This window comes from Pseudoalteromonas sp. KG3, assembly GCF_030436385.1.
Lineage (GTDB): Bacteria > Pseudomonadota > Gammaproteobacteria > Enterobacterales > Alteromonadaceae > Pseudoalteromonas > Pseudoalteromonas prydzensis.
Genome location: NZ_CP098523.1, coordinates 599,790 through 657,460 on the forward strand (window position 1 = coordinate 599,790; position 57,671 = coordinate 657,460).

Sequence of the window (57,671 nt, forward strand, 5' to 3'; positions counted from 1 at the left end):
CAAAACACAACTGGCACGCGTAGTGCAATATACAAAGTGAAATGAACTAAACCAACGCTAAATTGCGTTATTTTTATTTTGTAAAGGAGCTATTAAATGATTAAAGCAATTTCACTTTCTGCAATTTCACTGGCATTACTTGGTTTTAATAATGCGGCACAAGCAGACACCACAAACATGGATTACCCGCGTGTTTACACAGGTATTGGTTATGGCCAATACTCATTCCAGTTTGAAGACTCTGAAGACGACATCGATTTCGATGATGACTCACAAATGCTCAAGGGTTATGTTGGTACACAGTTCAATAAGTACCTAAGTTTAGAGCTCGCCTATCAAAACTTTGATGAAGTGAGCGACATTGACAGCTACGCAGAAGTAGATGGCGTGTCATTAGCAGCACGTTTAGCTGCCCCTATCACTGAAAGTTTTTCGGTTTATGCTAAAGGGGGTTGGTTTGAATGGGATGCAGAAGTATCTAGCGATCTTCCAGCCATTGGCGAGATATCAGCGGACCAAAGTGGCGGTGATGTATTCTATGGTGCAGGTATCGAGTATGCATTTACCACTAACATGCAGGTGCGTTTAGAGTATGAGCGTTACGAGTTAGAAGATGACTTTGATCCTGAGATGGATGTCGCTTCAGTATCATTCCAATATATGTTCTAGGTATTTCTTATTGCTACGTTACAGGTTATTTAACAGTTAAAGGCAGCTTCAAGCTGCCTTTTTTGTTGTTAACGGTTAGAATATCGCATCTTTCACTGTATTTGAGTCCCATGAGCGATTATCAACTAACGGCCATCGGCCATATTCACTCTCCTTATAAACAAAAGTTTGCGATTCCCCGTCAACCTCGCTTAGTGCCGCAAGCCAAAGCAAAATTGGTATTCACTGCAGATTTTAATCGTGAAGAGTTTGTACGTGGCTTGGATGAATTCAGCCATATTTGGTTACTTTTTCGTTTTCATGAAACCGCAGATAAAGGCTACTCAGCAATGGTTAGGCCACCGCGTCTCGGGGGCAACGAACGAAAAGGGGTATTTGCTACACGTGCGACTTTTAGGCCAAATGCCATTGGCATGAGCGCAGTAAAACTTGAAGGCATTGAATATAAAAATGGCCAATTAAGTTTACTACTTGCGGGCATTGATTTACTCGACGGCACACCCATTTTAGATATTAAGCCTTATTTACCTTATTCGGATGCGATGCTCGATGCGAGTGCGGGCTTTGCCGATACTCGTCCAGAAACAGATATGAGCGTTGAATTTAGCCAAGCGAGCTTGGATTTTATTGCCAAACAACATAGCTATCCAGAGCTGCAAGACTTTATCAGTAATGTACTAAAACAAGATCCACGCCCTGCTTATAAAAAACAGCAACACGGTGAGCAAAGTTATGGTATGACATTATACGATTTTAATATTCGTTGGCAGGTAAATGACGACCATAACTACGTCAGCAGTATAGAAAAAAACTAGAAAAACACACTTAGCGCTTTAGTGTAAAAGCAACCGCTGCTAAACTTAGCGCCTATCGAAATAAAAACTTTATAACTATCGGAATTAACCATGCGTACCAGTCAATATATACTCGCAACACTGAAAGAAACACCGTCTGATGCTGAAATCGTTTCACATCAATTAATGCTACGAGCGGGTATGATCCGTCGTGTAGCGTCAGGTTTGTACACTTGGTTGCCCTCTGGTTTACGCGTGTTAAGAAAAGTAGAAAACATCGTTCGTGAAGAAATGGATAAAACAGGCGCAATTGAAATGCTGATGCCTGTTATTCAACCTGCTGACTTATGGCAAGAATCAGGTCGTTGGGAACAATTTGGTCCTGAGTTAATGCGCTTTACCGATCGTCACAATCGCGAGTTTGCACTAGGTCCAACCCATGAAGAAGTGATCACCGATTTTGTTCGTAAAGAAGTCAGCTCTTATAAACAGCTACCACTTACATTGTACCAAGTACAAACTAAAGTACGTGATGAACGCCGCCCTCGCTTTGGTGTGATGCGTGCACGCGAATTTACCATGAAAGATGCCTACTCATTCCACCTTACTGAAGAGTGTTTAGACGCAACCTATCAAGTTATGCACAAAGCTTACTGCAATATTTTTGAGCGTTTAAACTTGGATTACCGCCCAGTTATTGCTGATACAGGTTCAATTGGTGGTAGCGTATCGCATGAGTTCCACGTTTTAGCCGAATCTGGTGAAGATGCCATTGCCTTTAGTGATGGTAGCGATTACGCAGCAAATATTGAAAAAGCTGAAGCATTAGCGCCTAGCGAAGAGCGCCCTGCTGCTGCAAAAGAATTAAAAGCATTTCCAACGCCTGACGCTAAAACCATCGAAGAGCTTAAAAAGCATTATGGTGTTAAACCACATCGCGGCGTAAAAACCCTGATTGTATACGGTACGCCAGACGAAAATGGTAAACGAGGCCTAGTTGCGTTAATTGTTCGTGGCGATCACGAACTAAACGAATTAAAAGCTGAGAAACACCCATTAGTTGACTCACCACTTGAAATGGCCAGCGAAGCAGACATCGTTGCTGCTATTGGTGCAAAACCGGGTTCATTAGGTCCTGTTGGTTTAACTATGCCAATAATTGTTGATAGAACTGCTAACGTGATGGCTGACTTTGTAGCAGGTGCAAACAAAGACAACGAACATTACAGTGGTATTAACTGGGATCGCGACGTAACAGGCTATGAAGTTGCCGATTTACGTAACATTGTTGAAGGTGATCCTAGCCCATGTGGCCAAGGTAACTTACAAATTAAACGTGGTATTGAAGTAGGCCATATATTCCAACTCGGTACTAAATACTCAGAAGCGATGAAAGCCGGTGTACTGAGTGAGTCAGGCAAAAACCAAATTATGACCATGGGTTGCTATGGTATTGGTGTATCACGTATTGTAGCGGCTGCTATTGAGCAAAATAATGATCAATACGGCATTATTTGGCCACAACCAATTGCACCATTCGATATCGCTATTGTGCCAATGAATATGCATAAGTCACACCGTATCCCTGATATCGCAAATAACCTTTATGATGGTTTGAAAGCTGCTGGTTTAGACGTGTTATTTGACGATCGTAAAGAGCGTCCAGGTGTGATGTTTAACGACATGGAATTACTTGGTGTGCCATTTACCTTAGTGATTGGCGAGCGCAACCTTGACGAAAACAAAGTTGAGCTTAAAAACCGTCGTACTGGTGAAAAGCATATGCTTGATCTTGATAGCGCAATCACGACTATTAAGGCGTTGCTAAACGCTTAAAGACACGCATATTTAGTTACTCTAAAAAACCGCTTCGGCGGTTTTTTAGGTTCTGTCATAGATGTTTAGCGAAAACGTCTTGGTACTGTCATCTAAGCTACTTAGCATTTACCTTATTACACCGCGAGTAAATGCCATGAATAAAGCAACGAGTAGCGAAAAACAGCACTATCCCGCCGTTTGGATTTCAGATGTTCACTTAGGTTATAAAGATTGTAGAGCTGATTACCTGCTCGATTTTTTAAATAGTATTGACTGTGAAACCCTCTATTTAGTCGGCGATATTATTGATTTATGGTCGATGAAGCGAAACTTCTATTGGCACGCCAGTCACTATCAAGTATTAGCCTGTATTCAAGCTAAAGCCGAGCAAGGAACGCGCGTAATTTATATTCCAGGCAACCATGATGAAACATTTCGGCAATACGTCAATAACAGCTTATTTGGCATAGAAGTTCACCAGCAATTTATTCACACCACCAAAGCCAATAAACGATTTCTGCTCGTTCATGGGGATGATTTTGATTCCGCAACCCGATATAACAAGTTAATAAGTATTGCGGGTGATGCCGGTTATGACTTGTTGCTCTTTTTAAATCGCTGGACTAACCGCATACGGCGTTTATATGGCGGAAATTATTGGTCGCTAGCATCGTGGATCAAAGCGCGTGTTCACAAAGCCCGAGAAGCCATAGAAGCATTTGAGAATGCCGCAATTCATGAAGCAAAAAAGCAAGGCGTTGACGGCATAATCTGTGGACATATTCACCATCCGCAATTAAAAGTTGTTGATGGCATTGTTTATTGTAACGATGGTGATTGGATAGAAAATTGCACTGCGTTAGTTGAGCAAGAAAATGGCCGAATTGAGTTACTCCATTGGTCAGAAACTCAAAAAGTTATTAACTCTGCAGATATTGCCTCGCTTGATACACTAACAACATCAGGCAAAACAAAATCGGCAGCTTAAGTTGCCCCCCTAAAACAAAAAGCCCCAGACAATGCTGAGGCTTTTTTATAAAACTAGTGTAATAACGCTAATTACTTTTTACGCTGTGCGTCTTTTTGTGCTTTTTTGGCTTCTTTGCGTTTTTGTAAAACAGCTTGTGCTTCGTTACCAATATGGCCTTCACCGCGAGCTTGAGCTAATTCAATTTGCTTTTGGCGCTCAGCAAATCGTTCTCTTTGCTCGTCGGTCACATCATCAATACAGTGATGGCACGAAACGCCTTCCATGTACTCAGCTTTTAGTTTTTCGTCTTCAGTGATTGGCATACGACACGCATGACATTGATCGTATGAGCCTTTTTGTAAATCGTGATCTACCGCTACGCGGTTATCAAATACAAAGCACTCACCTTCCCACATGGTTTCTTCTTTTGGCACTTCTTCTAAGTATTTTAAAATGCCGCCTTCAAGATGGTACACATCTTCAAAACCTTGCTCTTTCATATAGGCCGTCGACTTTTCACAGCGAATACCACCGGTGCAAAACATAGCTACTTTTTTGTGTTTACTCGGATCAAGGTTCTCTTTCGCCCACTGCGGGAATTCACGAAAGGTTTTAGTATTTGGGTCTACCGCGTTTTGAAAAGTACCAATTTCGATTTCATAATCGTTACGGGTATCAACTAAAATAACCTCAGGATCTGAAATAAGCGCATTCCAATCTTTTGGTTTTACGTAGCTGCCAACCACTTTTAACGGGTCAACGCCTTCAACCCCCATAGTGACAATTTCTTTTTTTAGTTTTACTTTAGTACGGTAAAACGGGCACTCATCATCGTATGATTCTTTAGAAACGATATTGTCTAAGTTTGGTTGCTTATCAAGCCACGCTAATAAATTGTCAATGCCTTCACGTTTAGCGGCAACGGTGCCGTTAATGCCTTCTGCAGCGATCAGCAAAGTACCACGTACTTCATTGGCTTCCATTACATCAAGTAGTGGTTGGCGCAGTGCTTCAAACTCAGGTAAAGCGACAAATTTATATAAAGCACACACAACAAAGTGCGCACTGGTGACATTATCTTTATGAATGGCTGTCATGGGTATTCCTATTTTGCTTTTTCAAAACCGAATCGTAAATCCGGCGCATTGGGGCACGTATTTTACGCTTTTTCAAATTAAATGCAAAAAAAGCAGCTATTGATTGGTTTTTACTGTTAGCACAACACCCTACTACGCTATAATAGGTGCAATATTTTTGGCAAATTGCCAACGACTTGCTCAATTTGGAGAAACACACTTTGCACTTTACTGATCTTGGGATTGATACTCGCCTTGAAACACAGCTTGCGCATCAAGGCATCACTCAGCCCACTGATATTCAAGCTCATGCTGTGCCTACTGCCCTTGCAGGCCACGATATTTTCGCTCAGTCTAAAACCGGCTCAGGTAAAACGTTAGCGTTTTTATTACCCGCAGTTCAACGAGTAATGAAACAAAAGGCCCTCAGTAAACGTGATCCTCGTGTATTAATTGTTGCTCCAACGCGAGAGCTTGCTACCCAAGTTTTCACTCAACTTAGATTGCTTATTGCCGGTACCAATATCAAAGCCGTTAAAATCCTCGGTGGTGAAAACTTTAACGACCAAATTAAAGCGCTGCGTAATGATCCATATTTTGTTATTGCCACACCAGGGCGTTTAGCCGATCACTTAACCCAGCGCTCTTTACAGTTAAGTGGCTTAGAGCTATTAATTTTTGATGAAGCCGATCGTATTTTAGATTTAGGTTTTACCGAACAACTTAAAATGATTAATGAGTTGGCTGATCACCGCTTACGCCAGACTCTGTTATTTTCTGCCACCCTAGATCATGCTCAAGTTGATGCGCTATCTCGCAATTTATTAAAAAAACCTAAGCAGATTATGCTCAGCGCCGCGAACGAGCAGCATTCAGACATTAAGCAAAGTTTATATTTAGCAGATCACTTAGATCATAAAGAAGCCTTGCTCGAGCACTTTGTAAAACAACATGACGTAGGTCAATGCATTATCTTTACTGCCACTCGCTCTGATACCACGCGTTTAAGTGAACTGTTAATTAGTAAAGGCTTAAAAGCACAGGCGCTAGCGGGTGATTTAACGCAAAGTAAGCGTCTAGACATTATGGATGCCTTTAGCCGCGAAAACTTTAAAATTTTAATCACCACAGATGTTGCTTCCCGTGGCCTTGATTTATTAAGCGTAACTCATGTGATCAATTTTGATTTACCAAAACATGCTGAAGAATACGTGCACCGTATCGGTCGTACTGGTCGCGCGGGCTTTAAAGGGACTGCTATTTCTTTAGTAGGCCCTAAAGATTGGCCAAGCTATAAAGCGATTAAATCCTTTTTAAATGATGAACTTGAATTTCATACAGTAGCTGGCTTAACTGGCAAATTTAAAGGATTGCGAGAAGTAAAACCAGACGCAATAAAAGCAACTGCGCAGCATAAAGCCAAGCCTAAAGCTAAATCGCTCAGTAAACGTAAAGTGAAGCCAAAGCAACCTCAAGCACCGATAAAAGCGCCGTTAAACATTGATGGCGATGCGCCGATGCGCCGCCGTAAAAAGCCAGAACAGGAATAAAAATGAGTTACCTCGGAACTACCCAAACCTTATTTGTAAACGAAGTAAGTAACGAAGGCGCGTACCTCGACGGTCATGAGCTAGGCGAAGTTTTTCTACCAAGTCATGAAATTAAACATGAACTTGAGGCAGGTGATAGCGTTAGTGTGTTTATCTTTTTAGATAACGCTAATCTCGCCACTGCGACAACGAAAAAGCCGTTAGCTCAAGTGGGTGAATACGCCCTACTACGTGTTAAAGAAATCAATAGCATTGGTGCTTTCTTAGATTGGGGTCTTGAAAAAGACGTACTTGCCCCATTCAACGAACAAAAACCAAGAATGCAGGAAGGTTATTCTTACCTCGTGCGTTTGTATTTAGATAATGCCAGCGGCCGTATTTGTGCATCTAATAACTTTAATCGCTTTCTAAATAAGACAGAGCCTGCGTATGCACCACTACAAGAAGTGCAACTTATTGTGGCAGGAAAAACAGACATAGGTTACAAAGTTATTATTGAAGAAGCTCACTTTGGGGTGATCTTCTATAACATGGTATTTAAAAACATGTTTGTAGGCCAACGTTTAACAGGTTATGTTCAAAAAGTACGTGAAGACGGTAAGATTGACGTTATCCTAGAAAAACCAGGTATGGCTAAAGTAAGCGAGCTTGGCGAAAAGATCATGGATAAGTTAAAACAAGAAGGTGGCGTGCTCGCCATTGGCGATAAATCAGAGCCTGAACTTATCAAAAAAGTGTTCTCGACCAGCAAAGCAAACTACAAAAAAGCCATTGGCGGTTTGTTTAAGCAAGGGTTAATTGATATTGAAGCTAAGGCTATTAGGCTTAAGTAAGCGGTCAGCGGTCAGCGGTCAGCGGTCAGCGGTCAGCGGTCAGCGGTCAGCGGTCAGCGGTCAGCGGTCAGCGGTCAATTTAAAATGATATAGAAAAGAGTAAAGTGAAAGCTTTGCTCTTTTTTGTTTTTATACGCTCCAATGGCAACTATGAGCGTGAAGCGGACACAGAAAAAGTTAAATTTATTCCTACTTCTTTGAGTAGGAACCTAATTTTGCCCGATAACATTATTAAACGCCGTTTTGTTGTGTTATAAAACACCAAAATGATGTTCGATAAGATGTTATGTGCTTTTCTCAAACATCAAATTCAGGAGGGTGAAAAATGTTAGAAAATCAGCCAATTAGCGTGACTGAAGAATCTCCTTCAGTTCAAGCTCATTTAGCAATGTTGCAAAATGTTATACTTAGAATGGCATCAAATAGCTCTTCATGTAAATCATGGTGTATTACCTTGGTTTCCGCAGTGCTTGTAATAGTTGCGGATAAAGGAAAACCAGATTATGCATGGATTGCATTATTACCTACGGTAATATTTGCCTGTTTAGATGCATATTACTTGGCGTTAGAAAAGGATTTTATAAAAACTTACAATAAATTCGTAGAAAAACTACATAGTAAGTCATTAATTAGTTCTGATTTATATGCAATCAAGCCACAGGAGAATATGTCAAAACATCAGATTGATGCAATGAAGTCAATTTCAGTTTGGGGCTTTTATATTCCATTAGTGTTTATGATTTATATAACTAAAACAATAGCAATTGGTTGATTATGGCGGGTATTGTAAAACGAAAGTACGAATCAGAGACGAGGAAAGTACAAAATTCATTTACACGACCTCTGAATTTAATCTCTGAAGCATTACCTGCTGAATATAATAAGTATTTATTGTTAAAGTTATTTAAAGAATTATTCCCACTAATGTGGGATAGCTTAAACAAAAGGTATGAAAAATATGAAAGTCAGGACAAGTTTCTAACTAAAGTTGGTAAGAAAAAAAGATACTATCATGATAAGCCTGATGTTTTTTTCTTCAAGTTACTTAAAGTTAAGCATATGGTTTCACCTGATCAACGTGCAAAACATAAGAAAACATTCAACGAGAAAAATGCTCAATTGGCATATCAATCACTGCTAAATAAAGCAAATAATAAAGTAAAGGCGCATGAGGATAAAATGTTATCTATAAATAAGGATCTACAGACAGTAGAACCGCTATATATTGACGCATTTTTATCTGCTTACCATAAAAAAGGAATAACAATTCAAGGAAAAGTAGAAATATTTAATGAGTTGAAAAAATATCACACTTCTAAAGTCATAGAATTTTTTCAGAAACTAAACGATAGTGAAAGAAACAACCAGGTTAGGAGGATGGCATTTGAGCATCTTTTAAAACTTGGGGCTTCAGTTAGGCTTAGAAAAAACTTTAAGGGTAAAGTAAAATCATATAATTCAGAGACAGATCAATTTATTGTTTCTCCAGAAGATTTGTACCAAAGATTAGAGTCAAATACTATACAAAGTAAAAAGAAGTTCCATGTCTTCATCTCGCATAGTTATAAAGACTCTGACTTAGTAAGACAGCTGAAGTCGTGCCTTAATAATCATGGTTTAAGTGTATACTGCGACTGGACGAGCGATAATGATTTTTTGAAGCGAAATCTAGTAAGTGATTACACCAAAATAGTTTTAAAAAAACGAATTGCACAATCAAGGTGTATTGTTTTTCTGCAAACAAAAAATTCCGTGAATGCTGACAGTTCATTTTCATCACCTTGGATATCATTGGAAATTGATCATGCATCATCAATCGGAAAGCCAATATATAGTTTAAACTTCACCAACGATAGCGATATTTTTAAACAGGTGAAATATTATATTAATAACGGTATTGTAATTGATGATACCGAAGTCAATAAAATACGCACATAATCAGAGGTCTCCACCAGCCACCCATCATGCACTTTTTATCAATAGTAAGTGCAGTGGGCGGTTCATCTCCCGTAGTGAATATTGATCCAAATATCTTTCAATGACGCTAAACCTTGTGACGCTAAATAGTCATTGCCTAGCGCAATGTTAACTCCTTTTGTTTTTGAGCTTCTACAAGGGCCTTCGCTTCCAAGCGCCTACTTTTGGTACTGGTGATACCACATACTATGGCCAGTCGTTCACTTACACACTGTTTCATTAAACTGCGTACTTTAGTGCTTGCTGTACCTTATAAATAGCGCCATTGTCACCAGTAGCACATTCTTATCCTATGGCGGATCCGATGATCTAAATCCACCGTTAGCTGATAGGCGTTGGCTATTAGGTAATAGTGTCCTTAGGCGCGCAAATACTTTGGGTCTGGAATCTGTATTACTCTTAAGCGCAGCGCCTCTTAACCTCTTTGTGAATAATTTACTAAGTTTTTTTGCACAAAGAGAAGGGAATGAGAAGTAAATGAGGGGAAACTTAGCGCTTAGTATTGGCATGGTTAAACCACCAATAAAAATAAATTAAAATCAAGTTGTTCTACAGGCTCTTGCCGACCATCTGCAACTGCCAAATTCCAAATTCTAGCCTATTCATCGCCAACTTATTAAGTTTGTATACCCAGAAACAAAAAGAGCAAAGTAAATACTTTGCTCTTTGTATTAGTAATAGTTAAAAATAACGCTTGTTTATTTTATCGAGTCATTAATTTCTTTAAGAACCGCAACTGGGTCTGCTGATTGGGTAATTGGGCGGCCAATAACTAAATAGTCACTGCCATCATCAATCGCTTGCTTTGGTGTCATAATACGTTTTTGATCGCCTGCATCACTTCCCGCAGGGCGAATACCTGGCGTCACTAGTTTAAAGCCTGCGCCAAGTTCCGCTTTTAATTTTTTCGCTTCTTGCGCTGAGCACACTACCCCGTCAAGGCCTGACTCTTTGGCAAGTTTTGCTAAATAAATAACCTGCTGCTCTGGGGTTTTATCAACCCCTAAACGAGTTAGCTCTGCGGCATCCATACTCGTAAGTACAGTGACTGCAATTAGTAATGGCGCTTTATCACCAAATTGCTCAAGTGCCTGTTTGGCTTTGGTCATCATTTCAACACCGCCACTGGCATGAACATTAACCATCCAAACACCCATTTTGGCAGCTGCGGTAACCGCTTTGGCAACCGTATTTGGAATATCATGAAATTTAAGATCTAAGAATACGTCAAAGCCTAAATCAATCAGCTCTTTAACAAACGCAGGGCCAAAGTAGGTAAACATTTCTTTACCTACTTTTAAACGGCAAGTATCAGGAGAAAGTTGTTTAACAAAATTTAATGCTGTTTGCTGATCATCATAATCAAGGGCTATAAGAACTTTTTTTGATTGTTCGAGAGACATAACTTTCCTAAAACGAATTGAATATAAGTAAAATTAAAAACCGTCTAAGCCACGGCTTGGGACTATGGTTTCCCAATGTTTACACGACGGGCAAACCCAATAAATGGTATGGCTAGTAAAACCACAGTGTTGGCACTGAAAATCTGGCTTTGTTGCAATATAAGAGGTTACCAATTTATCTATTTGATCTAACACTTCTTTAATATCATTATTTTGTTTTGCTAATAGCTGTAATAAAAAACTAAAGCCGCGAATAGTCGGCTGGCGTTTTAAACTATCAGTTAAAAATTTGATTGCTTGTTCGGTGTGCCCTTGCTCAAGTAATGCTTTACAGTGTTTTATTTTTATTAGTACACCGCCTTTATCAAGCAATTGCAGCAGTAATTCATGAAATTGGTGAGTTAAATTTAATTGCTCGTAACTATGAGCTAGATCGTCAATAAATAATGGCGCAAAAAAAGTGAAGTTGCAGATCAGCTCTCGCCAATAATAAATCGCTTTTACATAATCTTCTTTTGCAAATGCTGATTTTCCAAGCTCATATAAGGGTCTAATTGCTTTTTGATTGAGGCTAATAGCTTTGCGCATAATTTGCGGATCATTTTCGATTAATGCCGCTTCACAATAAAAGTTAGCTATGGCTTTGAAGTGTTGCGGTTTAGAAAATAAATCGCTGTGTGCTTCAAACATATTGATACCTTTTTCCCATTCACGCGTTTGTGAATATAGATTAAGTATCGGCTCTAATGCATCACTATGATTTGCTTTAACTAACCAAACAAGATGTTCTTCTGCGCCATCAAGTAGCCCAGCCATAATATAATCTTCAGCAAGTTCAAGGCGGCTAGTCGCAGCTTGTTGCTCATTAAGGCTTGGGTGTTTAAGGAGTAATTCGTGGATTTTTATTGCGCGATCTAATTCACCGCGGCGGCGAAACATCGTTGCGAGTGTAGAATAATGCTCGACAGAATCTGCTGCAACTTCAAGCAAATTAATAAGGTGTTCAAGGCCTTGGTCTTCTTCTCTATCAAGTAAAAACTTTAAGCCTTTACTGTATTCAGAAGTGATCTGACGATTAAGTTGATGAGCTTGGTTTTTAGCGCTATTTTTACCCATGATCCAGCCATAACCAGCCGCAACAGGTAAAAGTAAAAACAAAAGCTCAATCATAGTTAGGTGTCTTTATTAGCAACAAGCTTATTATTATCTTTTTCAGGCGCTAACTTTTTCTTCAACCGATAGTTTTGCCACTTCAATTGCGAAAACAATTTAAAGCTAATAAAACAACCAATTGCGACACCTAAAGCAAAGCAGATACTTATTATCATTGCGAGGGGTAAAGTATTGCTGGCAATAATATAATTTATTTGCACTAACTGTGGATTTTGCGAACCAAGTACAAATGCAAAAATTAAGCATATTGCTACCAGGATAATTTTTAATACCCTAAACAAGTAACTACTCCAACTAAATAACTAGGCAATGCTCGCGTTTACGCGATCTCGTAACTCTTTGCCTGGTTTAAAATGTGGTACGTGCTTACCTTCAAGCTCAACTGTGTCGCCAGTCTTAGGATTACGACCTGTGCGTGGTGAGCGAAAGTGTAGTGAGAAACTACCAAAGCCACGGATCTCAATGCGATCTGAGCTTGATAATGAGCCGGCCATTTGTTCAAGAATTTCTTTAACAGCATTTTCAACATCTTTCACAGGTACATGTGCGTGTTGCTCGGCTAATTGTTCTATCAATTCTGACTTAGTCATAACGTTTCCTTAAAAAGAGATAAAGGAAGGGCAACACTGCCCTTCCAATTAAGACTGATTAATTAGTCTTTTTGTGCATTTGCGAATGCAGCTGCCATTGCGTTTTCGAACACTGGCTCTTCTTTCTTAAGCTTTTCTAGTACTTCTTTCTCTTCTGCTTCGAAAAGAGCTTTAACAGAAAGGCTTAAAGTGCGGTTCTTACGATCAACACCAACATATTTCACTTCAATCTCGTCGCCTACAGAAACAACAGTAGTTGCATCTTCAACGCGCTCTTGAGCGATATCAGCTACACGGATGTAACCTTCAACGCCTTCGATAAGTTCAACAGTTGCGCCTTTCGCATCAACTTCAGTCACTTTACCTTTAACAATAGCACCTTTTTTGTTTGCATCAAGGTAGTTATTGAATGGGTCAGCTTCGATTTGCTTAACACCTAGAGAGATACGTTCACGCTCTGGGTCAACTTGCAATACGATAGCAGTGATTTCGTCGCCTTTCTTGAATTCACGTACAGCGTCTTCGCCAGGTGTATTCCAAGAAATGTCTGAAAGGTGTACAAGACCGTCAATACCACCGTCAAGACCGATAAAGATACCGAAGTCAGTGATTGATTTGATCTTACCAGTAACTTGGTCGCCTTTGTTTTGTAGACGAGCAAATTCTTGCCAAGGATTAGCAATACATTGCTTAAGACCTAGAGAAATACGACGACGTTCTTCGTCGATTTCAAGAACCATAACTTCAACAGTGTCGCCTAAGCTAACAACTTTAGAAGGGTGGATGTTCTTGTTAGTCCAATCCATTTCAGAAACGTGTACTAGACCTTCAACGCCTTCTTCGATTTCTACGAAGCAACCGTAATCAGTAAGGTTAGTTACACGACCAGAAAGTTTAGAACCTTCTGGGTAACGACCAGCGATAGCTGCCCATGGATCTTCGCCAAGCTGTTTAAGGCCTAGAGATACACGAGTTTTATCTTTGTCGAATTTAAGAACTTTAACTGCGATTTCGTCGCCAACATTAACGATTTCTGAAGGGTGCTTAACACGCTTCCACGCCATATCAGTAATGTGTAGTAGACCATCAACACCACCAAGGTCAACGAATGCACCGTAGTCAGTAAGGTTCTTAACGATACCTTTAACTTCTTGACCTTCAACAAGGTTAGCAAGAAGCTCTTCACGCTCTTGTGAGTTCTCTGATTCGATAACTGCACGACGTGAAACAACAACGTTGTTACGTTTTTGATCAAGCTTGATTACTTTAAATTCAAGCTCTTTGCCTTCAAGGTGAGTTGTGTCACGTACTGGACGAACATCAACAAGTGAACCAGGTAGGAAAGCACGGATTGAATCAACTTCAACAGTGAAACCGCCTTTAACTTTACCGTTGATAACACCAGTAACAGTCTCTTGCTCTTCACATGCTTTCTCAAGACGGATCCACGCTTCGTGACGCTTCGCTTTCTCACGAGAAAGGATAGTTTCACCGAAACCGTCTTCGATTGCATCTAGTGCAACATCTACTTCGTCGCCAACAGCAACTTCTAGTTCACCAGCAGCATTTTTGAACTGCTCTGCAGGGATAGCACTTTCTGATTTAAGACCAGCATCTACAAGTACAATGTTGTTCTCGATTGAGATTACTGTACCTTTAACGATAGAGCCTTGCTCTGCTTCAAAACCCTTTAAGCTTTCTTCAAATAACTGCGCAAAATTTTCTGACATACGAATATACGTCTCATATATTAATACCAATAAGCAACCATGCTGCATGGGGTTGTTAAAATAGCACTGGCATCCTGCTGGCGCATAAATAGTTTATCGTCGCTTTGGAAGTTTACCTTCGACAATCGCGGCATCTAATAAAGTCATAACCTTATCAAACACTTGCTGCGCATTAAGCTCACTAGTATCGAGCTCAATGGCATCATCAGCTGGTACAAGCGGAGCAACGGCACGATTCATATCGCGCTCATCACGTGCTTGAATATCTTCTAATAGACCACTTAGTGTAACATCAAGACCGCGTTCATTCAACTCAACAAATCGTCTACGCGCACGTTCATCTGCGCTGGCGGTCAAATAAATTTTTAATGGTGCATCTGGGAATACCACAGTGCCCATATCACGGCCATCGGCGATTAAGCCATTTTCAGTACGAAATGCACGTTGGCGACGTAATAATGCTTCTCTAACACGTGGTAAGGCTGCTACTTTCGACGCGGCGGCCCCTACTTCTTCATTGCGAATTGTTGTTGATACATCTTCGCCTTCAAGAATAACTTTACCAGCGTTTGTTTGACTATCTACTAAAAATTGCACATCTAAGTTCGCAGCTAAAGGCACGAGTGCCTCTTCGTTGTCTAGTGCAATTTGATGGTGCAATGCTGCCAGTGCTAATACGCGATAAATTGCGCCACTGTCCAGTACATCCCATCCCAATTTCTCGGCTAACAAGCGACAAACAGTTCCTTTACCTGAACCACTTGGGCCATCAACGGTGATCACCGGCATTAATAACGCCTGCATTTAAACCTCCTGCAATGCACACCAAAATTAAACTGCGACATTATACGTTACTTATTGCAATAGATCCGCTTTTTGTATGTAACTTTTTATATTTCAGTCCCTGTTGCTCATTGGCTAACCGATGCTAGTACATTGAAAAACGTTGGAAATGTTTTATATGTACACTTAGGATCGTTAATGGTAATAGGCTTACCGCCCACTGCAACCATGGCAAAACACATGGCGATGCGGTGGTCGTCATAAGTATCAATTGCCACATCATTAAACTGTTTTGGTGGTGTTATTTCGATGAAATCTTCACCTTCTACAACCTCAGCGCCCACTTTACGAAGCTCGGTGGCCATAGCATGTAAGCGATCAGTTTCTTTTACGCGCCAATTGTAAATATTGCGAATAGCCGTTGGCCCATCGGCGAATAACGCCACAGTTGCAAGGGTCATTGCCGCATCAGGAATGGCGTTTGCGTCGATATCAACGCCTTTCAATTGGCCTTTACGTACCACTAAGCGCTCGTCATACCAATCAATCTTAGCACCGACCTGCTCCATGACTTTGGCAAACCCGATATCACCTTGGACTGATTTTGCACCAACGCCTTTTATTTCTATTTCACCGCCGGCAATTGCAGCAGCTGCAACAAAATAAGAAGCCGATGACGCATCCCCTTCAACCATAATACGCTCAACAGCTTGGTATTGCTGGGCACCTTTCACGGTAAAGGTTTTATAGTCATCGTGTGTGACAGAGATACCAAATCGGGCCATGACATCTAGCGTTATATCAATGTAAGGCTTTGAAACTAAAGTGCCTTTAATGGTGATGTTGGTATCGCCATTAAATAACGGCGCAGCCATTAATAATGCTGTTAAAAATTGGCTCGAGATACTGCCATCAATTTCAACGTTGCCGCCGTTTATTTGCCCGCCAACAATTTTAAGTGGCGGATAATCTTTATTTTTTAAATAACGAACGTCACCACCTAGCGCTTGCAGAGCATCCACTAGATGACCAATTGGGCGCTCTTCCATACGTGGCTCACCAACTAATTCATAGTCACCTTTAACGGCGGCAAGTACCGCAGTAAGTGGCCTATAAGCTGTGCCTGCATTACCTAAAAATAACGGCTCTGATGGCGTTAATAACTGCCCGCCTACGCCTTGTACTGTGGCTACCGTTTTATCGTCATTTAAACTTACCTGTACGCCTAACTGTTTAAGCGCACCTAACATGTGGCGAATATCATCGCTATCGAGTAGGTTTTCGACCACAGTAGTCCCTTTAGCAAGGGCTGCTAATAGTAAAATGCGGTTAGAAAGACTTTTTGATCCCGGTAACGTAACGCTGCCATTTACCTTACTAATCGGCTCTAAACGTAACTGTTCCATTAGCTGTGCTCCTTGGCAAATTGTGCCATAAAGTCAACTAACGCTTGTACGCCAGCAAGTGGCATGGCGTTATAAATACTCGCACGCATACCACCAACAATACGATGCCCTTCAAGTGCCAGTAAACCCGCTTCTTTTGCTTGTGCTAAAAATGCTGCATTTAAGCTTTCATCGTTTAGCCAAAAGGGTACATTCATACGTGAACGACAGTGCTTTGCCACTTTATTATTATAAAATGGTGATTCATCAATAAAGCCGTAAAGCAGTTCTGCTTTAGCAATATTTTGCTGCTCCATGGCTTTTACGCCACCATTTTGCTCAAGCCAGTCAAATACTTCTGCCGCTAAATACCAAGCAAATGTCGGTGGCGTGTTATACATGCTGCCTTGTTTTACTTCGAGTGCGTAATCGAATATGCCTGGTTTTGCGACCCCTTCACGTTCAAGCAAGGTTTTACGAATGATCACAATGGCAAGGCCTGATGGGCCAATGTTTTTTTGCGCACCGGCATAAATTAAATCAAACTGATCAACATCAAATTCACGCGATAAAATTGTAGATGACATATCAGCAACGATCGGTGCTGTTGGGTGATTTGGTACATCAAATACTTCTATGCCATCAATGGTTTCATTTGGGCAATAATGGATGTATGACGGATCTGCTGGAAATTGCCATTCGCTGACCGGTTTGATAGAAAATTGCTCGTTTGTGTCATTACGTACATCAAGCTCAGTGACTGTGGTGAATTTTACCGCTTCGTCAACTGCACCTTTAGACCACACACCGTTTTCACAATAAACAGCGGCTTTACCATCAACATGTAAATTCAGTGGCACCGCAGCAAACTGACCACGACCGCCACCGTGCATAAACAGCACTTCAAATTCATCGCTAATATTCATTAGTCGACGTAAGCTTGCTTCACACTTCGCGGTGAGCGCTAAAAACTCTTTACTACGGTGACTAATTTCCATCACCGAGACACCTAAATCTTGCCAATCAACAAACTCTTTTTGTGCCTTTTCCATTACAGCTGGCGGCAACATTGCAGGCCCTGCACAAAAATTATATTTACTCATTACCTTTCCTCATTCCAGTAATTACTTTGCTTTTTAATTATGTATAAAAAAAGCGGCCGAAGCCGCTTTATATTGGTTTATTCAACCGGTGGATTATCACCAGTTTCATCATTAACCGTTTCGACTACTTCGACGCTTTCGCCTTCGATAATAGCCTCAAGCTCATCGATTTCAATTTCTTCGATACGTTGTAAACCAACTACTTGCTCTTCGTCAATAGTTCTTATCAAAATAACACCTTGGGTATTACGCCCAACAGTAGAAACTTCTTTAACTCGCGTTCGAACAAGCGTACCACGATTAGAAATAATCATGATTTCGTCGTTTTCATCAACTTGTACTGCACCAACCACTGCGCCGTTACGTTCTGACACTTTGATTGATACCACACCTTGAGTCGCACGGCTCTTCGCTGGGTAGTCTTCAAGCAACGTACGTTTACCGTAACCGTTTTCAGTCACAGTTAAGATAGCACCATCTGTCTTAGGTACAATTAACGATACAACTCGTTGACCTTCAGGCATCTTAATACCGCGAACACCGGTTGCAGTACGACCCATTTGACGTACACCTTTGAACTTGATTTCAGGATTACCGTTTTCATCAAGTACTGGGTTGCCATTTTCATCTAAAACAGGTGACTCTTCCGCTTCTTTAAAGCGAACAACTTTACCAGCATCAGTGAAGAGCATGATTTCGTTGCTACCATCAGTGATATCAACACCAATTAGGCTATCACCGTCATTTAAGTTAACGGCAATAATACCACTAGCACGTTGACGACTATACGCAGTCAATGGTGTTTTCTTCACGGTACCGAATGCCGTAGCCATAAAGATGTATTTGTTTTCTTCATATTCACGTACTGGCAAGATTGCAGTAATACGTTCGTCAGCTTCAAGTGGTAACAAGTTAACAATTGGTTTGCCGCGCGCTGCACGACTTGCCAGTGGTAATTGATACACTTTAAGCCAATATAAACGACCAGCCGTTGAGAAACACAAGATTGTATCGTGCGTATTAGCAACCAATAGACGTTCGATGAAATCTTCATCTTTCATCTTGGTTGCTGATTTACCTTTACCACCACGACGCTGTGCTTCGTAATCAGACAATGGCTGATACTTCACATAACCTTCATGAGAAAGCGTTACTACAACGTCTTCTTCTGTGATCAAGTCTTCAAGACTAATATCATGAGCCGCGGCGTTGATTTCAGTACGACGTTCATCACCGTATTGCTCTTTAATTTCGACTAGCTCGTCGCGGATAACTTCCATTAAACGCTCAGGATTAGCAAGAATATATAAAAGCTCGGCAATTAAATCTAATAACGTTTGGTATTCGCTTAGAATTTTTTCATGCTCAAGACCGGTTAACTTATGTAGACGTAAGTCAAGGATCGCTTGAGCTTGTTGCTCAGAAATATAATACTGACCATCACGGATACCTAAATCATCGGCTAACCAGTCAGGACGTGCAACGTTTGCTTCACCTGCTTTTTCAAGCATGGCTTTCACATTACCTAATTCCCACGGACGACTTGCTAGTGCTACTTTAGCTTCAGCAGGTGTTGGTGAGTTACGAATAAGCTCGATAATTGGGTCGATGTTAGCAAGTGCAATTGCTAAACCTTCAAGCATGTGTGCGCGGTCACGGGCTTTGCGTAAATCAAATACCGTACGACGGGTTACCACTTCACGGCGGTGAATAATAAACTCTTCAAGCATTTCTTTTAAGTTGAAACACTTAGGATGATTATTAATTAACGCAACCATGTTCATACCAAACACAGTTTGTAACTGAGTTTGTGCATATAGGTTGTTTAAGATCACTTCGCCTACGTCACCACGTTTGATCTCGATAACGATACGCATACCGTCTTTATCTGATTCATCACGTAATGCGCTAATACCTTCAATCTTCTTATCTTTAACAAGCTCAGCAATCTTTTCGATTAAGCGGGCTTTATTGACTTGATAAGGGATTTCGTGAACGATAATCGTCTCACGATGGGTCTTTTCGTCGACTTCAATTTCTGCGCGAGCACGCATGTACACTTTACCACGGCCTGTTAAATAGGCTTGTTCGATGCCTTTTTTACCGTTGATAATTGCCGCAGTTGGAAAATCAGGGCCCGGAATATAATCCATTAATTCATGAATGGTTAGATCTGGGTTTTGAATAAGTGCTAAACAACCATTCACAACTTCAGTCAAGTTATGAGGAGGAATGTTGGTTGCCATACCTACCGCAATACCCGAAGAACCGTTCACTAATAAGTTAGGTACTTTAGTTGGTAATACGTCAGGAATTTGTTCTGTACCATCGTAGTTAGGCACAAAATCAACCGTCTCTTTCTCAAGATCTGCTAATAGCTCATGAGACATTTTCGCCATACGGACTTCGGTATAACGCATTGCTGCTGCAGAGTCACCGTCAACTGAACCGAAGTTACCTTGACCGTCAACTAACATGTAACGTAAAGAGAAAGGCTGAGCCATACGTACAATGGTGTCGTACACTGCACTATCGCCATGGGGATGGTATTTACCAATTACGTCACCAACCACACGGGCTGATTTTTTGTAAGGCTTATTCCAATCATTATTAAGCTCGTTCATAGCAAACAAAACGCGGCGGTGAACAGGTTTTAAACCATCACGTACGTCTGGTAGTGCTCGTCCTACGATTACGCTCATCGCGTAGTCTAAGTAGGAGTTTTTTAACTCGTCTTCAATATTGACTGGCAGAATTTCGTTGGCGAAATCAGTCATTTGATATCACATTCCTTCAGTATTTCCCCACAAAGTGCCGCATATGGGCGCTTGCGAGGATATTAGTTATTATTACCAAGTCATGCTACCACAATTAATTTAAATTTACAGGCGCTAAATCTTTGCGGTTTATCAATTTCACCCTATATAATGGCCTCAGATTGACGAGGAAGTTTTTTATGACCGAACATCAGAATGTAGATAGTGCAGAAATTGCAAAGTTTGAAGCCATTGCCGAGCGATGGTGGGACCGCGACGGGGAATTTAAACCCCTTCATGAAATTAACCCGTTACGATTAGATTTTATCGCCGACAAAGCCAACGGCTTATTTGATAAAGAAACCCTCGATGTAGGCTGTGGTGGTGGCATACTCAGTGAAAGTATGGCGCGAATGGGCGCACACGTTACTGGCATCGATATGGGCCAAGAACCATTAACCGTTGCTAAATTGCATAGTTTAGAAACCGGTGTGAAGGTAGAGTACATTAAAGTGCCTGCCGAACAATATGCGCAAGAACACCCTGCTCGCTTTGATACTATTACGTGTATGGAAATGTTAGAGCACGTTCCAGATCCTGCTTCTATCATTCATGCAGTGGCGGCATTAGCAAAACCAGGCGCAGATGTATTTTTTTCGACACTCAATAAAACCCCTAAAGCCTACTTGTATGCCATTATTGGTGCAGAGAAGTTATTGAAGATGGTGCCTGAAGGCACACACGACCACAAAAAGTTTATCAAACCAGCGCAACTCATTGCATGGGCAGAGCAAGCAGGATTAAAAGTACGTGCAAGTGCTGGGCTCAGTTATAACCCGTTATCAAAGCAGTACAGCTTAAATACCGATGTGAGCGTTAATTATATTCTTCACTTTGAGAAACTTGCGTAATGGCTGGTTTTAACACAGCAACACCCATAATCGACTACGACGCTTTTATTTTCGACCTTGATGGCACCTTACTTGATACTGCAGACGATCTTGGTGCTGCGCTAAATAGTGTATTGTCAGCACATGATCAACCTACGGTATGCGCCAATGTTTACCGCCCAGCGGCATCAAATGGCACTGTAGCACTGCTAGAAGCGGGATTTGGCCAGCAGTGGCCCACCCACCCGCAACAAGATGCTTTGCGCCAACAGTTACTCACGGCCTACGCTGATAATATTGCAACTCATAGCCAATGCTTCACGGGTATCGCACAATTATTAATTGCGCTTGAGCAGCAACAGATCAAATGGGGGATCATGACCAACAAGCCGGAATTTCTGACTACCCCTTTAGTTGCCGCCATCAGTGAGTTAAGTGATGCGCAAGCCATTGTCTGTGGTGACACACTAAACGTGGCAAAACCTTCACCGTTACCTTTACTTCACACAGCGCAACTATTAGATGTCGACCCGAGTCGCTGTTTGTATGTAGGTGATGCCGAGCGCGACATTATCGCAGCTAAAGCCGCGAACATGCACAGTGCAGCGGCATTGTGGGGATATATCCCCAGTGAAGAGGAAGCGTTAGGCTGGCAAGCGGATTTTAATTGGCAGTCACCTATTGATGCATTTAACCATATATAGTGGCTTGCTAATAATTAAACACTATATATTGTGATTGTGTTATTTTTTGCACATTGTTTGCTGATAAAAAAAGCAGCCTAAATTTATTTTTAAAATGGTTAAATTTAATAGATCATCAGTTGATTTTTATAAATTTCATTTTAATCAAATGGTCAAAGGTTAATGGCTACTAACACAAACGTGTTATCCCGACGTTATCCACAATGTGGGGCATTTATGCCCCTTGCAAATGATCGCATACCACACTATCTTGTGATCCAGAGTTTGATGAACACCAGATGTTGTGGCTAAATGTTATTCAATTAAATTCGCGCTAGAACAGTCTTATGACAATAAAATATTTATTTTAAGAAAAATGTGTCACTAAAAAATTTTATATCCCAAGGAATACAGGCAAAACTATGAACCAACAGCTATCTGTAAGCAAACGTGACGGCCGTAAAGAGTCACTTGATTTAGATAAGATCCATCGCGTTATTGCTTGGGCCGCCGAAGGTCTAAATAATGTGTCTGTCTCACAAGTTGAGCTAAAATCACACATCCAATTCTACGATGGCATCCGTACTGAAGACATCCATGAAACGATTATTAAAGCAGCCGCTGATCAGATTTCAAAAGAATCACCTGATTACCAATATTTAGCCGCCCGTTTAGCTGTATTCCATTTACGTAAAAAAGCTTATGGTCAGTTTGAGCCGCCGCGTTTATACGACCACATTGTTAAGCTGGTAGAAGATAAGCGCTACGATGCTCACTTACTTGCTGATTACACCGAGCAAGAAATTGATCAACTAGACGAATACCTTGATCACGCACGCGATTTAAACTTCAGCTACGCCGCAGTTAAGCAGCTTGAAGGCAAATATTTAGTGCAAAACCGCGTCACAGGTAAAATTTATGAAAGTGCACAGTTTTTATATATTCTTGTTGCCGCAAGCTTGTTCTCTGATTACCCAAAAGAAACACGTTTAGATTACATCAAACGTTTTTATGATGCGGTATCAATGTTTAAAATTTCATTACCTACGCCAATCATGGCGGGGGTACGTACGCCTACTCGTCAATTCAGCTCATGTGTACTAATTGAATGTGGTGATAGCCTAGATTCAATCAACGCGACTTCTTCTGCGATTGTAAAATACGTATCACAACGTGCAGGTATTGGTATTAATGCGGGCCGTATTCGTGCACTTGGTAGCCCTATTCGCAATGGCGAAGCGTATCACACCGGTTGTATTCCTTTTTATAAGCACTTTCAAACAGCGGTTAAAAGCTGTTCGCAAGGTGGTGTGCGCGGCGGTGCAGCGACCCTTTTCTATCCACTGTGGCATTTAGAAGTAGAAAACTTACTCGTACTTAAAAACAACCGTGGTGTTGATGATAACCGCGTGCGTCACTTAGATTACGGTGTGCAGTTTAATAAACTAATGTACGCGCGCTTAATTAAAGATGATTACATCACCTTATTTAGCCCATCAGACGTTCCAGGTCTTTACGATGCATTTTTTGAAGATCAAGATGAATTCGATCGTCTTTACGTACAATACGAGCAAGATGAATCAATTCGTAAAAAGCGTATTAAAGCCATTGAATTGTTCTCAATGTTTGCACAAGAGCGTGCCAGCACAGGTCGTATTTATTTACAAAATGTCGATCACTGTAATACACATAGCCCGTTTATTGCTAAAGTTGCGCCAATTCGTCAATCTAACTTATGTTTAGAAATTGCTTTACCGACAAAACCGCTTAGCAATGTCAATGACGAAGAAGGCGAAATCGCCCTTTGTACGCTATCGGCATTTAACTTAGGTGCGATTGAGTCACTGGATGAGCTTGAAGAATTAGCAGAGCTTGCGGTACGTGCCTTAGATAACTTATTAGATTTCCAAGACTACCCTGTTCCTGCTGCACATAATGCAACTATGGGTCGTCGTACTTTAGGTATCGGTGTTATCAACTACGCTTATTACTTAGCTAAAAATGGTAAGCGTTATTCTGATGGCAGTGCCAATGCATTAACGCATAAGACCTTCGAAGCGATTCAATATTACTTGATGAAAGCGTCGAATGAGCTTGCTAAAGAGCGTGGTGCGTGCCCTAAATTTAACGAAACCACATACTCACAAGGCATTATGCCGACTGATACTTACAAGCGTGATTTAGACAAAATTTGTGATGAGCCACTGCATTTAGATTGGGATACATTACGTGCCAATATTAAAGAGCATGGTATGCGTAACTCAACGTTATCTGCATTGATGCCTTCTGAAACATCGTCGCAAATTTCTAATGCAACCAATGGTATTGAGCCACCGCGCGGTCATATCAGTGTTAAAGCCAGTAAAGATGGTATTTTAAAACAGGTTGTTCCTGAGTATGAGCGTTTAAAAGATAACTATGAATTATTGTGGGATATCCCATCAAATAAAGGTTACATAGAGCTTGTTGGTATAATGCAAAAGTTTGTTGATCAAACAATCTCTGCAAATACTAACTACGACCCAAATAAGTTTGAAGGTGGTAAAGTACCGATGAAGGTTTTACTACAAGACTTATTGGGCGCTTATAAACTTGGCGTTAAGACCCTTTACTATCACAACACCCGCGATGGCGCATCTGATGCACAAGATGACACACCTGAAGTGGAAGATGATGATTGTGCAGGCGGCGCGTGTAAAATCTAATCGATAATAAATATAAATTGCAAGCGGGCCTTAAGCCCGCTTTGTCCTGTTCGTTTTTTGAGTGATCTTATGTCTTATACTACTTTTAGCCGAAACCATAACAACCAATTACAAGAACCGATGTTTTTCGGCCAAACCGTTAACGTATCGCGTTATGATCAACAGAAGTACCCTATTTTTGAAAAGTTAATTGAAAAGCAATTGTCGTTCTTTTGGCGCCCTGAAGAAGTTGATGTAAGCAAAGACCGCTTAGACTTCCAAGCGTTGCCAGATCACGAAAAGCATATCTTTTTAAGTAACTTAAAATATCAAACATTACTTGATAGTGTGCAAGGACGTTCACCGAATGTGGCATTATTGCCAATCGTATCAATTCCTGAGCTTGAAACTTGGATTGAGACCTGGGCGTTTAGTGAAACGATTCATAGTCGCTCGTACACGCATATCATTCGTAATGTAACGCAATCACCTGAACTTATTTTTGATGATATCGTGAGTAACGACAAGATCAGCGAACGTGCTGATGCCGTCACTAAATATTACGATGAATTAATCAATAAAGTTGCCGTGTATAACTTGTACGGTGAAGGCAAGCATACTCTTAACGGTGAAACGGTTCATATCAGCTTATTTGAACTTAAAAAGCTGTTATACCTTGCCATGATGTCAGTCAACATTCTTGAAGCCATCCGCTTTTATGTTAGCTTCGCCTGTTCATTTGCATTTGCAGAGCGTGAATTAATGGAAGGCAACGCAAAAATCATCAAGCTGATCGCCCGTGATGAAGCCCTTCACCTATCAGGCACACAGCACATTCTCAACATTATGCAAGATGGTAAAGACGATCCAGAAATGGCGATCGTTGCGGCGCAATGTCGTGAAGAAGCAATCAAAATGTTTGTCGATGCCGCTGAGCAAGAAAAAGAATGGGCTGAATACTTGTTTAAAGATGGTTCAATGATTGGCTTAAACAAAGATATTTTGTGTCAATACGTTGAGTACATTACTAATGCACGTATGAGTGCGGTAGGCTTACCAACGCAATTCAAAACCAGCAGTAACCCTATTCCATGGATCAACTCATGGTTAGTATCTGACAATGTACAAGTTGCGCCTCAAGAAGCTGAGATCAGCTCTTACCTTGTTGGTCAAATTGATTCGCAAGTTGATGCTGCTGACTTTGGTGACTTTGATCTCTAATGAGCACCAACAAGACTGCAAAGGTTCACTTTGCAGATAACAGCCAGTGTGTGGAATTTAACACTGGCTGCCATTCCCTCTTAGACTGCCTTGAACAACAGCAATATGATATCCCTTTTCAATGCCGAGAAGGCTACTGTGGTGCGTGCCGTGCAACACTTAGCGAAGGGAAAGTGATTTATAATGAAGAGCCGCTTGCATTTGTGCGTGATGGAGAAGTGCTACTGTGCTGCTGCAAACCCGATGGCGATATTACACTGAGCTTTAAATAAACCCGCTAGAATATAGGTAAATATTTAAATCGATTGCTATTAGTGCCACTCAAATTGTTTGGTTGCATAGCAATGTACTTTATCACTGATCATTAAACTACTCTCATCGATAATGACATCCCAATTTAAACTGCGCGTTAAATCCATTTGAATATCATCAACAAACTGCTGATCAATTTCGATAATATGGCTATTTGCAAATAACTTTAAGCGTGCCTCTGACTCAATTAGCCACTGACTATTACTAATCGTTAGGACTAATAATTCGTCAACTTGCTTCGCTATTTTTAGCAGTTGATCAAGATTAGGCTGATCGACACTTAACCACGTTTTATAATGCTCATCCAGTGCTTGGATACCGACATCTGGTTGCAGCCTATCTGAGAGTTTATTTAGCACCGCATGGCTGTCGTAAGATAAAAGGCAATACCCTACTAGTTTTAAAACAAAATGCTCGAGCGTTTCGTTTTTTGTTAAAGCGGTGGTAAATACCTCTTGATGATTACGCTGCTGACGCAAATCTGCAATGCTAAATCGAGCTTTAAAGATCCGGGCTTTATCAGACATAACATTCACCAAACTAGTGATTATTTCTACTTCAGTATAGCGCTTACTAATGAAAATGTGTTTATTTTAAAGTTATGGTATAACATTATTGATCGGCACAAATGATGGTGTTATATTATATCACAACATAATAACCACGATGTAGTAACCATGATCCGACATTCTTTAGTATCCACTGCAATTATCACTGCTTTAAGTTCTTTTTCTGCTCATGCCGCGGTTGTAACAGGCCAAGTTTTAGATGACAAAAATCAACCGATCAGCCAAGCCGAAGTCCATGTACACGGTAAAGCTCAAACAATAAAAACTGATAACAACGGCCAGTTTAGTATTAATATAGACGCTAATAGTCAATTACATATTAGTAAAGATAATTATGTTGATGCACGCATTGCCGTTAATGAAGCAAGCCCAGCATTACAGGTTACCCTTATTCCAACCTCTGTTGAAACGGTGGTGGTATACGCCTCTGCCCTGCATAAAAATAGTTTAGAAATGATTTCACCAGTGAGCGTTCTCAGTGGTGATGAACTACGAAATAAAGCAAAACCAACATTAGGCGAAACTTTAAAAGGTCTACCAGGCGTTAATGCCAGCTATTTTGGCCCTGTTTCTTCGAGCCCTATAATCCGAGGCTTAGATGGCCCCCGCGTGAAAATCACTCAAAATGGTTTAGACAGCAGCGATGCATCTAGAATTGGCCCAGATCACGCCACTTCTAATGACAGCCTAGCTGCTGAACAGATTGAAGTCCTACGTGGTCCTGCGACTTTACTTTATGGCTCTGGTGCAATCGGCGGTGTTGTTAATGTGGTTGATAACCGTATTCCAACTGATAACATCGAACAACTAACTGGCGCAGTTGAATACAGCCACGATACAGTATCAAACGCCAACACCTATGCTGCCAAGCTTGAAACAGGTCATAACAACTTTAATTTTCATTTTGATGGCACTAAACGCACTGGTGATGACTACCAAACTCCGCGTTTTAACTTACCTGAGGAAGAGCACGAAGATCATGAAGGCCATGACGAAGAAGAGCATGAAACAGCTACGTCTGTTAAAAATACCTTTATTGATAGCCAAACCGTAAACTTTGGTACTAGCTATGTAGGCGAACATTTAACGTTAGGCGTCTCTTATGGTCGTATAGAAACAGATTACGGTATTCCAGCCCATAGCCATGAACACGGGCATGAACATGAGCACGAACATGCCCATGAAGAAGGTGAAGAAGAAGCTGTTTATGCGCGTGTAGAGCAAGATCGTTGGCAAGGCCTAATGAGCTATGCGTTACATAACAATTGGATTGAAACCATTAATTTACGTCTTGGTTATACTGACTATCGCCATGCTGAAATTGAAGATGGCGCGATTGGTACAATCTTTAGTAATGAAACCACTGAAGCACGTTTTAATGTTGAGCATAAACTGGGGAACTGGCATGGGATGGCGGGCTACCACTTTAGCGAGTCTAATTATGATGCTGATGGTGAAGAAGCCTTTACACCTGCAAGTAAAACCACGACTAATGCATTGTTTATTTTAGAAGAGCAACAGTTTGGCGACGTAACTGTGGAACTTGGTGCTCGTTTAGAAGATTATAATATTGATAGTAACGTCGATACTTCAGCGCATGACCATGACCATGAAGAGCATGCTGATGAGCACGGAAATGAGCTAACGGCTTACAGTAAAAGTTTTACTAACCTAAGCGCTTCAGCTGGCGCAATTTGGCAATATACGCCAGGTCAAAGCGTGTCTCTTAGCGTGTCACATTCTGAGCGTGCTCCATTATCTGCAGAGCTACTTTCAAATGGTGTGCATATTGCGACTGGCACCTATGAACTAGGTTTAGGCTACGTGATAGAAGACGGTGAAATTCACTTTGAACCAGAAAATATCAAACAAGAAACATCAACCAATATTGATTTTGGCTTTAGACGCTTTAGCGGTGATTTTGGTTATACCGTTAACTTTTTCTATAACGACATTGAAAACTTTTACTATCAGCAAAACACAGGGTTAATCTTTGATGAAGAGCACGGCCTTGAAACAGCAGAGCCTGGCCACGACGATGGCATGGCGGTTTATCAATTTGTTAGTAAAGATGCAAAATTATACGGAATAGAGTTTGACGCACATTATCAACTTAACGCCAATGCCATGGTTAAACTATTTGGTGATTCAACAACCGCGAAACTTGCTGATGACGAAGGTAATTTGCCGCGTATTCCAGCGAACAAATTAGGCTCTGAATTACAATATACTATTAGTGATTGGCAATTTAGCTTAACGGGCACTCACTACTTTGAGCAAAATGACATTACAGCCTATGAAACGGCGACTGATGGTTACACATTATTTGATGCACAAGCAAATTATCAATTAACTGTTGGCCCTGTCGATACGCAGTTTTATATCAACATTGATAACATCACCGATGAATTAGGTTTTGTACACAGTTCCTTCATTAAAGATCAAGCGCCATTACCAGGGCGAAACTTTAGACTCGGTGTTCGTGGTTACTTTTAATTTACCGTAACACAAGTATAAAAAAAGCCACCTTAATCATCTTAAGGTGGCTTTTTTATTTACTTAAAAAGTAAATAACTATTAAAGAATAGCGTGTAACTCAACATCAAATACAAGCGTCGAGAAAGGTGCAATCGCAGCACCGGCACCACGTTCACCATAAGCAAGCTCATGAGGAACATAAATACGCCATTTAGTGCCTACTGGCATCATTTGTAACGCTTCCGTCCAACCTTTGATAACGCCACCGACTGGGAATTCAGCAGGCTGGCCGCGCTCATAAGAGCTATCAAAAACAGTACCGTTGATAAGTGTACCGTGATAATCAACGCGAACTGTAGACTCTGCAGTTGGCTTTTCGCCTTCACCTGTTGCAAGTACTTCGTATTGAAGACCAGACTCAGTAACCGTGATTTCAGTACGTTTTGCATTTTCTTCTAAGAACGCAATGCCTTCAGCTGCTAATACTTTAGCTTCTTCTTCACGACGAGCTTGAATTTCAGTGTTGATTTTTTCGAAAGCCGCTTGGATCTCAGGGATCTCAACTTGGAAATCACCACCTGTATAAGCATCTTTCATGCCTGCAAATACTGAATTTAAGTTTAAACCTTCGAATGGATTTGCTTTTAGTTGCTCCCCCATTTGTAAGCCAATACCGTAACTTGCTTTTTCAGCATCTGTAGTAAAATTATCTGACATAATGTGTTTCACGTTTTGTTTATACCAACCTTAAAAGCGTTGGTATCAGTTAAAAGACGCGCCTATGCTATCATAAAAAAAAGCCCTTTTGGGCTTCTTTAGGATTAGTTTTTAAGGAGTTTTCCCTTAATAAAGCGCATCGCGAAAGTAAATACCGGCAAGCTGATTAAAATACCAGCGAGTAATGGCCGACTCAGCAATGCGTGCGAACCAACGAGTATCAATGGAACTACTAATAAGCCAAATACGCCGATATAAATTGCTGCTATTTCAGGCCAATGTTTATCGTATTTGGTGATCAAATGGGCAGATAAAATATTAAATCCTAAGCAATACGCCGTTGCAGTCACTAATACCTGCTCTGGTTGTGAATCAATAGCCATCTTAACCAGTAAATTGATTGCACTGTGATAACAGTAGCCAAATACACTCCATAACAACACATGTTTGAGTACTCGCTGAGTTGTACTTAATTGGTTTTGTTCTGTCATAGTAAACTCCAGATAGCAAAAAGCCGCCCATAAGGCGGCTTTTTAAATATGGTGGAGAGATAGGGATTTGAACCCTAGATGGGCTACAAACCCATGCCGGTTTTCAAGACCGGTGCATTCGACCACTCTGCCATCTCTCCGTACGGCGCGGATAATAGGGGTTACTCGCCTTGTTGTAAAGCCCTAAAAGTAAAAAATTAAAATTAATTGCAGCGATAACTCTATAAAGGCTAAAAATAACTCAATAATACTGTTTTGGGCGCTTTGCGATCCACGAACATAATAAGCACACTAACAAGCTAAAAGTCACAAAGCTTAAACCTTGAAAGATTAAGTCATAACGATTGAGATCATCACTTGGCACTAAAACCAATATAAAGGCAGGCAAAATACTCAGCACTAATACATAAAAGCACACTTTGAATGCTCTACCAAAATCAAATCGTCTAGTACGTTGCATCCACCATGCTAATATAACGACGATACCTATTGATGACATTGCGATTAGATGAGGAGTATGCGTACTAAATGCGGTGTATAGAGTGATTACAGCACCTACAAAACCCCATAAAGACCAAGTAAGCCATTTTTCTTTTTCACGTAAAAATAAATTTCCCATTGTTCTCGTCTTTTTTATCGTTATTGTTATAAGACATTCCATACAGTAACAAAAAATAACAGATTAAAAAACAAACCGTCGAAGAATAATTACTTGCATCCTAGCGCTTCTCACAGCCAACGTTTAGCTAAGCAAAGTTAGCAAAAGCAACCTTAATCTAGTATGACTGTGATAGCGCCAACAAGTTCATTTTATATTTATAACACACTAAAAAAGTCGTCTGCCTTATGCCGCGCAGGCTTAGTGCAATCAACAACAGCTGTACCTAGATATAGATAACCCACTATTTCGTCTTGCTCAGCAAGCCCGAGCGCCTTTTTTACTGCCGCGCTTTGAGCAAAGTAACCAGTACGCCAGATACCCGCCAACCCTTGTGCAAAGGCAGCCTGCTGCATTGCAAATACAGCACAACCTGCACTTTGTACTTGTTCAATGCGAGGAACTTTTGGGTGCGCTTGATATTTTGCCACCGCAATAATAATCATCGGTGCTCGTTGCGTTAATTCTTTTGCGCGACTAATGGTTTTTTCATCTTGTTGTTCTGCAATAGCACTTTGATAATAAATTTCGCCTAAGCGTTCTCGCCCTGCCTCTTCTACGATAAAAAATTGCCACGGCGCTAAGCCACCATGATCAGGGACTTTTAATGCGGCTTTTTTAATGTTCTCTAATTGCGCTTGATTGGGTCCTGGGAAACTGAGTTTGGGATCAGATTGACGAGTTAATAACAGCTCAATAGCGTCCATAGCAATTCTCTACTTGAAAAAAGAAGCTAGCATAGCATTGTTAGGGATCACTGAGAAAGTTAGAAAAGTAGAAAGTTTGCCGCGTCGGCAAACTTTCTACTTACGCTTTGGTTATTCAATTTTTCGTCGTAACCAATAATCAATACTGACAAAGCGCCCACCACCGGTGAAAAATAAGCTCAAGAGCATTGCAAAGTAAATTGCTGAAAATTCAATGCCATTATTTAAAATAGACGGTTTACCCTTCTCATATAGATAATCTGGGAAACCATGCTCTTCTACAATGCCACGAATTTTCTCAATTCGTTCTTTTACTGCAAGGGAGTTTTCAAGGCTTTCTTTGGCACCGGGGACAGCTAACCAATCGAGTACTTGAGCAGCACTGGTATCTGGATCTGTCGGCGCAATCGCAAACCAGCCGTTATGCCAATGTACAGACGTTGCAGCAACAACCATAGTAAACATAAGTGGAATACTTACTAGGCGAGTTAATAAACCTAGCAAGAGCAGCCAGCCCCCGAGAAATTCACTCCAGCCAGCTAAAAAAGCCAGTAAATCAGGAAATGGCAGGCCGAGGCCCCAATCTGGGTTGCCAAACCAAGCAACCACATCGGGAGCAGCTAGAAAAAATTCAAAAAAGCCATTAACGTCACCACTGATATTTAGCTTGTTATAACCCGCGATGATCATAACGGGCGCGAGTATGAGTCTAAATAACAAAGCTGGGATACCATCAAGCAAAGCTATTTTTTGTAGGAACGTTTTATAGAGTGTGAGTAATGTATTCATCGTAGCAGTCTAGTCTCTTTAAATGTATTAAACAAAGACCGCTACGATTGAAAGTTTATTTCAGTTAAATTTTACGCGCAACTTGTAGCGCTTCATAAATGGCCCGTTTTGCATCAATCGCTGACGCTAACTTGGCCCCACCAATTACATGTACTTTTGGGTTATCCGTTAATTGCGACATTAACTCATTATTAGACACTTGACCAATGCAAGCAATAACCGTATCGACGGGTAAAACTTGCTGTTCGCCTGCTATAGAAATTTTTAGACCTTGCGCATCAAAGTGATGGTACTGGCAATCAGCTATTTGTTTTACACCATGTTGCTTTGCAACTTGGCGATGTATCCAACCGGTGGTTTTACCCAGTTCACTGCCGAATCGCCCTGCACTGCGTTTGAGCATAAATAATTGCCGAGCATCTTTATGAGGGCTTGGTTCGCACTCAATACCCCACTGACTTTTAAATTCAGTGATAGTTTGATTTTTATGTTCGCTTAAAAAAGCAACCATATCAAAACCAATTCCGCCAGCGCCTAAAATCGCTATCGATTGACCTAATTCAACGTCACCGCGGATCACTTCATCATAAGAAAAAACCCGTTTGTCATCAGCACAAGTAAAGTTGGCTTCGCGCGGACGTACGCCCGTTGCAAATACCACTTCATCGTATTGATCAAGCATGCTATCTGTAAACGCAGTATTGAGTGTTACTGTGACTTTGAGACGCTCAAGTTCATTAACAAAATACCGTAAGGTGTGATTAAAATCTTCTTTGCCAGGAATACGCATTGCTAAATTAAATTGCCCGCCCATATCGGCATTTTTATCAATCAGCGTCACTGTGTGCCCTTTTTGCGCTAAATAACAACTCGCCGATAAACCTGCAGGTCCGGCACCCACAACTAACACGCGTTTCGCTTTTGCAGTGTGCTCAAGCGGGTAATCTAGTTCAAACCCGGCTTGTGGGTTCACTAAGCAAGTGGCCCGCTTGCCTTTAAATACATGATCTAAGCAGCCTTGGTTACAGCCGATACAAATATTAATTTGCTCACTGTGTTGTGCTTTATATTTATTAAAAAATTCAGGATCGGCAAGCAGAGGGCGTGCCATCGAAATTAAGTCTGCATCCCCTGCGTTTAAAATTTCATTTGCAATATCAGGGGTGTTTATGCGGTTTACAGCAATAACAGGCACCGATACCACTTCTTTTAAGCGTTTTGATGCTTCTTTAAATGCACCAGGCGGTACCATGCTAGCAATGGTTGGTACGCGCGCTTCATGCCAGCCAATTCCAGTATTAAAAATATCAACCCCAGCGTGCTCTAAAGCTTTAGCTTGGATCGTGACCTCTTCTGGAGTGGAGCCATTAGGGATCAGATCCATCACAGATAAACGAAAGATAATTAAAAATTCTTTATCTACTTTTGCACGCACCGCTTTGACTATATCCAATGCTAAACGCATGCGGTTTTCTAAACTGCCACCGTATTCGTCTGTGCGTTTATTAGTATGTGGCGCCATAAATTCATTGATCAGATAGCCTTCAGATCCCATCACTTCAACACCATCATAACCTGCTTTTTGAGCTAAGTAGGCCGACTGAGCAAAGTCTTTAATGGTCTTTTTAATGGCGCCAGCAGACATCGCTTTTGGTTTATAAGGATTGATCGGTGCTTTAATTGCACTTGGCGCTTGATTAAATGGATGATAGGCATAGCGACCAGCGTGTAATAATTGTAAGCAAATCTTTCCGCCATGCTGATGCACAGCCTCTGTATAAGTACGGTGCTTAAATACATCATAATAGCTATTAAAAGAAGATGAAATGGGGGTTAACTTACCACGTAAATTAGGGCTATAACCGCCAGTGATGAGCATTGCAGTGCCACCTTTTGCGCGTGCTTCATAAAAAGCGCGTAACCGCTTTCGGTTGTGCCACCCTTCTTCAAGCCCCGTGTGCATTGACCCCATCACTAACCGATTGCGTAATTGTGTGTGTTTTAATTGTAATTGTTGTTCTAACATCCTCTGCCCCGTTAACTGGTCTAACCTCTATACATTAGCGAATTTTGCTTGATTGGCAAGTAATAAGCAACAAAAGCACCAAATTATGTATTATTTCTACAGATAAACTCACTAACATGGTAGCTGATAAACACTTAGTTACGATTTAACAGTTAAATAAATTTTTATTCTAGGCTAAGATGGTTGCTATATATAAGTTGTACCAGACTAAGGATTTATTTTGATTGCAAAGCTGTTTAAAGGGCTGTGGACAGGAATTAACTTTTCTCGTCGCTTAGTTCTCAATATTTTATTTGTGCTAATTGTGATTCTATTTATTGTCTCAATAGCCAGCGATGATGATGAAATTAAAGTAGCCGACACATCCGTGCTTAGGCTCAATCTTAATGGCCCTATCGTAGAAGAAAAAACCTACGTAGATCCAGTAGAAGCAGCCATCAATGATGCAACAATGGGTAATGATGAACCTGCTGAAATTTTACTTGATGATATTGTCGAAGTAATCGATCAAGCAACAGAAGATCAGCGCATCAGCGTAATTTTGCTAGACTTACAAAAAATGCCTAATGCGCATTTGAATAAATTAAAGCAGATCACACAAGCGCTTGAGCGTTTTAAAGCGGCTGATAAAAAAGTGATTGCATCAGGCTATTATTATTCACAAGCACAATATTATCTTGCCGCTCACGCCGATGAAGTCTCAATGCACCCTTATGGTGGTGTTGAAATTCAAGGTTTTGCGATGTATCCGCTGTATTTTAAAGATGCGCTTGAAAAGCTTGGCATCACCCAACATATTTTCCGCGTCGGTACGTTCAAATCGGCTGTTGAACCTTTTATTCGTAATGACATGTCAGATGCAGCAAAAGAAGCCAATAGTGTCTGGCTAGGCGCGTTATGGCAAGAATACAAACAAGATGTCGCCGCCGTTCGTCCATTTGATGAATCTAACTTTGATGAAACAATGGATGTTTTCCTTGCAAAAATGCAAGCAGTCAATGGTGATTCAGGTCGCTATGCTCTAGAACATCAATGGGTTGATTCTTTAAAAACCAATCAACAAGTTCGCCAAGAATTGATTGCATTAGTCGGCACTGAAGAAACCGGTAAAACCTTTAATCAAGTTTCGTTTAACGAGTACTTGTCATTAATTAAACCGCCCATTGAGTTTGATAACCCAGTAACCGAAAAAGTCGCTGTTGTTGTTGCTCGCGGTACTATTTCTGACGGCGAACGTAAAGCTGGTGAAATCGGTGGTGATTCTACAGCGGCGTTACTACGTAAAGCACGTTTAGATGAAAAAGTTAAAGCCGTAGTACTGCGTATTGATTCAGGCGGTGGCAGCATGTTTGCGTCTGAAGTTATTCGTGCTGAAGTACTGGCACTTAAAGCCGCTGGCAAGCCTGTTATTGCCTCGATGAGCTCTGTGGCTGCCTCGGGTGGTTACTGGATTGCCTCAGCAGCCAATGAAATTTGGGCTGCGCCAAGCACCATTACCGGCTCAATCGGTGTATTTGGTAACTTTATGACCTTTGAAAACACCATGGCTAAATTAGGTGTTTATTCTGACGGTGTAGCAACAACAGAAATGGCAGGCTTATCTGTCACCCGCCCACTGAATGAGAAAATGGCACAAGTTATTCAACTGAGTGTTGAAGATGCTTATCAGCGCTTTTTAGAAGTGGTTGCTGAAGCACGCAACATGACACCTGAGCAAGTGGATAATATTGCCCAAGGCCGTGTTTGGATTGCCAGCCAAGCGCAAGAGCTGGGCTTAATTGATAAGCTTGGCAATAAACAAGACGCAATAAAAGCTGCCGCTGAACTTGCTAAACTTGATTTTTACGAAGTCAAAACGATTAAGCATAGCCTTTCAGGGCAAGAGCAATTAATGCAAGATATTTTTGGTAACGCATCCGTTAAAGCATTTATAGGCTCGCAAAGTACCTTACAAAATGCATTATCTAACCAAGCATCAATCAATGGCTTGCTTAAACAGTTAAGCACTGAAGTTGAAAGCTTGCAGGATTACAACGATCCGCAAGGGATTTATGCTCGCTGCTTAGTGTGTAATATTTCACAATAATGCCCTAACAGGCTGTATTGATTAGCACTTAGCGTTATACTAAGCCCAGTTTTTTTACTGGGCTTTTTTTATGAAACGTAAACGTATTTATATCGCATATACTGGCGGTACAATTGGCATGAAAAAATCAAGCCGAGGCTATATTCCTGCAGAAGGCTTTTTAACACAAACCGTGGCAAACAATGCTGAATTTAATCGTGATGAAATGCCTTTATTTGATATTCATGAGTATTGTCCGCTTATTGATTCGTCAGATATGTCCCCTGCCCATTGGCAATTAATCGCAGAAGACATTAAAAGTAAATACCAAGACTATGATGGCTTTGTGGTATTGCACGGTACCGACACTATGGCCTATACCGCATCGGCACTGTCATTTATGTTTGAGAATTTAACTAAACCTGTGATCGTCACAGGCTCACAAATTCCCCTTTCGCAATTACGCTCTGACGGCCAAGTCAATTTACTTAATGCCATGTATTTAGCGGCTAACTACCCGATTGCTGAGGTTAGTTTATTTTTCAACAATCAATTATTTCGCGGCAACCGTGCAACAAAAGCACATGCCGATGGTTTTGATGCCTTTGCCTCGCCAAACCTTGAACCACTGGCGCTATCAGGCATTAATATTCAATTATTAAAAGGCCAGTTGAGCCCGTACGTTGAAAATGAACTACAAGTCACCAATATCACGCCACAGCCTATTGGGGTTTTATATTTGTATCCAGGGATAAGCCATGCGGTGGTTAAAAGTCTGGTAAATGATAATATCAAAGCGCTGGTATTATTAAGCTTTGGGGTCGGCAATGCGCCACAAGATCCAGACTTTTTAGAGATCCTTTCAAGTGCAAGCAAACGCGGTATGGTTATTATCAACCTAACGCAATGCTTAAAAGGTCATGTTAATATGGGCGGCTATGCAACCGGTAATGCATTGCTAAACATCGGGGTTATCAGTGGTTACGATATGACGCTAGAGGCATGCCTTACTAAGCTACATTACTTATTTAGTCAAAATCTTGAAATTGAAACGATCCGTCATCTCATGCAAGACAACTTACGTGGTGAGTTAAGTAGATAAGCTCAGCGCTTTATACTAAAAACAATCTTTCAAACTAAAAAGGCACGCTAATTAGCGTGCCTTTTATTTAAACTGTTTGGTCTAATTAACGAACTTTCGCGTCAATCTCAACTAAATCAGTTAAATGGCACACTTCACCACGGTGAGTTTTAATACCATGCTCACCAAAGTAATCGCGTTGTGCTTGTACTAAATGACCATTACTTGGCGTAGTAAGTGTTGCAAAATAGGTTTGCGTAGAGCTTAATACCGGGAATGCTAATCCGGTCATCATCGCTTGGCCTGCTATCTTACGCAGTGCTAACGCTTCTTTTTCGAGTGTATCGATAAACTCAACACCCTCTGCAATATTATCTAAGTAATCAGCTCGGATAATACACCCTGCGCGCCATGTTTGTAACGTTTTAGATAAGTCTACTTTCCATTGATGGGCACGTGATGCACCTTTAATAAGCGCAAGGCCTTGGCGATATGCCAGCAAGCTTGCAAACAAGAACGCATCTTTAAGCTCGTCTAAATCGAGCTCTACTTGCGACGTTGCTTTAGCGGCGTAGGTCATTTCTTTTGCTGCGTGTGTATCACCGGTATTGGTTAAATGACGTGCTTGCACAGCGGCAACAAGTGATGGCACAGCAATGCCTAGCTCTAGTGCATTTTGTGCGGTCCACAAACCAGTGCCTTTGGCGCCCACTTTGTTATCAATTAAATCAACTAAAGCTTCATTCGTATCGGTTTCTAACGATAAGATATGACTTGAAATAGACAATAAATAACTATTTAGTGACCCTTCAGACCATTGATTAAAAATCTCAGCAACTTCATGTGGTGTGCGGTTTGTGCCTAAACGTAGTAATTGATACATTTCTGCAATTAATTGCATTAATGCGTATTCAATACCGTTGTGTACCATTTTAACAAAATGACCACTGGCTGACTGGCCGACACGTGCAAAACACGATTCACCTTTGTAGCTTGCAGCAACTTTCTCAAACCATGACTCGACACGCTCCCAGCCACCTTCTGAACCACTTGCCATCATTGCAGGTCCATGACGAGCGCCTTCAGCACCGCCAGAAATACCCATAGTGGCAAATTCAAATTTATTTTGATATTTCAGTTTACGCGATATGCCGTCTTTATAATTACTATTACCGCAATCAACAATAATGTCGTCGCAATCAACGCCCGCTTCAACTAATTCGTTACACACTTTATCAACTAACTCACCTGCTGGTACTAATAACAAGATTGAGCGAGGCGGCGTTAACCGTTTTACCATATCAGCTAAATCAGACACAATGTGCAGACGGTCTGCCATGCCCTGTAATTTAGCACAGCTTAATAGCTCTTCGCCCGCATCTGGGTTTTTATCATAAGCTACTAGCGTCATACCCTGTTCTATCAAGTTCAGAGCAAGATTTTTACCCATAACGCCTAACCCGACTAATGCAACTTGCATTTAGTGTCCTCCTCGGTAACAACTATTGGTTAGTAAATGAAAATAATACCGCGCGCATTATATACCCAAGCCACTTAAAAATGCGAGCTTAGACAACAGATACCGCGCTATGCGCAGCAAAATACACAAGATACGGCAAATTATATCAAACAACGCCTCCCACAGGGGAATTTTCCTTGTATGGATTTCTGAGCCGAGCATTGACGAGACCTGACACCGGTGTCATAATGTGGTCATATTTTTTGTATAAAATTATGACAGCCTAATAAATAACACTGTATTGAACAATGTATTGGCTGAGCATAAAAACTGTAATATGCGTGTTAGTTAAAACGGCATATATAAATAACGAAAAACCGTCAACCTGCTTATCATTTATTAAGCCTACAGGAGAATTTGATGCTTAGACGCACAAAAATAGTCGCGACCCTTGGACCTGCAACCGATCGAGATAATAACTTAGAAAAAATAATCCGTGCTGGTGCAAACGTAGTGCGTTTGAACTTTTCACACGGTATTGCACAAGATCACAAAGATCGTGCCCAAGCGGTGCGTGATATTGCTAATAAGTTAGGCAAGCACATTGCTATTTTAGCCGACTTACAAGGCCCAAAAATTCGTGTATCAACATTTAAAGATGGCAAAGTAACGCTACCTGTTGGCGCTAAATTTATCCTTGATGCAAAAATGGAAAAAGGCCAAGGCGATGTAAATGCTGTTGGTATTGATTACAAAGAACTTCCACAAGACGTCGCACCAGGTGATTTATTACTATTAAATGATGGTTTGATCCAACTGACTGTTGATAGTGTTGAAGGCCACTTAGTTTATACCACCGTAACTGTTGGCGGCGTGTTATCAAATAACAAAGGCATCAACCGTTTAGGTGGTGGTTTAACAGCTCCAGCGTTTACCGAAAAAGATAAAGAAGATTTAATCACCGCCGCTGAAATTGGCGTAGATTACATCGCTGTTTCATTCCCGCGCAGCGGCGATGACATGCGTTATGTTCGTTCACTTGCAGTAGCTGCTGGTTCAAACGCACAGTTGTTAGCAAAAATTGAACGTGCAGAAGCGGTTGAGACTGTTGAAGCCGTTGATGACATCGTTTTAGCGTCTGATGCTGTAATGGTTGCCCGTGGTGACTTAGGTGTAGAGATTGGTGATGCGGCATTAATGGGTAAGCAAAAGCTTATTATCCGTCGTGCTCGTTCACTTAATCGTACAGTGATCACTGCAACACAAATGATGGAATCAATGATTGATAACCCAATGCCAACACGTGCAGAGGTTATGGACGTTGCCAATGCTGTACTCGATGGCACTGATGCTGTGATGCTTTCAGCTGAAACCGCAGCTGGTGATTACCCTGAAGAAACCGTTGCAACCATGGCACGCGTTTGTTTAGGTGCAGAATCGCAAAAAGAAACCCACGTTTCTAAGCATCGCTTAGACAGTCGTTTTTCATCAAACGCTGAATCAATCGCTTTATCTGCTATGTATGCAGCAAATCATTTAGATTCTGTGAAAGCGATTGTAACGTTAACTGAATCAGGCAGCACAGCTAAATTGATGTCACGCATCAGTTCTGGCCTACCGATTTATTCATTGTCTCGTCATGCCAGTACACTTGGCCAAACAGCATTATATCGCGGTGTTTACCCAGTATTCTTTGACTCAACGAAATGTGAAAAAGATAACATGGTAAAAGATGCGCTTAACACTTTAGTAGCTGCAGGCTCTTTACAAGCTGGCGATACAGTTATTATCACTCACGGTGATGCAATGGAAACGATTGGTGCAACTAACACCATGAAGATTGTGACTGTTGCTTAATACCATAAATTATTTAGCACAGTAAAAAAACGCGAGTCAAGGCTCGCGTTTTTTATATTAATTTTATTAACTTGCTAACGCTGCTTTGACTTTATCGCGATAACTTCGGCTTACTTTTAATTCTTGGCCATTATCGAGCACTAATAAATACTCACCACTTACCTGAGTAACAAGCTTACTAATTTGTTTTGTATTTACAATCGCACTGCGGTGTACACGAACAAATAGTTGCGGATCAAGTTCCTGCTCTAGTTCTTTCATGGTTTTGCGAAGAATATGGGTTTGCCCATCTTGGCAATGGAGGCACATATAATCACCAGCTGCATCAACCCATTGAATTGTCGCTACAGGCACACGGATTATTTCACCCTGCTCTTTCACAGCTAAAGATTCTGGGTAGCGACGATCTGTTAAGGTATCGCCAGTGGCCAGTTTTTTCAAAATCTCTTCACAATTATTGCCAGTAATTCCAGCGACAAAACTTGCCAATTTTTTCTTATGGGCGTTGTCTTGTTGCGTCTTCAAGTAGGTATGCACTTTTTCTACCGCCTGTTTTAGTCTGTTGTCATCGACTGGTTTAAGAATGTAATCTAAAGCATGAATTTCAAATGCTTTGACTGCGAACTGATCAAATGCGGTAACAAACACAATAGCAGGTAACGCTCTAACACTTTCACTGAGTGCTCTGGCAACCTCAAATCCATTCATTCCTGGCATTTGAATATCTAAAAAAACTAAATCTATCTTCCCTGCTTGACATGCATCGATTGCCTCTTGACCAGAGTTACATAGTTTGATGACTTCGATATCATCAAACTCCTCCAATCTTACAGCTAGGCCTCTACGGGCTAATGGTTCATCATCGACAATCAGGGTCTTAATCTTGCTCATTTTTTCACAGCCTTTTCAAACGGAACGCGCAGATTTACTTTCAATCCACTTGGCGTATTATGTGATAACACAAACGAATAGTTATTTTCATACAAGGTTTTTAGCCGGTCTTTAGTATTTGCTACCCCAACCCCTTGTGAATTAACTAATTGGCCATTAAGTAATTCAGTACCAGGGCCATTATCGCCTACTTCCAGTAATAGTTCATTAGCAAAAACTTGTGCTTTAATATCAATCACTCCACCTTCACTAAGATGAGCTATCGCATATTTAATCGCATTTTCGATGATCGGTTGCAAAATCAAGCTTGGCACTAATGCATTTTTTGCTTCATCACTGACTTGTACATTTACTTGTAATCGTTCATCAAAGCGCACTCGCTCTATTTCAAGATAAAGCATAAGTGCATGTAACTCTTGTTCAAGTGGCACTTTTTTTATCGGATCGGTATTGAGTGTATAGCGTAAAAAGTCACTCAGCTTTGACACCATTAAATTAGCATCTTTATTCTCTTTTACCAAAATCAATGTTGAGATCGCATTCAAGGTATTAAATAAGAAGTGTGGGTTTAATTGATAACGCAGCATCTTTAGCTGTGCTTCATGTGCCATGGTAGTCGCTTTTAGCGCCTTTTGACGCTCACTTTGTAAAAGTTGATAGTATTTGATACCAAAGTACAAACCACTCCAACAAAGAATAATATAAACTGAATCTAAGCCTTGTTGAAGATAGTAAAACCATTCTGTTGGGCGATAACCGTGACGATAGATTTCCCATAAATTAAACTTTTGGATCACCGCCCACAAAGTACCGGTAACATACGACGCACTGAACACCACCAACATTAAAACCCAAGGCGCTGCATTCCAGGCCTTGCGATACATATAACGCAATGGCACAGTCATTAAACATCCAGCGTAAGCATTGAGCACGATCACAAATACATAAATATCGCGCATTTCGAATACTTTAGAGCCAATGTAGTTAACAAGTGCATAACCTATCCAGCCGGCGATCTGTAAGACCCAGAAAAACCGTTGGCGGTTATCAACTAAGGATTGCCAATTCAAAATAGTTAATTACCTCATTTATTTGTAATTATTATATAGCGTTAATTAGGGTGGGATCACTACCGACTATCTCGCTTTTCACGAGCCTTACCGCAAAGCAAATGTATAGGTACTTTAATTTAGCCACAAAAAAAGGAGCCATTGGCTCCTTTTCAATACTTATTTGTAAAAGCTTAAGCTGCCGCTAGGCCTTCTTTTGCTTTTGCAACAAGCGCTGCGAATGCAACTTGGTCATAAACAGCGATATCTGCAAGGATCTTACGATCGATTTCTACAGATGTCTTTTTAAGACCATTGATAAAACGGCTGTAAGACAGACCATTTTGACGTGAAGCAGCATTGATACGTGCGATCCATAATTGACGGAAAGTACGTTTCTTCGCGCGACGGTCACGGTAAGCGTATTGACCCGCTTTAGTAACAGCCTGGAAAGCTACGCGGTAAACACGTGAACGTGCTCCGTAGTAACCTTTTGCTTGTTTTAAAACTTTTTTGTGACGTGCACGTGCGACAACGCCGCGTTTAACTCTTGCCATTTCTAAAAACCCCTATTAAGCGAATGGTAACATACGTGAAACTAGACCATGGTCATTCTTATGAACCATCATCTTAGGACGTAGGTGTAACTTACGCTTAGAAGTTTTCTTAGTCAGAATGTGACGAAGATGCGCTTGTTTACGCTTGAAACCGCCAGAAGCAGTTTTCTTGAAACGCTTAGCTGCGCCTCTGTGACTTTTTAGCTTATAAGCCATTGCAATAACTCCAAATGTATTGCTTTAAAATTAGTAAGCAGGCGTGAGATATATTGCTATAGCTCCACTTTTAGGCCTAACTTACTGCCATAGTCCGGTGAAAACCCAACATAAATGCTGCAGTTTTACTTTAATACCGGTTAGCACAGGTGAATACTTGCGTATTACTTGGTGACCTGAGCTAAATTCGGTGCGCATCTTAACCTGTTTATTGCTTTTTAGCAACAGGCGCCATCATCATAACCATTTGACGGCCTTCAACACGATTTGGGAAAGACTCAACAACTGCAAGTTCTTCTAAATCGCCTTTGATACGGTTTAATAATTCGATACCAATTTCTTGGTGGGCCATTTCACGACCACGGAAGCGGATGGTAATCTTAGCTTTATCGCCACCTTCTAAGAACTTACGTAAGTTGCGAAGCTTAACCTGATAATCACCTTCATCCGTGCCAGGACGGAATTTGATTTCTTTTATCTGGATTTGCTTTTGCTTCTTCTTCTGCTCTTTTAGTTCTTTGCTTTTTTCAAAGATGAACTTACCGTAGTCCATGATTCTACAAACAGGCGGCTCAGCATTTGGGCTAATCTCTACTAGATCAACACCAGCGGCATCAGCCATAGTTTGCGCGTCTTTTAATGACTGAATTCCAGCTTGCTCGCCGTCAATGTCAATTAAGCGAACTTCTTGAGCTGTAATTTCTTCGTTAATACGATTTTTTTGGGCTGTTTGTTGCCCTTTCTTGCCGCCTCTAATGGTACGTTCCTCCAAGAATATCTAATAATAAGCGTGTAGTTAGCAATTAAATGTATGCCCTACACGCTGGATTTTTATAGTCGATTTTTAATTTCATCGCTAATTTTAGCGACAAAGTCATCAACATTAAATTTGCCCAGATCTTCACCTGTGCGGGTACGTACTGCTACTTCTTGTTGTTCGACTTCTTTGTCGCCAACAACCAGTAAATATGGGATACGTTTTAATGTATGTTCACGGATTTTAAAGCCAATCTTCTCATTTCTCAAGTCAGCAGCGGCTCTAATTCCAAGTTTATTTAATTTTTGTACAATTTCTTGCACATAATCAGCTTGTTTATCAGTGATATTCATAATCACTACTTGCTTAGGCGCAAGCCACGTTGGGAATAAACCGGCATACTCTTCAGTTAAAATACCAATAAAGCGTTCAATCGAACCTAAAATTGCACGGTGGATCATAACAGGTGTGCGACGTTCGTTGTTTTCAGCAACATAAGTTGCTCCTAAACGCCCAGGTAATGCAAAATCTAGTTGCACTGTACCACACTGCCACGCTCTATCTAAGCAATCGTACAAAGTAAATTCAATTTTTGGACCGTAGAAGGCACCTTCACCCGGTAAATAGTCAAATTCGATGTTATTTGCTTTAAGTGCTTCAGCAAGCGCAAGCTCTGCTTTGTCCCACATTTCGTCTTCGCCAATGCGTTGTTCTGGGCGAGTCGACAACTTAACAACAATTTTTTCAAAACCGAACGTTTCATAAGTATCATAGACCATTTGAATACAGGCTGATACTTCGGCCATGATTTGCTCTTCAGTACAGAAGATATGCGCGTCATCTTGCGTAAAGCCACGAACACGCATTAAGCCATGTAATGCGCCTGATGGCTCATTACGGTGACAACAACCAAATTCAGCCATACGCAGCGGTAAATCACGGTATGATTTTAAACCTTGGTTAAAGATCTGTACGTGACCTGGGCAGTTCATTGGTTTGATAGCGTATTCACGCTTTTCAGACTCAGTGGTAAACATGGCCTCTGAATATTTTTCCCAGTGACCTGATTTTTCCCATAACGAACGGTCCATCATCATTGGACCTTTAACTTCTTCGTATTGGTATTCACGCAGTTTTTCACGTACGAATTCTTCTAATTCGCGGTAAATGCTCCAACCATCGTTATGCCAAAACACCATACCTGGTGCTTCTTCTTGCCAATGCCATAAGTCGAGTGCTTTACCAATACGACGGTGATCGCGCTTTTCAGCCTCTTCAAGGCGTTGTAAATACGCTTTAAGCTGTTTTTTATCGCCCCATGCAGTGCCATAAATACGTTGCAACATTTTATTTTCTGAATCACCACGCCAGTAAGCGCCCGCCACCTTCATTATTTTGAAGTGTTGGCAAAAACGCATATTTGGTACGTGCGGGCCGCGGCACATGTCGACGTATTCTTCATGATGATATAAACCTGGACGATCATCTTTGCTGATGTTTTCATCAAGGATTTCAATTTTGTATGTTTCGCCACGTGCTGCAAAAGCATCGCGGGCTTCTTGCCAGCTTACGGTTTTCTTAACCACGTCGTAGTTTGTTTTAGCAAGCTGCAGCATACGTTTTTCAATGGCTTCTAAGTCATCTTGACTTAATGAGTGTTCCATATCGATATCATAGTAAAAGCCGTTATCGATGGTAGGACCAATTGCCATTTTTGCTTCAGGGAACAATTGCTTAACTGCATGACCAATCAAGTGAGCACATGAGTGACGAATGATTTCAAGGCCATCATCATCTTTTGCGGTGATGATTTCAAGGCGAGAATCGTCTGTAATTAAGTCACAGGCATCAACACGGGTGCCGTTAACACGACCAGCTATGGTTGCTTTGGCAAGGCCTGGGCCAATATCGTTGGCTACATCTAGAGTGCTTACTGGGTTTTCAAAACTACGCTGACTGCCGTCAGGGAGAGTAATAACTGGCATTATAAATCCTTACTACAGTGGTGACGCCTACAATGCATCACATGTATTTATTAAAGTAAAATGAGTAACTCGACAACGCTTTTACGAATAAGCATTGTTAATTTTAACCGTATTTGGTTAATGCGTTTGTTGAGTCTTACCAAACACAAGCGGTTATTGTCGCGTTTGAAGCCACTAAATACAAGTATTTAGCCAGACAAATTGACAAATAACCGCTGCATTTCATACTTAATGCAATTTCAGCTGTTGGATCATCGAATGTCTGCTTTCAAAAGTATCCGTTTTGCCACCTTAAATTTACTTAATTATGCAGCGCCTTATTCGTTTTATCAATTGCACGAACGTTACAATGCAACACAGTGGCGGCAAAAACAGCAGTTTATTGCACGCTTCCTGCAGCAAAGCCAAGCGACCGTTGTGGCATTTCAAGAAGTATTTAGCCCTAAACAACTCGAGGTAGTCTGTAAAAAACAAGGCTATGACTATTTTGCAACTGTGGCCAGCCCGCGCAGTGACAACCTCTACCCGCAGGTATTATTTAATCCAGTGGTCGCTATTGCTGCAAAAATTCCTTTTCAACACTGCCATGAATTAACCCCTTGCCCTGAGTTACTTGAGTATTTAAATAATCAAAATGAGTTTAAATTTAACCGCACGCCAATTAAGTGCCACTTTGATGTACCTGGCTTTGGTGAGTTAGCCTGTTATGTGGTGCATTTTAAATCACAACGAGTGCATTCAATGGCGCATATGTTAAACATTCATAATTTAGACGATCCGTTACTTAATTTACTACAGCAAACGGTTGGCATGATGCAATCGCAAATATCACGTTCACTCGAAGCCTCAATCGTTTACTACGATGCACTAAAAACCCAGCGCGAGAAAAATTGCGCCACCTTAGTGATGGGGGATTTTAACGACAATATACAAAGCCCGGCATTATCATTTATGACCCAAGGATTCCACCCTACTCGATGCGAACCCTGCTTAGAGCTTGAACAACCCATCGTTGGGCTCACTGACGCGTTTGAATTAAGTAGCGAGGCTATCGCAGGTAAAATAAAACCCGTGACTCATTATTACAAGGGCCGTGGCAATGTTTTAGATTATATTTTAGTCTCCGGCCACTTTAATACTAAGTGTGTGTTATCGCGAGTACAGTCTTTACGCTATTTAAGTTTCGACAGTCATTTAAATCCTGAGCAAATAGATGAAGATATTTGCGTCAGCGATCACAGTGCTATTGGCATTGAAATCGCTTTTAATGGCAACGACGCTCGCATCTTGAGGTGACTTGGGTATAATGTAACAAACTAGTTATTTAGAGAATGACAATGAGAACATGCGGTGTAGAAATTACAGGTAGTGACGTACTACTGTGTATTTTAACAAAAGATAAAGACGTATTTGATATACGCGATATTCGCCAAACTCGCTTTACCTTAGGTAACGGCAATGACACAGAAGTAATGCGTAAATTCCAATTTGATTTTGCAAAACTAATGCAAGATTACCAAATTGATTCTGTCGCTATTCGTCAACGTGCACCAAAAGGTAAGTTTGCCGGCAGTGCAAATGGTTTTAAGATGGAAACAGCGATTCAATTAATTAAAGAGCTCGACGTACACTTGTTTACAGTGACTGAAGTTAAAGAGCAATTAAAGCGTAATCCAATTCCTATCGATTTTGCAGAAACTGGACTGAAAAAGTACCAAGAAAATGCATTTGTTAACGCTTATGTGTATTTGATGAAAAAAACCTACCGCAGTGAAGAGCTTTAATTTTTAATTAACCTCTATCTCGCACTGAGCGTAACGCTAGTAAGTATTGCAACCATGTTTGCAGTTACTGCTAGCGTTTTTTATTGCCTAAAATTCTTGATTTTTATTGCTACATTGGTCGTATAGCACTTTTCTTTGTCGACAATCTATGCTTTTCTAACAAACCTGAGATCTGGTTAAGCCAACATTAGATTATTACTCTCTAAAATTTCAAGTTCTTGCGATGTTAAATCTAATGACGGCTTTTCCTCTTTTAGGCAATAGGCAATTAATCCACCAAGTAAATTTAGCATAAAGCCATGCATACTGCGGTGTCTAGAGTGTTCAATGTAAGAAATGTTTTTCAATTGATCATTCACCGTTTCGATTATAAATCGTTTTTTCAATAAAGCCCTGTCCCACAATGAAATAAATTTTTTCTTCATATTCTTTCGAACCGTCGTGATCAACTCGACACCTTTTTCTAGTAACTCACCAGAGAGCGCTTTGCTGATATAACCTTTGTCGCCATAGAGTTTTCCGAAGATAGAGTCCGCCATATCAGAAACAGGCTCTCGATCATCCACATTGCCCGTTGTGAGCTTTAGCGCCACAATCTCACCTAAATGATTAATTATTAAATGTAGTTTGAATCCATATGACCAACCCATAGTGCCTTTTCCATGATGAGCAACGCCTTCAAACACTTTATTTCTTTTAGCTCTGATGATGTGACACACTTCTATTTTAGTGGAGTCAACAAATTGTATACCTGTGGGCTTGCCAAGTTTTGATGTGAGGTAACTGCACATCGGAACCACCACACTAGGCATAAGCGCGAGAAACCTTGTGTAACTCAGCAACTCTGGAAAATAGGCTTTAAGTTGACGGCAAACATAGTGAAGGTAGTAGTTTTTGAAATCTCTGTAATGTGACTGGTGAAAATGGATGATAATAGTCATCACCTCTGACGGAGATAAGCGGCATGCTCTTCGACGTTTAATTTCACCATTTTCGAGCAATATACGCTGCCAGCTTGGGAAAAATAACTTTGAAAAATCATCGACATCACAGTACGTTTCAACTAACTTGTTCATGCTCGTTCCTTTTTGTTCTAATCACTCTTGGTCGAATGATCGGATCATGGAACGAGCATTTAGTTCCTTTAAATTAGTAATTTCTTATCCGAAGCTCAGGTTAATGATGAAAAATACGGTGAAGAAGTCTGTGCCTGGGTGCAACCCAAAGAAGATGCTGTATTAACCGAGCAAGAAATTCGTGCTTTCTTGAAAGATAAACTCGCCTATTTTAAAGTACCGAAACACATACGGTTTGTTGAGCAGTACCCGATGACAGTAACGGGCAAACTACAAAAATTTAAAATGCGTGAACTAATGCAAGAAGAGCTCGCCGAGTCTGCATTTTCGTAATCCGATTCAATGCGAAGCACTATCAGCTTAGTGCTTTGCATTGTCTTACTCAATTTCAGGTTGTTTAGGGTCAACAAAATCGGTAATACTGATATTTCGTCCTGCATTTTTAGCTTTATAAACCCCTACATCAGCTGTTGCTAACAATGATTTTATTGAAGGTCTGTATGTCGTGTATTGATCAATTGCAATACCGGCAGAGACAGTAATACGGTTAAAAGGTGAATATTGGTGTGCAATGGGGTCGTCTGCGAAGCACTTAGGTAAGTCACTTAACCAATCTAGCTCATTCGCTTGCAATGTTTTTACCAATATGAATTCTTCACCACCAAAACGCACCACAATATCAGCGTCACAATGCTTTAATCGGTTTGCTACTGCTATTAGTACGTTATCTCCCTCTAAGTGGCCGTAGTTATCGTTATATTTTTTAAAATAGTCGATATCAATCATGGCTAACCCTAAATATTGTGATGGCGCTAACTTGTTAATTAATGCTTTACAGCGCCGATCAAAACTATGCCGATTATGCATACCTGTTAACTGATCGGTGTTAGCTTTTTCCGTTTCAAATAACTCCGCTTTATATTGCTTTCTTAATAAGGTATCTAGTTGATATTGCACAATAGCCAATACAATCACCATGCTAAAATAAAAATAAAGTGTCCATACAATCGAAGTAGAAGAAAAAAGCTCAATAAATATCAAGGCAATGCCGATTATTGACCATAAAACCAGTTTATGTCCTAAGTGCAGCATCGGTATGGCTATAAATGCAGCCGCTACAAGCATAGGCCCTCCCTCTTTCAACTCACCGTAACGCTGAACATATACCCAGAAGAAATAACTAAATAAAAAACAAAATAAAACCGCATAAATAAAAAAGCGCGAATGTAAGTACTCTGAACTTAGTGTTTTATTTATAATAATCAGAACTATCGATAGCAATACCATAACTACACGTAAAATTGTTATGGTTGAATTAGCAGGCTCTTGTTGATTAAACCAAGCCATAAAAATAAAAGACAATAAAAAAAGTGTTACAAGGTAGAGTGATGCATCAGCAAGGCGCATTGAGCTTTTATTAAGTTGATTTTGGAAGTCGTGCTCTGTCGCACTTGAAAAATAAAAAATTGCGGGAATAAGTCGCACCTGCACTCTCCTTAATAAGCTCACTGATCCTTATCCACACTATAGTTTATTGTTATAAATTAGCGAGTTAAATTTACCTTATTAAATAATATTATACATTATTTTTGCTATATCCTGAACAATTCTTATTCAGGATATGACGAATAAAAGTAGAGAGTTAATTAAATAGCAGAGGCGCTACTATACAACGCCCTGCTCTATCATCGCATCGGCAACTCGGCGAAACGCCGCAATATTAGCGCCTAACACTAAATTGTCTGGCTCACCAAACTCAGCAGCGGTATTGCTTGCGGTATCAAAAATATTTTTCATGATCTGTTGCAGCTTAGTATCCACTTCTGCAAACGTCCACGTTTGCATACTGGCATTTTGCGCCATTTCTAATTGGCTGGTTGCAACACCACCGGCATTGGCGGCTTTACCTGGCCCGTAAGCAATATTAGCATCGAGAAACACATCGATGGCCGCTTTTGTGCTTGGCATATTTGCACCTTCACTCACCAAAATACAGCCATTATTAATTAGCGCCTGGGCATCGGACTCGGTCAACTCGTTTTGTGTCGCACAGGGAAAAGCCGCATCAGCGACAAAACGCCACACCGCATGACCATCATCGGGATAATCTGCAGCAGGAATATATTGCGCATCGCTGTGTTTATCTACATAACGGGCTAAACTTGCCCGATCACCTTCTTTGAGCTGTTTAACATGTGCCAGATCAATACCCGCTTCATGATAAAGCGTGCCCGTTGAATCACTACAAGTGATCGGGGTTGCCCCTAACTGATAGAGTTTTTCCATCGCATAAATTGCGACATTGCCAGCGCCAGACACTAAGCAGCGCTTACCTTGCAAGCTGTCATCGCGAGCTTGTAGCATATAATTTGCAAAATATACCGCACCATAGCCAGTGGCTTCTTTGCGTACTAATGAGCCACCCCACAATAAACTTTTCCCCGTAAATGCACCATCATAACGACCGGTTAAACGTTTATACTGACCAAACATATAGCCTATTTCACGCGCCCCCACGCCAATATCCCCTGCGGGTACATCAGTTGTTGGGCCAATATGGCGATATAATTCGTTCATAAATGATTGGCAAAAACGCATTATTTCAGCATCCGAGCGGCCTTTAGGGTCAAAATTAGCGCCGCCTTTGCCACCACCAATAGGTAACCCGGTTAATGCGTTTTTAAAAATTTGCTCAAACCCCAAAAATTTTATGATGCTGGCATTAACACTCGGGTGAAAACGTAAACCGCCTTTGTATGGCCCTAAGCTTGAGTTAAATTCAATCCGATAACCTTTATTAACCTGAATGTTGCCGTTATCGTCAAGCCAAGGCACTCTAAACATAATTTGTCGTTCAGGCTCGACTAAGCGTTGAATAATGGCGTTTTTTTGGTATTTACTCACGTTTTCGAGTATAGGTTCGAGAGACTCAAGCACTTCTTCAACGGCTTGATAAAATTCGCATTGTGCGGGGCTGGTGTGTTTTAACTGTGCAATAGTATTGTGGATATAATTCATAATTATGCTTCCGTGTTAATTGTTATTGTTTTATCAAATATTGAAATAGACATGATCAAGTTTATGCTTCATACAGTAAGAACCTTAAAGTAATGGCAATTTTCACCACTGTAGCATGCTATTGCAGTCTATTTAACGCCCTACAACGTGAATTATTTTTGAGTTAGCATAAAGCCCAATAAATTATTACCCACTGTAAGTGAATATAAATCTATAAAAAGTAATTAAATTTAGTATTGTGGAGAAAAGTAGCACAGCGCAAAATGAGTCTTGGCGTATTTTAAAAGAGGTTTTATTAAAGGGGATTGATCATATCCGCGCTAAAGTCCTGCGAATATGATCTGCTAGATTATTCGCCGCTAATTGTTGGGCGGTTTTGCAACTGAATACCGGTTAAAAAGTTACGTAAGATTTGATCATTACAGACACGGTAATGTTTATTCTCCGCTTTACGTGAGAAAGCACTTAGCTCATGTTTGCTTAAATTAAAATCGGTCAAGGCAAGCACCTCAATCACATCTTCTGTTTTCATATTTAGTGCGATACGCAATTTCATTAAAATAATATTATTATTTAGTTTGCTCTCTGGAACAGGTTGCTCGCCATCACGCTTGCCGCGTTTTGTATTAATAAAGCCATTAAGAAAAGTCGCAAACTCAGTATCGCTTGGCTCTACATGTCCGGCTTCACTTTCTTTCGTCAGCCAACCTGTCACTTGCAGTGGTGTGACGACATGATCCGCCGCTGCAAAAATTTCAATCATGTTAGTATCAGTTAAATTAAAGGTATAACGCAGACGACGTAAAATATCATTATTAGTCAAAGTAAATTCCAGAGTAAGATAAGACAACCAAGCAAGTATTGCTGGCTTATTTAGAAGCCGTACAGTTTAACAGAGTTAATGAGGCACCCCTATTGATATTTTACGCAACCCCCACGCCACTGTGCCCATATCGACATTACACCACTGATGCTTGATTTAACACAGCCTAGCCATGACAGCACAATGGCAAGTATACGTAGTCAGTACGGGCTTTTACGCATCGTGGAAAACAGCCAGCATCGCTGGTTTACCTTAGCCGATAATCACGTTATACAAGGCGTTATGGATAAATTACAGCCAAATTTACTCTGTGCGCCGGTTAATCAAGCCATGTTTTTGAGCCTATTGCCGCTATCAGCAAATGATCGCGTACTCAATTTAGGTGCTGGCAGTGGTTGTTTTGAACGTGTCTTAAAAAATCAAGCAATTCAACTTACGTCTGTCGAAATCAACGCCGATATTATTGCAGCTGCGCATCACTATTTTTTACTTGATGAAACAACCCCAATTATTAATGATTGCGCCGAAAATTTTATTACTCGGTGTCAGCAGAGTTTTGATGTGATTTTAATTGATATTTTTAGTGCGCAGTCACACCAAGCTCTATTACAAAAACACGGATTTTGGCATGCTTGTTTTAAACGGCTTACTTGTTTGGGAAAGATAGCTATCAACCTCGCTCCTCACAACGAGCAACAAGTGATCAACTTGCTGTTATTACTGCGTCCATTGTTTCGTGAGTTTATTGTCATTGAGTTTAAGCAGTACAAAAATATTGTACTTATCGCCAGTAATGACTGTTTAGCAAACATTACAATAGAAAATATAAAACAGCAGGATGATCCAAATACAGTGGATCTGGCTGAACATATCAACCAGTTACTGTATACGCAAAATTAAAAACGCGAGCCAAACTGGCTTAAAAAACACCCGGTGCTGGTGTTGTGGCTCGGCCTAAAATCTCATTCTGATGAAGGTAATAGACAAATAGATCAGTTACCAAGCACCTTGGCAGGATCAACACGGGTTGCTTGCCATGCGGGGTAAATGGTTGCCAGTACCGCGAGAATAAATGTGACTATCACAGTAACCACTATATCTTGCCAAACCAGTTTGCTGGGTAAAAACTCAATAAAATAAACCCCTTCCAGCGGGTTAGCCCCAAGTAACTGACTTATCAAAGTAAACAACTCACTGATATTCAGCGCTAGCATTACCCCAATAAAACTGCCTAGCACTACACCGATAAATGCTTGGCTAAGTCCTTGTAAAATGAAGGTTGCTAAAATCGTGCTGTCTTTTGCGCCCATGGTTTTTAAAATGGCAATGTTGGCCTGTTTTTCTCGCACTTCCATCACCAACGATGAAACAATATTAAAACTCGCCACTGCAATAATTAAAAATACCACAATATAAACAATGGTTCTGACCATTTGTATATCTTGATACAAGCTGCCTTGGGTTCTAAACCAGCTAGAAATATACACATAGTCATCGATTGTTTGGCCAACCCGTAGCGCAATTTGGTGCGCTTGGAATACATCAGTTACCGCCAAGCGTAACCCGGTTACTTGCTGCTGTTTGTAACCAAGCACAGATTGCGCTTTTCTTAAATGAATAAATGCCGCGCTACTATCAATTGGCCCACCCATTTCGATAATACCGGCTAAGGTTAAGCTTACCCTTTTGGGTGCTAATATTTCAGTACTGGTTTGATTGACTTGGGGGATCAATAAAGTCACTAACTCCCCTTGTTTTACACCTAACTGTTTTACAATTTGCTGGCCTAATATTATTTCGTCTTCGCTAATTTGACTTACCAACTTACCATGCGTGAATTGGTTAACCGCAGAGACTTCGCTTTCAAAAGCAGGATCTACACCGCGTACTTCAACTGCTTTAAGTTCACTTTTATACTGCGCCATACCATTTACACTGATAAACGGGGCTGCACCGGTTACACCGGGTTGTTGTTTGAGTTTTGCCACTTTTTCAGGCCAGTTATCAATTGCACGATTTGGTGCAACATACTCAACTTGTGGTACAACACTTAATAAACGATGTACTAGTTGCTGCTCAAATCCATTGATCACTGATAAAGCAACGATGAGCACAGCAACACCGAGTAAAATGCCAATAGTTGATGCCTTTGCTATAAAGCTAACAAAACCATTTTTTTCTTCGCTACTGCCTGAACTTGCTCTGAAACGTTTACTTAAATAAGCACTAAGCAACATAGCTGGCCTCTTTGACTGCCAACTTGCCATCATCAAGGTAAGCGATTTTGCCTAGCTTGTCGGCTAATTCCAGATCATGGGTAACCACCACAAAACTGGTGTTTAAACTACTATTAAGATCTTTGATCAAATCGTAAATTTTAATCGCATTTTGTTTATCTAAATTGCCTGTTGGTTCATCTGCCAATACCAGATCAGGCTCTGTCACTAATGCACGAGCAATCGCCACGCGTTGGCGCTCACCACCCGATAACATTGATGGTTTATGAGTACTACGATGAGATAAGCCTACTTTTTCTAGCATTGCGAGGGCTTTAACATTGGCCTCTTTAGCGCTGAGGCCTTTTATTAATAAAGGCATCGCAACATTTTCAACCGCATTGAATTCCATCAATAAATGATGAAACTGGTAAATAAAGCCTAAATGATCGTTACGAAATTTTGCTTGCTCAGCACGAGATAATTTAGCAACTTGCTGGCCTTTGATTTTAGCCACACCGGCAGTTTGTGAATCTAAGGTGCCTAAAATATGCAACAAGGTGCTTTTACCGGAACCAGAACTACCAACAATGGCCAACATTTCGCCTTGTTGTAAGGTTAAATCTATGCCTTTTAATACCTCAACTTGGCTGGCACCATCTTGATAAACTTTGCTTAACTGTTGACACTGGATAACTAAATCATTCATAACGCAATACCTCTGCGGGGCTAACATTGGCAGCTTTACGCGCCGGATATAAAGTGGCTAAAAAGCTCATGGTAATACTGCCAACGGCAATCAGTGATAAACTCATCACGTCAAATTTAACGGGCAAAGCAATTCCTGTTAACAGGTTTAGTCCAATGCCTGCTAACACTTCGTTAATGTATGCACTGAGTAATAGGCCAAGCCCTGCGCCAATACTGGTGCCAATCAAACCATTATATAAACCTTGGATCATAAATACTTGCTGCACTTGCGCGGGGGTTAAACCAAGCGTTTGTAAAATAGCGACTTCACTCTGTTTCTCGCTCACCATCATGGTCAACGCTGAAACAATATTAAATACCGCCACTAATACAATAAGTGCGAGCAACATTGACATAATGCGTTTTTCCATCGCCACTGCGGCAAATAAAGTGCCTTGTGATTGACGCCAATCGGTCACCGAATACTGACTTAAAATATTACTCGCTGATGCACTAAAGGTATCTAATTCAAAAGGATCGTTAAGAGATATGCTTAAATTAGGTGCGCTACTTGCTGGTAGCTTTAACATGCGTTGCAACGATTCTCCATTAGTAAATGCCAAACTCATATCAATCTCAGAGCCGGTTTCATAAATGGCAGCAACCGTGAATAAACGTTGGCTCGGTACACGGCCTAAAGGCGTATAGGTTGATGCATTAGGCATAATCACTCGCACTTTATCACCTAAACCAATACCAAGTTTTCGGGTTAAGTAACGGCTAACTGCAATGTTATAGCGCGATGCCATAACCGCTTGCCAATTACCTTGAACAACCTTATCACTAATTTTATACAACGATGCGTTATCATCGTACAGGCCTTGCAATAACACGCCATGCAGATCACGGTTGGTTTGCAAAATTGCTTCGCCGTGGCGATATAAACTGGCATGTTTGACAAATTTTGATGCCAAAATATCATTTTGCAGCTGCGTCATTTGTGCTTGTGTTTTCCCCTCAGCTGCAATTTCAACATGAGGGATAAGGCCAAGCATGTTAGTTTTAAGGTTATTTTCAAATCCATTCATCACAGAGCTTACTGTAAATAATGCCATTAACCCTATAGCGATACCGGCAATGGAGAAAAACGAAATAAACGAGATAAATGCGTTCCCTTTCGAGGAGCGACTGTATCTCAGCCCGATAAACAGGCTAACAGGTTGAAACATAATTATTTATGGTTACATTTTAAGGCCAATTCTGGGCTCATACTAGCATAGATAAAGTGTGATTGGGTATGCGCAAAAATGTA

At 40.8% G+C, this 57,671-nt stretch carries 51 protein-coding genes, 1 tRNA gene and 1 pseudogene; 21 read left to right on the plus strand and 32 right to left on the minus strand.

Annotated elements, in window-relative coordinates; all coding sequences use genetic code 11:
• Positions 1–96: 96 nt before the first annotated feature.
• The 4 genes from NDQ71_RS03020 to NDQ71_RS03035 all read left to right on the plus strand — a co-directional run bounded on the left by NDQ71_RS03020 (position 97) and on the right by NDQ71_RS03035 (position 4,269).
• Positions 97–669, plus strand: coding sequence for an outer membrane beta-barrel protein (locus NDQ71_RS03020; protein WP_064666277.1), 573 nt, complete (start codon positions 97–99; stop codon positions 667–669).
• A gap of 110 nt (positions 670–779) precedes the next feature.
• Entirely contained in the window at positions 780–1,484 is a 705-nt protein-coding gene (gene tsaA, locus NDQ71_RS03025) for a tRNA (N6-threonylcarbamoyladenosine(37)-N6)-methyltransferase TrmO (RefSeq protein ID WP_192542632.1), read from the plus strand.
• A 90-nt stretch (positions 1,485–1,574) separates the two neighbouring features.
• Complete coding sequence (locus tag NDQ71_RS03030; protein WP_192542631.1) at positions 1,575–3,299, plus strand: proline--tRNA ligase; 1,725 nt, start codon at positions 1,575–1,577, stop codon at positions 3,297–3,299.
• Positions 3,300–3,435: 136 nt separating this feature from the next.
• Positions 3,436–4,269 (plus strand): UDP-2,3-diacylglucosamine diphosphatase, encoded by an 834-nt coding sequence (locus NDQ71_RS03035; RefSeq protein ID WP_301562240.1) that lies wholly within the window; start codon positions 3,436–3,438, stop codon positions 4,267–4,269.
• A gap of 71 nt (positions 4,270–4,340) precedes the next feature.
• Here the strand turns inward: NDQ71_RS03035 and NDQ71_RS03040 are convergent, their stop codons facing one another.
• On the minus strand, positions 4,341–5,348 hold the full coding sequence (locus tag NDQ71_RS03040) for a rhodanese-related sulfurtransferase (RefSeq protein ID WP_301562241.1): 1,008 nt from the start codon (positions 5,346–5,348) through the stop codon (positions 4,341–4,343).
• A 200-nt stretch (positions 5,349–5,548) separates the two neighbouring features.
• Here NDQ71_RS03040 and NDQ71_RS03045 point away from each other — a divergent pair, with 200 nt between their 5' ends.
• The 4 genes from NDQ71_RS03045 (at position 5,549) to NDQ71_RS03060 (ending at position 9,648) form a co-directional block, all read left to right on the plus strand.
• Positions 5,549–6,877 (plus strand): DEAD/DEAH box helicase, encoded by a 1,329-nt coding sequence (locus NDQ71_RS03045; RefSeq protein ID WP_301562242.1) that lies wholly within the window; start codon positions 5,549–5,551, stop codon positions 6,875–6,877.
• 2 nt (positions 6,878–6,879) lie between these two features.
• Positions 6,880–7,710, plus strand: coding sequence for a S1-like domain-containing RNA-binding protein (locus tag NDQ71_RS03050; RefSeq protein WP_192541931.1), 831 nt, complete (start codon positions 6,880–6,882; stop codon positions 7,708–7,710).
• A gap of 325 nt (positions 7,711–8,035) precedes the next feature.
• Entirely contained in the window at positions 8,036–8,482 is a 447-nt protein-coding gene (locus NDQ71_RS03055; protein WP_301562243.1) for a hypothetical protein, read from the plus strand.
• 2 nt (positions 8,483–8,484) lie between these two features.
• Complete coding sequence (locus tag NDQ71_RS03060) at positions 8,485–9,648, plus strand: toll/interleukin-1 receptor domain-containing protein (protein ID WP_301562244.1); 1,164 nt, start codon at positions 8,485–8,487, stop codon at positions 9,646–9,648.
• Positions 9,649–10,385: 737 nt separating this feature from the next.
• Here NDQ71_RS03060 and pyrF read toward each other — a convergent pair.
• The 9 genes from pyrF to gyrA form a co-directional block, all read right to left on the minus strand.
• The gene (gene pyrF / locus NDQ71_RS03065; RefSeq protein ID WP_301562245.1) at positions 10,386–11,090 is read right to left on the minus strand and encodes an orotidine-5'-phosphate decarboxylase; all 705 of its coding nucleotides are present in this window, start codon (positions 11,088–11,090) and stop codon (positions 10,386–10,388) included.
• A gap of 33 nt (positions 11,091–11,123) precedes the next feature.
• Positions 11,124–12,260, minus strand: coding sequence for a lipopolysaccharide assembly protein LapB (gene lapB / locus NDQ71_RS03070; protein ID WP_064666289.1), 1,137 nt, complete (start codon positions 12,258–12,260; stop codon positions 11,124–11,126).
• Between the two features lie 2 nt (positions 12,261–12,262).
• Complete coding sequence (locus tag NDQ71_RS03075) at positions 12,263–12,544, minus strand: lipopolysaccharide assembly protein LapA domain-containing protein (RefSeq protein WP_016707217.1); 282 nt, start codon at positions 12,542–12,544, stop codon at positions 12,263–12,265.
• 21 nt (positions 12,545–12,565) lie between these two features.
• The gene (ihfB, locus tag NDQ71_RS03080; RefSeq protein ID WP_016707218.1) at positions 12,566–12,853 is read right to left on the minus strand and encodes an integration host factor subunit beta; all 288 of its coding nucleotides are present in this window, start codon (positions 12,851–12,853) and stop codon (positions 12,566–12,568) included.
• A 62-nt stretch (positions 12,854–12,915) separates the two neighbouring features.
• Positions 12,916–14,583, minus strand: a complete 1,668-nt coding sequence (gene rpsA / locus NDQ71_RS03085) for a 30S ribosomal protein S1 (protein ID WP_029216020.1) — start codon at positions 14,581–14,583, stop codon at positions 12,916–12,918.
• A 93-nt stretch (positions 14,584–14,676) separates the two neighbouring features.
• Positions 14,677–15,387, minus strand: a complete 711-nt coding sequence (gene cmk, locus NDQ71_RS03090) for a (d)CMP kinase (RefSeq protein WP_064666290.1) — start codon at positions 15,385–15,387, stop codon at positions 14,677–14,679.
• A 107-nt stretch (positions 15,388–15,494) separates the two neighbouring features.
• Positions 15,495–16,772 carry a 3-phosphoshikimate 1-carboxyvinyltransferase gene (gene aroA, locus NDQ71_RS03095; RefSeq protein WP_301562246.1) on the minus strand — a complete coding sequence of 426 codons (1,278 nt, stop codon included), beginning with the start codon at positions 16,770–16,772 and terminating at the stop codon, positions 15,495–15,497.
• Positions 16,772–17,854: a 3-phosphoserine/phosphohydroxythreonine transaminase gene (gene serC / locus NDQ71_RS03100; RefSeq protein ID WP_301562247.1), complete on the minus strand. Its 1,083-nt coding sequence runs from the start codon at positions 17,852–17,854 to the stop codon at positions 16,772–16,774. The genes aroA and serC overlap by 1 nt, the downstream gene beginning before the upstream one ends.
• Before the next feature lie 77 nt (positions 17,855–17,931).
• Positions 17,932–20,631 (minus strand): DNA topoisomerase (ATP-hydrolyzing) subunit A, encoded by a 2,700-nt coding sequence (gene gyrA, locus NDQ71_RS03105; RefSeq protein ID WP_301562248.1) that lies wholly within the window; start codon positions 20,629–20,631, stop codon positions 17,932–17,934.
• 179 nt (positions 20,632–20,810) lie between these two features.
• On the opposite strand from gyrA, the gene ubiG reads away from it, so the two are divergent.
• The 5 genes from ubiG (at position 20,811) to yfaE (ending at position 26,360) form a co-directional block, all read left to right on the plus strand.
• A complete protein-coding gene (ubiG, locus tag NDQ71_RS03110; RefSeq protein WP_192541937.1) occupies positions 20,811–21,521 on the plus strand; it encodes a bifunctional 2-polyprenyl-6-hydroxyphenol methylase/3-demethylubiquinol 3-O-methyltransferase UbiG in 711 nt (236 codons plus the stop codon).
• On the plus strand, positions 21,521–22,204 hold the full coding sequence (locus NDQ71_RS03115) for an HAD family hydrolase (protein ID WP_301562249.1): 684 nt from the start codon (positions 21,521–21,523) through the stop codon (positions 22,202–22,204). The genes ubiG and NDQ71_RS03115 overlap by 1 nt, the downstream gene beginning before the upstream one ends.
• A 401-nt stretch (positions 22,205–22,605) precedes the next feature.
• Entirely contained in the window at positions 22,606–24,888 is a 2,283-nt protein-coding gene (gene nrdA, locus NDQ71_RS03120) for a class 1a ribonucleoside-diphosphate reductase subunit alpha (RefSeq protein ID WP_192541939.1), read from the plus strand.
• A 69-nt stretch (positions 24,889–24,957) separates the two neighbouring features.
• Positions 24,958–26,088 (plus strand): class Ia ribonucleoside-diphosphate reductase subunit beta, encoded by a 1,131-nt coding sequence (gene nrdB / locus NDQ71_RS03125; protein ID WP_064666297.1) that lies wholly within the window; start codon positions 24,958–24,960, stop codon positions 26,086–26,088.
• Positions 26,088–26,360 carry a class I ribonucleotide reductase maintenance protein YfaE gene (gene yfaE / locus NDQ71_RS03130; protein WP_064666298.1) on the plus strand — a complete coding sequence of 91 codons (273 nt, stop codon included), beginning with the start codon at positions 26,088–26,090 and terminating at the stop codon, positions 26,358–26,360. The genes nrdB and yfaE overlap by 1 nt, the downstream gene beginning before the upstream one ends.
• Positions 26,361–26,399: 39 nt before the next feature.
• Here yfaE and NDQ71_RS03135 read toward each other — a convergent pair whose 3' ends face one another.
• A complete protein-coding gene (locus NDQ71_RS03135) occupies positions 26,400–26,927 on the minus strand; it encodes a YaeQ family protein (RefSeq protein ID WP_301562250.1) in 528 nt (175 codons plus the stop codon).
• 150 nt (positions 26,928–27,077) lie between these two features.
• On the opposite strand from NDQ71_RS03135, the gene NDQ71_RS03140 reads away from it, so the two are divergent.
• Positions 27,078–29,465, plus strand: a complete 2,388-nt coding sequence (locus tag NDQ71_RS03140; RefSeq protein WP_301562251.1) for a TonB-dependent receptor — start codon at positions 27,078–27,080, stop codon at positions 29,463–29,465.
• Between the two features lie 81 nt (positions 29,466–29,546).
• Here NDQ71_RS03140 and NDQ71_RS03145 read toward each other — a convergent pair whose 3' ends face one another.
• From NDQ71_RS03145 to NDQ71_RS03175, 7 genes are all read right to left on the minus strand, one after another.
• Positions 29,547–30,164 carry an FKBP-type peptidyl-prolyl cis-trans isomerase gene (locus tag NDQ71_RS03145; RefSeq protein ID WP_192541941.1) on the minus strand — a complete coding sequence of 206 codons (618 nt, stop codon included), beginning with the start codon at positions 30,162–30,164 and terminating at the stop codon, positions 29,547–29,549.
• A gap of 104 nt (positions 30,165–30,268) precedes the next feature.
• Positions 30,269–30,655, minus strand: a complete 387-nt coding sequence (locus tag NDQ71_RS03150; RefSeq protein ID WP_064666302.1) for a hypothetical protein — start codon at positions 30,653–30,655, stop codon at positions 30,269–30,271.
• Positions 30,656–30,704: 49 nt separating this feature from the next.
• Positions 30,705–30,795: transfer RNA gene (locus NDQ71_RS03155), tRNA-Ser, on the minus strand.
• Positions 30,796–30,896: 101 nt separating this feature from the next.
• Positions 30,897–31,274 (minus strand): hypothetical protein, encoded by a 378-nt coding sequence (locus NDQ71_RS03160; protein ID WP_064666303.1) that lies wholly within the window; start codon positions 31,272–31,274, stop codon positions 30,897–30,899.
• Between the two features lie 197 nt (positions 31,275–31,471).
• Positions 31,472–32,020 carry an NAD(P)H nitroreductase gene (locus NDQ71_RS03165; protein WP_064666304.1) on the minus strand — a complete coding sequence of 183 codons (549 nt, stop codon included), beginning with the start codon at positions 32,018–32,020 and terminating at the stop codon, positions 31,472–31,474.
• 111 nt (positions 32,021–32,131) lie between these two features.
• Complete coding sequence (locus NDQ71_RS03170; RefSeq protein ID WP_301562252.1) at positions 32,132–32,809, minus strand: DoxX family protein; 678 nt, start codon at positions 32,807–32,809, stop codon at positions 32,132–32,134.
• Between the two features lie 64 nt (positions 32,810–32,873).
• Complete coding sequence (locus NDQ71_RS03175; protein WP_301562253.1) at positions 32,874–34,835, minus strand: FAD-dependent oxidoreductase; 1,962 nt, start codon at positions 34,833–34,835, stop codon at positions 32,874–32,876.
• A gap of 220 nt (positions 34,836–35,055) precedes the next feature.
• Here NDQ71_RS03175 and sppA point away from each other — a divergent pair, with 220 nt between their 5' ends.
• Both sppA and ansA read left to right on the plus strand, forming a co-directional pair.
• Positions 35,056–36,921 (plus strand): signal peptide peptidase SppA, encoded by a 1,866-nt coding sequence (gene sppA, locus NDQ71_RS03180; protein ID WP_064666307.1) that lies wholly within the window; start codon positions 35,056–35,058, stop codon positions 36,919–36,921.
• A gap of 70 nt (positions 36,922–36,991) precedes the next feature.
• Positions 36,992–38,002 carry an asparaginase gene (gene ansA / locus NDQ71_RS03185; RefSeq protein WP_064666308.1) on the plus strand — a complete coding sequence of 337 codons (1,011 nt, stop codon included), beginning with the start codon at positions 36,992–36,994 and terminating at the stop codon, positions 38,000–38,002.
• Positions 38,003–38,087: 85 nt separating this feature from the next.
• Here the strand turns inward: ansA and gndA are convergent, their stop codons facing one another.
• Positions 38,088–39,461 (minus strand): NADP-dependent phosphogluconate dehydrogenase, encoded by a 1,374-nt coding sequence (gene gndA / locus NDQ71_RS03190; protein ID WP_192541944.1) that lies wholly within the window; start codon positions 39,459–39,461, stop codon positions 38,088–38,090.
• A gap of 399 nt (positions 39,462–39,860) precedes the next feature.
• Here gndA and pyk point away from each other — a divergent pair, with 399 nt between their 5' ends.
• Complete coding sequence (pyk, locus tag NDQ71_RS03195) at positions 39,861–41,297, plus strand: pyruvate kinase (protein WP_192541945.1); 1,437 nt, start codon at positions 39,861–39,863, stop codon at positions 41,295–41,297.
• Positions 41,298–41,363: 66 nt separating this feature from the next.
• Here the strand turns inward: pyk and NDQ71_RS03200 are convergent, their stop codons facing one another.
• From NDQ71_RS03200 to thrS, 6 genes are all read right to left on the minus strand, one after another.
• A complete protein-coding gene (locus NDQ71_RS03200; protein ID WP_064666311.1) occupies positions 41,364–42,188 on the minus strand; it encodes a LytTR family DNA-binding domain-containing protein in 825 nt (274 codons plus the stop codon).
• Positions 42,185–43,258 (minus strand): sensor histidine kinase, encoded by a 1,074-nt coding sequence (locus tag NDQ71_RS03205; protein WP_064666312.1) that lies wholly within the window; start codon positions 43,256–43,258, stop codon positions 42,185–42,187. The genes NDQ71_RS03200 and NDQ71_RS03205 overlap by 4 nt, the downstream gene beginning before the upstream one ends.
• Positions 43,259–43,431: 173 nt before the next feature.
• Positions 43,432–43,794, minus strand: coding sequence for a 50S ribosomal protein L20 (gene rplT, locus NDQ71_RS03210; RefSeq protein WP_008110477.1), 363 nt, complete (start codon positions 43,792–43,794; stop codon positions 43,432–43,434).
• Positions 43,795–43,809: 15 nt separating this feature from the next.
• Positions 43,810–44,010, minus strand: coding sequence for a 50S ribosomal protein L35 (rpmI, locus tag NDQ71_RS03215; protein WP_004587840.1), 201 nt, complete (start codon positions 44,008–44,010; stop codon positions 43,810–43,812).
• 208 nt (positions 44,011–44,218) lie between these two features.
• Entirely contained in the window at positions 44,219–44,782 is a 564-nt protein-coding gene (gene infC / locus NDQ71_RS03220) for a translation initiation factor IF-3 (protein ID WP_084448114.1), read from the minus strand.
• A 59-nt stretch (positions 44,783–44,841) separates the two neighbouring features.
• Positions 44,842–46,752, minus strand: coding sequence for a threonine--tRNA ligase (gene thrS, locus NDQ71_RS03225; protein WP_064666313.1), 1,911 nt, complete (start codon positions 46,750–46,752; stop codon positions 44,842–44,844).
• Positions 46,753–47,010: 258 nt separating this feature from the next.
• Here thrS and NDQ71_RS03230 point away from each other — a divergent pair, with 258 nt between their 5' ends.
• Together NDQ71_RS03230 and NDQ71_RS03235 are read left to right on the plus strand one after the other, a co-directional pair.
• Positions 47,011–48,048 carry an endonuclease/exonuclease/phosphatase family protein gene (locus tag NDQ71_RS03230; protein WP_301562254.1) on the plus strand — a complete coding sequence of 346 codons (1,038 nt, stop codon included), beginning with the start codon at positions 47,011–47,013 and terminating at the stop codon, positions 48,046–48,048.
• Positions 48,049–48,089: 41 nt separating this feature from the next.
• Positions 48,090–48,536 carry a DUF3010 family protein gene (locus NDQ71_RS03235; RefSeq protein ID WP_064666315.1) on the plus strand — a complete coding sequence of 149 codons (447 nt, stop codon included), beginning with the start codon at positions 48,090–48,092 and terminating at the stop codon, positions 48,534–48,536.
• Between the two features lie 176 nt (positions 48,537–48,712).
• On the opposite strand, the gene NDQ71_RS03240 is transcribed toward NDQ71_RS03235, so the two are convergent.
• Positions 48,713–49,612 (minus strand): IS982 family transposase, encoded by a 900-nt coding sequence (locus tag NDQ71_RS03240; RefSeq protein ID WP_033103763.1) that lies wholly within the window; start codon positions 49,610–49,612, stop codon positions 48,713–48,715.
• Between the two features lie 99 nt (positions 49,613–49,711).
• On the opposite strand from NDQ71_RS03240, the pseudogene NDQ71_RS03245 reads away from it, so the two are divergent.
• Positions 49,712–49,945, plus strand: a pseudogene (locus NDQ71_RS03245) (AMP-binding protein); the annotation flags it as partial.
• Between the two features lie 45 nt (positions 49,946–49,990).
• Here the strand turns inward: NDQ71_RS03245 and NDQ71_RS03250 are convergent.
• The 3 genes from NDQ71_RS03250 to NDQ71_RS03260 all read right to left on the minus strand — a co-directional run bounded on the left by NDQ71_RS03250 (position 49,991) and on the right by NDQ71_RS03260 (position 53,453).
• Positions 49,991–51,097 (minus strand): GGDEF domain-containing protein, encoded by a 1,107-nt coding sequence (locus tag NDQ71_RS03250; protein WP_024601039.1) that lies wholly within the window; start codon positions 51,095–51,097, stop codon positions 49,991–49,993.
• A gap of 180 nt (positions 51,098–51,277) precedes the next feature.
• Positions 51,278–52,630 carry an NADP-specific glutamate dehydrogenase gene (gdhA, locus tag NDQ71_RS03255; RefSeq protein WP_301562255.1) on the minus strand — a complete coding sequence of 451 codons (1,353 nt, stop codon included), beginning with the start codon at positions 52,628–52,630 and terminating at the stop codon, positions 51,278–51,280.
• A 349-nt stretch (positions 52,631–52,979) separates the two neighbouring features.
• A complete protein-coding gene (locus tag NDQ71_RS03260; protein ID WP_192540569.1) occupies positions 52,980–53,453 on the minus strand; it encodes a DUF1456 family protein in 474 nt (157 codons plus the stop codon).
• A 183-nt stretch (positions 53,454–53,636) separates the two neighbouring features.
• Here NDQ71_RS03260 and NDQ71_RS03265 point away from each other — a divergent pair, with 183 nt between their 5' ends.
• Positions 53,637–54,353 (plus strand): spermidine synthase, encoded by a 717-nt coding sequence (locus NDQ71_RS03265; protein ID WP_192540568.1) that lies wholly within the window; start codon positions 53,637–53,639, stop codon positions 54,351–54,353.
• Between the two features lie 92 nt (positions 54,354–54,445).
• On the opposite strand, the gene NDQ71_RS03270 is transcribed toward NDQ71_RS03265, so the two are convergent.
• From NDQ71_RS03270 to NDQ71_RS03280, 3 genes are read right to left on the minus strand one after another with little or no spacing between them, the layout of a single operon-like run.
• A complete protein-coding gene (locus NDQ71_RS03270; protein WP_192540567.1) occupies positions 54,446–55,690 on the minus strand; it encodes a lipoprotein-releasing ABC transporter permease subunit in 1,245 nt (414 codons plus the stop codon).
• The gene (gene lolD / locus NDQ71_RS03275) at positions 55,680–56,378 is read right to left on the minus strand and encodes a lipoprotein-releasing ABC transporter ATP-binding protein LolD (RefSeq protein ID WP_064666887.1); all 699 of its coding nucleotides are present in this window, start codon (positions 56,376–56,378) and stop codon (positions 55,680–55,682) included. Before lolD ends, NDQ71_RS03270 begins: the two co-directional genes overlap by 11 nt.
• Entirely contained in the window at positions 56,371–57,588 is a 1,218-nt protein-coding gene (locus tag NDQ71_RS03280) for a lipoprotein-releasing ABC transporter permease subunit (RefSeq protein ID WP_064666888.1), read from the minus strand. Before NDQ71_RS03280 ends, lolD begins: the two co-directional genes overlap by 8 nt.
• Positions 57,589–57,671: the final 83 nt, after the last annotated feature.

Coding starts and splice junctions, on each gene's coding strand:
- thrS (WP_064666313.1), bottom strand. CDS start 46,752: ATGCCAGTTATTACTCTCCCTGACGGCAGTCAGCGTAGTTTTGAAAAC.
- lapB (WP_064666289.1), bottom strand. CDS start 12,260: ATGATTGAGCTTTTGTTTTTACTTTTACCTGTTGCGGCTGGTTATGGC.
- rplT (WP_008110477.1), bottom strand. CDS start 43,794: ATGGCAAGAGTTAAACGCGGCGTTGTCGCACGTGCACGTCACAAAAAA.
- NDQ71_RS03270 (WP_192540567.1), bottom strand. CDS start 55,690: ATGTTGCTTAGTGCTTATTTAAGTAAACGTTTCAGAGCAAGTTCAGGC.
- NDQ71_RS03165 (WP_064666304.1), bottom strand. CDS start 32,020: ATGGACGCTATTGAGCTGTTATTAACTCGTCAATCTGATCCCAAACTC.
- NDQ71_RS03265 (WP_192540568.1), top strand. CDS start 53,637: ATGGCAAGTATACGTAGTCAGTACGGGCTTTTACGCATCGTGGAAAAC.
- NDQ71_RS03135 (WP_301562250.1), bottom strand. CDS start 26,927: ATGTCTGATAAAGCCCGGATCTTTAAAGCTCGATTTAGCATTGCAGAT.
- pyk (WP_192541945.1), top strand. CDS start 39,861: ATGCTTAGACGCACAAAAATAGTCGCGACCCTTGGACCTGCAACCGAT.
- NDQ71_RS03240 (WP_033103763.1), bottom strand. CDS start 49,612: ATGAACAAGTTAGTTGAAACGTACTGTGATGTCGATGATTTTTCAAAG.
- cmk (WP_064666290.1), bottom strand. CDS start 15,387: ATGCAGGCGTTATTAATGCCGGTGATCACCGTTGATGGCCCAAGTGGT.
- ubiG (WP_192541937.1), top strand. CDS start 20,811: ATGACCGAACATCAGAATGTAGATAGTGCAGAAATTGCAAAGTTTGAA.
- NDQ71_RS03040 (WP_301562241.1), bottom strand. CDS start 5,348: ATGACAGCCATTCATAAAGATAATGTCACCAGTGCGCACTTTGTTGTG.
- NDQ71_RS03035 (WP_301562240.1), top strand. CDS start 3,436: ATGAATAAAGCAACGAGTAGCGAAAAACAGCACTATCCCGCCGTTTGG.
- nrdB (WP_064666297.1), top strand. CDS start 24,958: ATGTCTTATACTACTTTTAGCCGAAACCATAACAACCAATTACAAGAA.
- gndA (WP_192541944.1), bottom strand. CDS start 39,461: ATGCAAGTTGCATTAGTCGGGTTAGGCGTTATGGGTAAAAATCTTGCT.
- gdhA (WP_301562255.1), bottom strand. CDS start 52,630: ATGAATTATATCCACAATACTATTGCACAGTTAAAACACACCAGCCCC.
- NDQ71_RS03175 (WP_301562253.1), bottom strand. CDS start 34,835: ATGTTAGAACAACAATTACAATTAAAACACACACAATTACGCAATCGG.
- NDQ71_RS03050 (WP_192541931.1), top strand. CDS start 6,880: ATGAGTTACCTCGGAACTACCCAAACCTTATTTGTAAACGAAGTAAGT.
- ihfB (WP_016707218.1), bottom strand. CDS start 12,853: ATGACTAAGTCAGAATTGATAGAACAATTAGCCGAGCAACACGCACAT.
- NDQ71_RS03020 (WP_064666277.1), top strand. CDS start 97: ATGATTAAAGCAATTTCACTTTCTGCAATTTCACTGGCATTACTTGGT.
- NDQ71_RS03030 (WP_192542631.1), top strand. CDS start 1,575: ATGCGTACCAGTCAATATATACTCGCAACACTGAAAGAAACACCGTCT.
- NDQ71_RS03145 (WP_192541941.1), bottom strand. CDS start 30,164: ATGTCAGATAATTTTACTACAGATGCTGAAAAAGCAAGTTACGGTATT.
- NDQ71_RS03140 (WP_301562251.1), top strand. CDS start 27,078: ATGATCCGACATTCTTTAGTATCCACTGCAATTATCACTGCTTTAAGT.
- ansA (WP_064666308.1), top strand. CDS start 36,992: ATGAAACGTAAACGTATTTATATCGCATATACTGGCGGTACAATTGGC.
- lolD (WP_064666887.1), bottom strand. CDS start 56,378: ATGAATGATTTAGTTATCCAGTGTCAACAGTTAAGCAAAGTTTATCAA.
- NDQ71_RS03235 (WP_064666315.1), top strand. CDS start 48,090: ATGAGAACATGCGGTGTAGAAATTACAGGTAGTGACGTACTACTGTGT.
- NDQ71_RS03160 (WP_064666303.1), bottom strand. CDS start 31,274: ATGGGAAATTTATTTTTACGTGAAAAAGAAAAATGGCTTACTTGGTCT.
- NDQ71_RS03060 (WP_301562244.1), top strand. CDS start 8,485: ATGGCGGGTATTGTAAAACGAAAGTACGAATCAGAGACGAGGAAAGTA.
- NDQ71_RS03150 (WP_064666302.1), bottom strand. CDS start 30,655: ATGACAGAACAAAACCAATTAAGTACAACTCAGCGAGTACTCAAACAT.
- NDQ71_RS03200 (WP_064666311.1), bottom strand. CDS start 42,188: ATGAGCAAGATTAAGACCCTGATTGTCGATGATGAACCATTAGCCCGT.
- serC (WP_301562247.1), bottom strand. CDS start 17,854: ATGAGTAAATATAATTTTTGTGCAGGGCCTGCAATGTTGCCGCCAGCT.
- yfaE (WP_064666298.1), top strand. CDS start 26,088: ATGAGCACCAACAAGACTGCAAAGGTTCACTTTGCAGATAACAGCCAG.
- NDQ71_RS03280 (WP_064666888.1), bottom strand. CDS start 57,588: ATGTTTCAACCTGTTAGCCTGTTTATCGGGCTGAGATACAGTCGCTCC.
- gyrA (WP_301562248.1), bottom strand. CDS start 20,631: ATGACTGATTTCGCCAACGAAATTCTGCCAGTCAATATTGAAGACGAG.
- NDQ71_RS03055 (WP_301562243.1), top strand. CDS start 8,036: ATGTTAGAAAATCAGCCAATTAGCGTGACTGAAGAATCTCCTTCAGTT.
- nrdA (WP_192541939.1), top strand. CDS start 22,606: ATGAACCAACAGCTATCTGTAAGCAAACGTGACGGCCGTAAAGAGTCA.
- NDQ71_RS03170 (WP_301562252.1), bottom strand. CDS start 32,809: ATGAATACATTACTCACACTCTATAAAACGTTCCTACAAAAAATAGCT.
- NDQ71_RS03115 (WP_301562249.1), top strand. CDS start 21,521: ATGGCTGGTTTTAACACAGCAACACCCATAATCGACTACGACGCTTTT.
- pyrF (WP_301562245.1), bottom strand. CDS start 11,090: ATGTCTCTCGAACAATCAAAAAAAGTTCTTATAGCCCTTGATTATGAT.
- rpsA (WP_029216020.1), bottom strand. CDS start 14,583: ATGTCAGAAAATTTTGCGCAGTTATTTGAAGAAAGCTTAAAGGGTTTT.
- NDQ71_RS03230 (WP_301562254.1), top strand. CDS start 47,011: ATGTCTGCTTTCAAAAGTATCCGTTTTGCCACCTTAAATTTACTTAAT.
- aroA (WP_301562246.1), bottom strand. CDS start 16,772: ATGGAACAGTTACGTTTAGAGCCGATTAGTAAGGTAAATGGCAGCGTT.
- tsaA (WP_192542632.1), top strand. CDS start 780: ATGAGCGATTATCAACTAACGGCCATCGGCCATATTCACTCTCCTTAT.
- rpmI (WP_004587840.1), bottom strand. CDS start 44,010: ATGGCTTATAAGCTAAAAAGTCACAGAGGCGCAGCTAAGCGTTTCAAG.